At 65.3% G+C, this 55,509-nt stretch carries 55 protein-coding genes, 1 tRNA gene and 1 other RNA gene (1 of these 57 only partly in view); 33 read left to right on the top strand and 24 right to left on the bottom strand.

The annotated features are described in order from the left end of the window. Positions 1–542, bottom strand: partial view of a zinc-binding dehydrogenase gene (locus tag TSA1_RS02590; protein ID WP_100174969.1) — the 5' portion only. 502 nt of this gene lie to the left of the window's left edge; 542 of the gene's 1,044 nt are visible here — the first part of the coding sequence; it begins with the start codon at positions 540–542; the stop codon falls past the left edge of the window. A 15-nt stretch (positions 543–557) separates the two neighbouring features. Further along, the gene (locus TSA1_RS02585) at positions 558–1,223 is read right to left on the bottom strand and encodes a class I SAM-dependent methyltransferase (RefSeq protein ID WP_100174968.1); all 666 of its coding nucleotides are present in this window, start codon (positions 1,221–1,223) and stop codon (positions 558–560) included. A gap of 466 nt (positions 1,224–1,689) precedes the next feature. On the opposite strand from TSA1_RS02585, the gene TSA1_RS02580 reads away from it, so the two are divergent. The 5 genes from TSA1_RS02580 (at position 1,690) to TSA1_RS02560 (ending at position 4,522) form a co-directional block, all read left to right on the top strand. After that, positions 1,690–2,154: a GreA/GreB family elongation factor gene (locus tag TSA1_RS02580; RefSeq protein WP_245448083.1), complete on the top strand. Its 465-nt coding sequence runs from the start codon at positions 1,690–1,692 to the stop codon at positions 2,152–2,154. 9 nt (positions 2,155–2,163) lie between these two features. Continuing rightward, positions 2,164–2,577, top strand: coding sequence for a nucleoside diphosphate kinase regulator (rnk, locus tag TSA1_RS02575; RefSeq protein WP_100174966.1), 414 nt, complete (start codon positions 2,164–2,166; stop codon positions 2,575–2,577). Positions 2,578–2,686: 109 nt separating this feature from the next. After that, positions 2,687–2,950, top strand: coding sequence for a hypothetical protein (locus tag TSA1_RS02570; protein WP_100174965.1), 264 nt, complete (start codon positions 2,687–2,689; stop codon positions 2,948–2,950). 165 nt (positions 2,951–3,115) lie between these two features. After that, entirely contained in the window at positions 3,116–3,493 is a 378-nt protein-coding gene (locus TSA1_RS02565) for a BA14K family protein (protein ID WP_100180932.1), read from the top strand. A gap of 237 nt (positions 3,494–3,730) precedes the next feature. Further along, a complete protein-coding gene (locus TSA1_RS02560; protein WP_100174964.1) occupies positions 3,731–4,522 on the top strand; it encodes a phytanoyl-CoA dioxygenase family protein in 792 nt (263 codons plus the stop codon). Positions 4,523–4,572: 50 nt separating this feature from the next. On the opposite strand, the gene TSA1_RS02555 is transcribed toward TSA1_RS02560, so the two are convergent. The 3 genes from TSA1_RS02555 to TSA1_RS02545 are packed head-to-tail and all read right to left on the bottom strand — an operon-like array spanning position 4,573 to position 8,503. Next, positions 4,573–5,598 carry a tripartite tricarboxylate transporter substrate binding protein gene (locus tag TSA1_RS02555; RefSeq protein WP_100180931.1) on the bottom strand — a complete coding sequence of 342 codons (1,026 nt, stop codon included), beginning with the start codon at positions 5,596–5,598 and terminating at the stop codon, positions 4,573–4,575. A 22-nt stretch (positions 5,599–5,620) separates the two neighbouring features. After that, positions 5,621–7,708: an acetate--CoA ligase family protein gene (locus tag TSA1_RS02550; RefSeq protein WP_100174963.1), complete on the bottom strand. Its 2,088-nt coding sequence runs from the start codon at positions 7,706–7,708 to the stop codon at positions 5,621–5,623. 3 nt (positions 7,709–7,711) lie between these two features. Then, positions 7,712–8,503, bottom strand: coding sequence for an enoyl-CoA hydratase/isomerase family protein (locus tag TSA1_RS02545; protein WP_100174962.1), 792 nt, complete (start codon positions 8,501–8,503; stop codon positions 7,712–7,714). 184 nt (positions 8,504–8,687) lie between these two features. Between TSA1_RS02545 and TSA1_RS02540 the strand changes: the two genes are divergently transcribed. Then, positions 8,688–9,464, top strand: coding sequence for an IclR family transcriptional regulator (locus TSA1_RS02540; protein ID WP_100174961.1), 777 nt, complete (start codon positions 8,688–8,690; stop codon positions 9,462–9,464). A 15-nt stretch (positions 9,465–9,479) separates the two neighbouring features. Here the strand turns inward: TSA1_RS02540 and TSA1_RS02535 are convergent, their stop codons facing one another. The 5 genes from TSA1_RS02535 to TSA1_RS02515 form a co-directional block, all read right to left on the bottom strand. Then, positions 9,480–10,382 (bottom strand): hypothetical protein, encoded by a 903-nt coding sequence (locus tag TSA1_RS02535; protein ID WP_100174960.1) that lies wholly within the window; start codon positions 10,380–10,382, stop codon positions 9,480–9,482. Positions 10,383–10,488: 106 nt separating this feature from the next. After that, the gene (locus TSA1_RS02530) at positions 10,489–11,301 is read right to left on the bottom strand and encodes a restriction endonuclease (RefSeq protein ID WP_161497179.1); all 813 of its coding nucleotides are present in this window, start codon (positions 11,299–11,301) and stop codon (positions 10,489–10,491) included. 67 nt (positions 11,302–11,368) lie between these two features. Next, positions 11,369–11,725, bottom strand: coding sequence for a 6-carboxytetrahydropterin synthase QueD (gene queD / locus TSA1_RS02525; protein ID WP_100174958.1), 357 nt, complete (start codon positions 11,723–11,725; stop codon positions 11,369–11,371). 84 nt (positions 11,726–11,809) lie between these two features. After that, positions 11,810–11,886: transfer RNA gene (locus TSA1_RS02520), tRNA-Arg, on the bottom strand. A 271-nt stretch (positions 11,887–12,157) separates the two neighbouring features. Beyond that, the gene (locus tag TSA1_RS02515; protein WP_100174957.1) at positions 12,158–13,657 is read right to left on the bottom strand and encodes a sensor histidine kinase; all 1,500 of its coding nucleotides are present in this window, start codon (positions 13,655–13,657) and stop codon (positions 12,158–12,160) included. A gap of 361 nt (positions 13,658–14,018) precedes the next feature. On the opposite strand from TSA1_RS02515, the gene rpmH reads away from it, so the two are divergent. From rpmH to dapE, 11 genes are all read left to right on the top strand, one after another. Beyond that, the gene (gene rpmH, locus TSA1_RS02510; protein WP_008542748.1) at positions 14,019–14,153 is read left to right on the top strand and encodes a 50S ribosomal protein L34; all 135 of its coding nucleotides are present in this window, start codon (positions 14,019–14,021) and stop codon (positions 14,151–14,153) included. A gap of 28 nt (positions 14,154–14,181) precedes the next feature. Further along, a complete protein-coding gene (gene rnpA, locus TSA1_RS02505) occupies positions 14,182–14,580 on the top strand; it encodes a ribonuclease P protein component (protein WP_100174956.1) in 399 nt (132 codons plus the stop codon). A 16-nt stretch (positions 14,581–14,596) separates the two neighbouring features. After that, on the top strand, positions 14,597–16,447 hold the full coding sequence (gene yidC, locus TSA1_RS02500) for a membrane protein insertase YidC (RefSeq protein ID WP_100174955.1): 1,851 nt from the start codon (positions 14,597–14,599) through the stop codon (positions 16,445–16,447). A gap of 105 nt (positions 16,448–16,552) precedes the next feature. After that, a complete protein-coding gene (gene yihA, locus TSA1_RS02490; protein ID WP_100174953.1) occupies positions 16,553–17,206 on the top strand; it encodes a ribosome biogenesis GTP-binding protein YihA/YsxC in 654 nt (217 codons plus the stop codon). Beyond that, complete coding sequence (locus TSA1_RS02485; RefSeq protein ID WP_100174952.1) at positions 17,206–17,571, top strand: DUF423 domain-containing protein; 366 nt, start codon at positions 17,206–17,208, stop codon at positions 17,569–17,571. The genes yihA and TSA1_RS02485 overlap by 1 nt, the downstream gene beginning before the upstream one ends. A 252-nt stretch (positions 17,572–17,823) precedes the next feature. Continuing rightward, a complete protein-coding gene (gene argB, locus TSA1_RS02480; protein WP_100174951.1) occupies positions 17,824–18,711 on the top strand; it encodes an acetylglutamate kinase in 888 nt (295 codons plus the stop codon). A gap of 155 nt (positions 18,712–18,866) precedes the next feature. Next, the gene (locus TSA1_RS02470) at positions 18,867–19,853 is read left to right on the top strand and encodes a DUF1036 domain-containing protein (RefSeq protein ID WP_100174950.1); all 987 of its coding nucleotides are present in this window, start codon (positions 18,867–18,869) and stop codon (positions 19,851–19,853) included. Positions 19,854–20,048: 195 nt separating this feature from the next. Then, on the top strand, positions 20,049–20,738 hold the full coding sequence (locus TSA1_RS02465; protein WP_100174949.1) for a pyrimidine 5'-nucleotidase: 690 nt from the start codon (positions 20,049–20,051) through the stop codon (positions 20,736–20,738). Positions 20,739–20,943: 205 nt separating this feature from the next. Beyond that, positions 20,944–21,789 carry a 2,3,4,5-tetrahydropyridine-2,6-dicarboxylate N-succinyltransferase gene (dapD, locus tag TSA1_RS02460; RefSeq protein ID WP_100174948.1) on the top strand — a complete coding sequence of 282 codons (846 nt, stop codon included), beginning with the start codon at positions 20,944–20,946 and terminating at the stop codon, positions 21,787–21,789. A 269-nt stretch (positions 21,790–22,058) separates the two neighbouring features. Then, positions 22,059–22,712: a DUF805 domain-containing protein gene (locus tag TSA1_RS02455; RefSeq protein ID WP_100174947.1), complete on the top strand. Its 654-nt coding sequence runs from the start codon at positions 22,059–22,061 to the stop codon at positions 22,710–22,712. Next, positions 22,709–23,875, top strand: a complete 1,167-nt coding sequence (dapE, locus tag TSA1_RS02450; RefSeq protein WP_100174946.1) for a succinyl-diaminopimelate desuccinylase — start codon at positions 22,709–22,711, stop codon at positions 23,873–23,875. Before TSA1_RS02455 ends, dapE begins: the two co-directional genes overlap by 4 nt. A 134-nt stretch (positions 23,876–24,009) precedes the next feature. Here the strand turns inward: dapE and truA are convergent, their stop codons facing one another. The 3 genes from truA to def form a co-directional block, all read right to left on the bottom strand. Next, the gene (truA, locus tag TSA1_RS02445; protein ID WP_100174945.1) at positions 24,010–24,747 is read right to left on the bottom strand and encodes a tRNA pseudouridine(38-40) synthase TruA; all 738 of its coding nucleotides are present in this window, start codon (positions 24,745–24,747) and stop codon (positions 24,010–24,012) included. Between the two features lie 113 nt (positions 24,748–24,860). Beyond that, positions 24,861–25,784, bottom strand: coding sequence for a methionyl-tRNA formyltransferase (fmt, locus tag TSA1_RS02440; RefSeq protein ID WP_100174944.1), 924 nt, complete (start codon positions 25,782–25,784; stop codon positions 24,861–24,863). Between the two features lie 209 nt (positions 25,785–25,993). Beyond that, positions 25,994–26,518, bottom strand: coding sequence for a peptide deformylase (gene def / locus TSA1_RS02435; protein WP_100174943.1), 525 nt, complete (start codon positions 26,516–26,518; stop codon positions 25,994–25,996). 171 nt (positions 26,519–26,689) lie between these two features. On the opposite strand from def, the gene TSA1_RS02430 reads away from it, so the two are divergent. Then, positions 26,690–27,886: a DNA recombination protein RmuC gene (locus tag TSA1_RS02430; RefSeq protein WP_174718711.1), complete on the top strand. Its 1,197-nt coding sequence runs from the start codon at positions 26,690–26,692 to the stop codon at positions 27,884–27,886. Between the two features lie 141 nt (positions 27,887–28,027). Further along, positions 28,028–29,395 (top strand): AmpG family muropeptide MFS transporter, encoded by a 1,368-nt coding sequence (locus tag TSA1_RS02425; protein ID WP_100174941.1) that lies wholly within the window; start codon positions 28,028–28,030, stop codon positions 29,393–29,395. 136 nt (positions 29,396–29,531) lie between these two features. On the opposite strand, the gene TSA1_RS02420 is transcribed toward TSA1_RS02425, so the two are convergent. The 5 genes from TSA1_RS02420 to ffs all read right to left on the bottom strand — a co-directional run bounded on the left by TSA1_RS02420 (position 29,532) and on the right by ffs (position 33,040). Continuing rightward, positions 29,532–29,966, bottom strand: a complete 435-nt coding sequence (locus tag TSA1_RS02420; RefSeq protein ID WP_100174940.1) for a hypothetical protein — start codon at positions 29,964–29,966, stop codon at positions 29,532–29,534. 91 nt (positions 29,967–30,057) lie between these two features. Further along, complete coding sequence (gene recR, locus TSA1_RS02415) at positions 30,058–30,660, bottom strand: recombination mediator RecR (protein WP_100174939.1); 603 nt, start codon at positions 30,658–30,660, stop codon at positions 30,058–30,060. Position 30,661: 1 nt separating this feature from the next. Further along, complete coding sequence (locus tag TSA1_RS02410; RefSeq protein WP_100174938.1) at positions 30,662–30,982, bottom strand: YbaB/EbfC family nucleoid-associated protein; 321 nt, start codon at positions 30,980–30,982, stop codon at positions 30,662–30,664. Positions 30,983–31,009: 27 nt separating this feature from the next. Continuing rightward, positions 31,010–32,848: a DNA polymerase III subunit gamma/tau gene (locus TSA1_RS02405; protein WP_100174937.1), complete on the bottom strand. Its 1,839-nt coding sequence runs from the start codon at positions 32,846–32,848 to the stop codon at positions 31,010–31,012. Positions 32,849–32,943: 95 nt separating this feature from the next. Beyond that, an RNA gene (ffs, locus tag TSA1_RS02400) (signal recognition particle sRNA small type) lies at positions 32,944–33,040 on the bottom strand. A 183-nt stretch (positions 33,041–33,223) separates the two neighbouring features. Between ffs and TSA1_RS02395 the strand changes: the two genes are divergently transcribed. The 9 genes from TSA1_RS02395 to TSA1_RS02355 all read left to right on the top strand — a co-directional run bounded on the left by TSA1_RS02395 (position 33,224) and on the right by TSA1_RS02355 (position 40,727). Continuing rightward, on the top strand, positions 33,224–34,069 hold the full coding sequence (locus tag TSA1_RS02395; protein ID WP_100174936.1) for a transporter substrate-binding domain-containing protein: 846 nt from the start codon (positions 33,224–33,226) through the stop codon (positions 34,067–34,069). A gap of 121 nt (positions 34,070–34,190) precedes the next feature. After that, the gene (locus TSA1_RS02390) at positions 34,191–34,853 is read left to right on the top strand and encodes an amino acid ABC transporter permease (protein ID WP_100174935.1); all 663 of its coding nucleotides are present in this window, start codon (positions 34,191–34,193) and stop codon (positions 34,851–34,853) included. Continuing rightward, entirely contained in the window at positions 34,850–35,644 is a 795-nt protein-coding gene (locus TSA1_RS02385) for an amino acid ABC transporter ATP-binding protein (RefSeq protein WP_100174934.1), read from the top strand. The genes TSA1_RS02390 and TSA1_RS02385 overlap by 4 nt, the downstream gene beginning before the upstream one ends. Beyond that, complete coding sequence (locus TSA1_RS02380) at positions 35,644–36,399, top strand: SDR family NAD(P)-dependent oxidoreductase (protein WP_100174933.1); 756 nt, start codon at positions 35,644–35,646, stop codon at positions 36,397–36,399. The genes TSA1_RS02385 and TSA1_RS02380 overlap by 1 nt, the downstream gene beginning before the upstream one ends. Further along, on the top strand, positions 36,396–37,523 hold the full coding sequence (locus tag TSA1_RS02375) for a muconate cycloisomerase family protein (RefSeq protein WP_100174932.1): 1,128 nt from the start codon (positions 36,396–36,398) through the stop codon (positions 37,521–37,523). Before TSA1_RS02380 ends, TSA1_RS02375 begins: the two co-directional genes overlap by 4 nt. A 289-nt stretch (positions 37,524–37,812) precedes the next feature. Continuing rightward, positions 37,813–38,232, top strand: coding sequence for an HIT domain-containing protein (locus tag TSA1_RS02370; RefSeq protein ID WP_100174931.1), 420 nt, complete (start codon positions 37,813–37,815; stop codon positions 38,230–38,232). A 9-nt stretch (positions 38,233–38,241) separates the two neighbouring features. Beyond that, positions 38,242–39,186 carry an NAD(+) diphosphatase gene (gene nudC / locus TSA1_RS02365; protein ID WP_100174930.1) on the top strand — a complete coding sequence of 315 codons (945 nt, stop codon included), beginning with the start codon at positions 38,242–38,244 and terminating at the stop codon, positions 39,184–39,186. Between the two features lie 10 nt (positions 39,187–39,196). Continuing rightward, a complete protein-coding gene (locus TSA1_RS02360) occupies positions 39,197–40,147 on the top strand; it encodes a sugar kinase (protein WP_174718710.1) in 951 nt (316 codons plus the stop codon). A gap of 70 nt (positions 40,148–40,217) precedes the next feature. Further along, positions 40,218–40,727, top strand: a complete 510-nt coding sequence (locus TSA1_RS02355; protein WP_100174929.1) for an Lrp/AsnC family transcriptional regulator — start codon at positions 40,218–40,220, stop codon at positions 40,725–40,727. Between the two features lie 179 nt (positions 40,728–40,906). Here the strand turns inward: TSA1_RS02355 and TSA1_RS02345 are convergent, their stop codons facing one another. Both TSA1_RS02345 and TSA1_RS02340 read right to left on the bottom strand, forming a co-directional pair. Then, positions 40,907–42,256, bottom strand: a complete 1,350-nt coding sequence (locus TSA1_RS02345) for a sensor histidine kinase (protein WP_100174927.1) — start codon at positions 42,254–42,256, stop codon at positions 40,907–40,909. Beyond that, complete coding sequence (locus TSA1_RS02340) at positions 42,256–42,978, bottom strand: response regulator (protein WP_100174926.1); 723 nt, start codon at positions 42,976–42,978, stop codon at positions 42,256–42,258. The genes TSA1_RS02345 and TSA1_RS02340 overlap by 1 nt, the downstream gene beginning before the upstream one ends. A 182-nt stretch (positions 42,979–43,160) precedes the next feature. Between TSA1_RS02340 and TSA1_RS02335 the strand changes: the two genes are divergently transcribed. The 3 genes from TSA1_RS02335 to TSA1_RS02325 all read left to right on the top strand — a co-directional run bounded on the left by TSA1_RS02335 (position 43,161) and on the right by TSA1_RS02325 (position 44,617). Then, positions 43,161–43,382: a hypothetical protein gene (locus TSA1_RS02335; protein WP_100180929.1), complete on the top strand. Its 222-nt coding sequence runs from the start codon at positions 43,161–43,163 to the stop codon at positions 43,380–43,382. A 74-nt stretch (positions 43,383–43,456) separates the two neighbouring features. After that, a complete protein-coding gene (locus tag TSA1_RS02330; RefSeq protein ID WP_347338498.1) occupies positions 43,457–43,768 on the top strand; it encodes a cysteine rich repeat-containing protein in 312 nt (103 codons plus the stop codon). A gap of 9 nt (positions 43,769–43,777) precedes the next feature. Next, positions 43,778–44,617 carry a sterol desaturase family protein gene (locus TSA1_RS02325; RefSeq protein ID WP_100174925.1) on the top strand — a complete coding sequence of 280 codons (840 nt, stop codon included), beginning with the start codon at positions 43,778–43,780 and terminating at the stop codon, positions 44,615–44,617. Between the two features lie 14 nt (positions 44,618–44,631). Here TSA1_RS02325 and TSA1_RS02320 read toward each other — a convergent pair whose 3' ends face one another. The 4 genes from TSA1_RS02320 to TSA1_RS02305 form a co-directional block, all read right to left on the bottom strand. After that, complete coding sequence (locus tag TSA1_RS02320) at positions 44,632–46,131, bottom strand: phosphomannomutase/phosphoglucomutase (protein ID WP_100174924.1); 1,500 nt, start codon at positions 46,129–46,131, stop codon at positions 44,632–44,634. Between the two features lie 192 nt (positions 46,132–46,323). Beyond that, a complete protein-coding gene (locus TSA1_RS02315; protein WP_100174923.1) occupies positions 46,324–46,836 on the bottom strand; it encodes a TIGR02281 family clan AA aspartic protease in 513 nt (170 codons plus the stop codon). Between the two features lie 128 nt (positions 46,837–46,964). Then, a complete protein-coding gene (hrpB, locus tag TSA1_RS02310; RefSeq protein WP_174718709.1) occupies positions 46,965–49,439 on the bottom strand; it encodes an ATP-dependent helicase HrpB in 2,475 nt (824 codons plus the stop codon). A gap of 176 nt (positions 49,440–49,615) precedes the next feature. Next, entirely contained in the window at positions 49,616–50,932 is a 1,317-nt protein-coding gene (locus TSA1_RS02305) for a UDP-glucose dehydrogenase family protein (protein ID WP_100174922.1), read from the bottom strand. Positions 50,933–51,132: 200 nt separating this feature from the next. On the opposite strand from TSA1_RS02305, the gene TSA1_RS02300 reads away from it, so the two are divergent. Both TSA1_RS02300 and polA read left to right on the top strand, forming a co-directional pair. Then, the gene (locus tag TSA1_RS02300) at positions 51,133–52,200 is read left to right on the top strand and encodes an acyltransferase family protein (RefSeq protein WP_100174921.1); all 1,068 of its coding nucleotides are present in this window, start codon (positions 51,133–51,135) and stop codon (positions 52,198–52,200) included. 217 nt (positions 52,201–52,417) lie between these two features. Continuing rightward, positions 52,418–55,474 carry a DNA polymerase I gene (polA, locus tag TSA1_RS02295; protein WP_100174920.1) on the top strand — a complete coding sequence of 1,019 codons (3,057 nt, stop codon included), beginning with the start codon at positions 52,418–52,420 and terminating at the stop codon, positions 55,472–55,474. The last annotated feature ends 35 nt before the right edge of the window (positions 55,475–55,509 follow it).

Raw genomic sequence — 55,509 nt, 5'->3', positions numbered from 1 at the left:
TTCAGCCCGACACCGCCGACGCCGAACACGACGACGGCCTCGCCGATGGCGATCTGCGCGTCGTTGTTGACGACACCGAGCGCGGTCGTCACGGCGCAGCCGAGCAGCGGCGCGCTGGTGCGGTCGATCGAGGCCGGAACCGGCGTGACGCGATTCTCCGACACCACGGCATATTCATTGAAGGTGGTGACCCAGCCGGCATTGAGACGCTGGCCGCGCCAGGAATAGACCGGCGTGTTGGACTGGACGCCCTTGCCCGGCCGCCAATGCATGACCACGGTGTCGCCCTGCTTGCAGGAGACGACGCCGGGTCCGGTTTCGACGACCGTGGCCAGCGCTTCGTGCCCCAGGAGGTGCGGCAGGAACTTGTCGACGCCCTTGACGGCGTCGATCTCGTTGATCTGCGCGCCGCAGATGCTCGACGTGTGCACGTGCACGAGCACCTGTCCGTGCTCGAGCCTATCCGGCAAATCGAACTCGTCGACGATCAGCGGCTTGCCGGATTCGACGAGGATGGCCGCCTTGGCAGTCTTGATGTCCATGGATCGCGCGCCCGATCACTCGAAATAGATGAATTCGTAATCGCCGGTGTAACCGAGCTTGCCGTACAGCCAGATCCATTCCGAGGTGTGCAGGATGGACTCCGCCGTCAGCGCCCAGCATTCGAGGTTGTGCAGCTCGGCAACGTTCCGATAGCCCTCGACCATGACGTATTTGTTCTTGCCGACCCGCTCGATCTCCTTGAGCGCCGCCTCGAGCTCGTAGAGCCGGAGATTGTGCAAGGTGCCGAGCGAGATCACGAGGTCGAAGCTTTTGTCGCCATAGGGGTAGATGTCCTGGGCGCGGTAGTTGAACAGATACGGCCGCACCTGCTCATGCGAATTGGCGAGACCGTGCTTGGAGATATCGAAGCCGGTGACCTTCAGGCCCGGCAGGATCTTCTGCATCTCGTACAGCAGGAAGCCCTTGCCGCAGCCGACGTCGAGCACGCTGGAGCCGTCTTTCAGGCCATAGGTCTCGATCAGCGCCTTGGCGACCGGCGCCCAGCGCCCCTCGATGAAGCGGTAGCCGCCATAGCCGAAGCGGCGGTCGCCATCCCAATAATCGGCCTCGTATTCCCGCGCCTTCAGCGAGCAGCCGATCTTGTCGTCATTCATGCGCCCCATGTAGTCGCGCTTGGTCGCCGTATGCAGCGGCGTCACGATATTCAGGAGTCGTCCCATTCAGCCCTCGGATTCCAGCGCGCGTTGCGATTGACGCGACCGGCCGGGAGCCGTGAGTCGCGACTTGCGAATCCTTCTAGCATTGGTGGTCGGGATCATCATTGTTTCAGATCAATGATGCGGACATCCGCAACGGCGCAGTCCGTTGCGGGCGTGGATTCCGCTGCCGGCAGTTGAGCCTTGGAATCTGAATTTCGTTTCGCCGCCGAAGCTGCGGTTTGTTGCAGACATCCCATCGCTCGCAGCTGTGCGGTTTCGCCGCAATGCTTCCAGCGGAACGGGGCACTATATTCAGCGTGTCATGGCATATGTCGTCGACATAGACGCGCGCACTGCGCGTTTCAGTCTTCACGCCGGCCGCCTCCAAGCAGGCGGTTAGCCGGACGGTGCTTGCGCCGTCCGGGCTCTTTTCCAGCTTTTCGTCACCTCGCCTTGCGAGGCCGTCTCGAAGCAGATGGAGTGTGCCGTGCTGTCTCTTCCGAAAATCGCGCTCAACGCATCCGACTATCCACGACTTGAACAACTTGCCCGCCGCGCCGCGCACAGAGGCGATTTGGACGGGATCTTCCTCCTGGGTGAAATCAACCGCGCCGAGATCGTGCCGGACACGTGGGACGATCTGCCTTCCCGGGTGACGGTGGGATCATGGGTCACGTTCTGCACGAATTGGGGCGTTCCGCGCCGCATCGTGCAACTGGTCTGGCCCGAGGAATGCTGGTCGGATCCCGCCCGCATTTCGATCCTGACGCCTTTGGGAGCGGCTTTGATCGGCCTGCGGGTCGGCGATCAGATGCCGTATCTGGTCGCCGGTTGCCTGAACGTCGTCAGGGTTGAGAACGTCACCCGATCGAGCCCGAACGTCGTTCCTCTTGTCCGGCCAAGTCGGCGCAGCAGACCGCTCGACGACGATCCCGGACCAAGTGCAGCATAGGAGAATCAAATGCACAATTTCAAAACCGAGATGCGGCGGGAACAGTCCGCGTTGCCACCGATCAGGATCGCGGAAGACGATTCCAGGCGTCTCAGCTCGCTGGCGAATTCGACCATGGATCTGTTTCCCCGTGTCGCCCAGTTTCTGGCGCGCGAACTGGAACGCGCGACGGTCACCGCAGGGAACGATTTGCACGATGTGGTCCGGATGGGCTCCAAGGTGACGTATCGCGATGACGGGACGGGCGCGAGTCGGCAGATCGTCTTGGTCTATCCGCACGAGGCAAACATCGAGCTCAACAGGATCTCGATCCTGACGCCTGTCGGGGCGGCTCTGATCGGCCTTTCGGTGGGACAGCGGATCGAATTCGAGACGCCGGACAAGCGCGTCAGGAGCCTGACCGTTCTCGCCGTTTCCGAATGAGGGAGCAGACGTGTTCCGACACACGGGCTCAGAAGAGTGGCCTGGAGGTGGCGACCGACATCAGGAACGCCGCCTCGTTCTTCGCAATTGACTCGCGACGGGAACGGCCATGAAGAACATCAGTGCCGGTCAGATCGCCCTTCTGGTTGCTCTCGGAGCTCTGTTGATCCTCACGGGTGTCTGGGGATTTTCGGTCTGGCAGACCAGCAGCGGCGTCGAGATGGGCAAGCACGGCTGGATCGCGCTCGGCCTCGGAGCCTTCTTCTCCCTGCTGATCGGCTGCGGGCTGATGGCCCTGATGTTCTTCAGCAGCCGCAGCGGCCATGATGACGTTGCTGATCCCTTTCGCCGGCGGGACGGCGAGGACAGATAGGTGCGAGGCCGATTGGAGCGGCGGCTCCCGAGCCGCAGGCAGTCCTGACCGCGCATCCTTACGAACAATTCATTTTCTGCGACGCTCTGACGCTTCCCCCGCGTGGCAGGAACGGAGCGGGCAACCGGCCGTTGCTCTCCCATCCTCAACAACATGGAGTCCGACATGACAATGCGTAGAACTTTCGTCGCATTGGCTGCCGCTGGAGCAATGTTCTCGACGGCTGCATCACCGGCGCTGGCGGCGCCTCTGCCGATCGCAAATCCCTCGTCCGACCAGAGCGTGCAGCAGGTGCAGTATCGGCATTGGCACGGACATGGACCTCGATATGGACACGGCTATTACGGGCATCGGCATGGCCATTACGGTACCGGCGCAGCCGTGCTTGGCGGTCTCGCGGCTGGTGCGATCATCGGCGGCGCAATCGCCAACAGCCAAGCTCAAGCCAATGCCGCCTCCTACTGCGCGCAGCGTTACCGCTCCTATGATCCCGGCTCGGGGACCTATCTGGGCCACGATGGTCTCCGTCACCCCTGTCCGTGACGCACGTGTGAAGCTGCGGCAGCCTTCTCGCTTCGCGAGAGGCTGCCGACGCGCGACATACCCGCGAATCGGCCAGCGTGCCTTGATTCCGCGCTCCGCCGCGCTATACGTTCCCGCCATGATGTTCATCTCCACATTCTTCCCGCTGATCTGAACGACAGAACGTCGTTCCGCGCTCCTGCGCCACTCAGATCAAACGGCTTCGCGCGATGCGGTAGCCGAACGGAGAGATGTGCAATGCCCAAGACCGAACAGGCTGGCCTGACGCCCAGTCATGTCCAGACCTTCATCGACGACGGTTTCGTCAAGCTGCCGAATGCCTTCAGCGCCGACCTTGCCAAGCAATGCAGGGACGAGCTGTGGGCGGATATCGGCCTGTCGCCGGACAAAGCCGAAGATTGGAGCCGCCCCGTTGTCCGGGTCGGATCCAAAGCCACGCCCCCTTTCATTGAAGCCGCGAATACGCCGCTTCTGCACAGGGCCTACGACCAGCTCGCCGGCGAAGGGCGCTGGCTTGCGCCAACGGGCCTTGGCACCTTTCCCATCCGCTTTCCGTCATCGCAATCGCCGGGCGACGACGGCTGGCATGTGGACATGAGCTTTGGCACCGCTCATGCCGACTTCATGGAATGGCGCGTCAATGTGAAGAGCAGCGGGCGTGCGCTCCTGATGCTCTTCCTGTTCTCGGATGTCTGCGCCGATGATGCTCCCACGCGGATCCGGACAGGATCGCATGCAATTATCGCGCGGGAGCTGCTGCCGTATGGCGAGGCAGGAGCAACGCTCCGGCAACTCGGTGCCGAGGACTGGGCGTCGACGAAGGATTGCGAAGTCGAACTGGCGACCGGCGCGGCAGGCAGCGTGTATCTGTGCCACCCGTTTCTGGTTCACGCCGCGCAACCCCACCGCGGGAAACGGCCGCGCTTCATGGCACAGCCTCCGCTGCTGCCGAAGGGCGAGTTCGATCCGGCACTGCCGCCCTCGCCGGTTCAGATCGCGATCCGGCGGGCCTGCGGCTTGGTCGTGTAAGTCGGCGGTCTCCGGGACCGCTTGGCAGTCCCGGAGCTCGGACCGCCAAGCTACTGCACCTCGATGTTCGCGTCCTTGATCAGCTTGCGCCAGCGCTCCTCCTCCTGGGCGACATAGCGATCGAGCTGTTCCGGCGCGCTGCCGACCATGATGAGGCCTTCGTTCGCCTCCAGCTTCTTGAAGGCACCGGACTGAACCGCCTTCGCGATCGCCTGGTTGAGGCGCGCGATCACCGGAGCCGGCGTCTTGGCCGGCGCATACAAGCCGTACCAGGACTCGGCTGCATAGCCGGGCACGCCGGCCTCGGCGACAGTCGGCAATTGCGGGAACGCGGCCGAGCGCTCGGCCGATGTCACGGCCAGCGCCCGGAGCTGGCCTGCCGCCACCAGCGAGGCCGCGCTCGCGACGGTCGTGAACATCACGTCGATCTGTCCGCCCAGGAGATCGCTGATCGCAGGCGCCGCGCCCTTGTAGGGCACCGCCGTCATCCTGACCTTCGCCATCGCATTGAACAGCTCGCCGGCGAGATGCGCCGAGGTGCCGGTGCCGAACGTGCCGAAATTGAGCTTGCCGGGATTGACCTTGGCCTCCGCGATCAGATCCGCGATCGAGTTGATCTTGGACGCGGGGTTGACGACGACGATGTTGAAGGACCGCGCGATCAGCGAGACCGCCGCGAAATCCTTGTGCGGATCGAACGGCAGCTTGTTGTACAGGCTCGGATTGACCGCATGCGCGAAGGTCGCCATCAGCAGCGAATAGCCGTCGGGCTCGCTGGTCGCCACCGTCTGGGTCCCGATGATGGTCCCGGCGCCCGGCTTGTTCTCGATGATGACGGACTTGCCGAGCTCCGTCTGGATTTCCTGCGCCGTGGTTCGCGCGATGATGTCGGTACCGCCGCCGGCGGCGAAGGGCACCACGATCTTGACGATCTTGTCGGGATATTCCGCGCGCGCCGGCGTCAGTCCAAGCCCCGCGACGACCGCGCAGGCGAGGACGGCGAGGCCTCGCCAGCTCCGCACGGCGACATCCTTTTTGCACCCGCGATCATGATTGACGATTTCGCCACTGGCCATGAGAAGCTCCATCCGATCCTGTTCAGACATTGAGAACCACCAATCCGTCCGCCGCCTTCACGCCCTGGCCCGCCGGCAGCACGAACACCGGATTGATCTCCGCCTCCGCGAGACGATCGCCGAGCTGCGCGACCATGTGCGAGAAAGCGACGACTGCATTTGCCAGCGCGTCGACGTCGTATTTCGGCCGGCCCCGAAAGCCGTCGAGCAACGGCCAGGTGACGAGATCGCGCGCCATCGCTTTCGCCTCGGAGAGATCGAGGCCGCCGCTCGGCGGAAGCAGGCGCATCGTGGTGTCCTTGAACAGCTCGGCCGCGACACCGCCCATGCCGAGCAGGATCGCTGTGCCCAGGGAATCGCGATGCATTCCGAGAATGATTTCGACGCCGCCCGAGATCATCTCCTGAACCAGGAATTGGCGGGGTCGCGTCCCGGTTCTGGTCTCGACCTCATCGGCCATCGCCGTCAGGCGTTCGCCGATCGTATCAGTCGTCAGGTTGACCGCGACGCCGCCGACATCGCTCTTGTGCGCGATCTCGCGCGAGAGAATCTTGAGCACGACCCGGCCGCCGAGGTCGCGCGCCGCCTGTTCTGCGTCGTCAGACGTTGCGACCACTCTCTCTGCCGCGACGGGAATGCCAAAGCGGGCGAACAGCGCCTTGGCCTGTGCCTCATCGAGCGAACCTGTCGGGATGTCGCTGATGTCGGCGCTCGTCCGGGACAGGCCGGATGTCTGGACCTGCTCCGGCATTCCCGCCCGCAACAGCCCGTCGAGCGCGGCAGTGCAGCTCTCGGCCGAGGTGTAGGCGGGAACGCCGCGCCGGGTGAGGACGGACACCACCTCGGGCGCGTGCGGACTGACATAGGCAATGACCGGCTTGTCGCTGAGCGGCAGGCAGTCGTGGATGGCATCGGCCATCAGGCCCGGCGATCCCACGGCCGACGAGCCGGCAATGACGACCAGCGCGTCGTAGGACGGACTTGCGAGCAGAATGCGGATCGCGCCGCGAAGCAGGTCCGGCTGCAGGCCGGCCAGGGTCACGTCGATCGGATTGCGATCGAGATTGGCATGCGATCCCGACTGCAGGCTGCGCAATTGCGCGGCCGTCTCCGCATCGGGTGCGGGCGTCACGAAGCCGGCGACGCCGAGACTGTCTGATACGATCGTGCCGGCGCCGCCGGTGGAGGTGAGGATCGCAACACGCCGGCCGGCAAGCTTCCGTCCCGCGGCAAGGGCCGCGGGAATGTCGAGCAGATCCTCGAACGTCCTGGCGCGGATCACCCCGAGCTGCCTGAACAAGGCATCATACATGCGGTCCGAGCCGGCCAGCGCGCCGGTGTGCGAGACGGCCGCCTGTGCGCCCGCCTCCGAGCGACCGATCTTGAAGGCGACAACGGGCTTGCCGGCGCGGCGCGCCTTCAGGACCGCCTCGCGAAACCGAGCCGGATTGCGGATCGCCTCGATATAAAGCGCAATCACCTTGGTCGCGCTGTCGCCGGCGAGACTGTCGATGAAATCGGCGAGCTCGAGATCGGCTTCGTTGCTGGTCGACACCAGCTTGGACAGCCCCACCCCGCGCGCCGCAGCGCGCGACAGCAAGGCGCCCAGAATGCCTCCGCTTTGCGAGATCAACCCGATGGACCCAGCCACGAAGTGATCCATCGCCAGCGCGCCCGACGCCGACAGCACGATATTGTCGGTGAGATTGACGAGGCCGATCGTGTTCGGCCCGAGAATCCGCATCGCGCCGGCCGCTTGCATGAGCTGCTGCTGGCGCGCGGCGCCTTCCGCGCCCGTTTCGGTGAAGCCGCTGGCCAGAACGATCGCTGCGGCGGCACCGCGCTCGGACAATTCGCGCACCGCGACATGGGCACGCTCGGCGCCGAGCAGGACGATGCCGACGTCGGGCACATCAGGCAGCGAGGCGACATCGGGGTAACAGGTGAGACCATCGATCTCCGCGACCTTCGGATTGACGGGATAGATCGCACCCGCAAAGCCATGCTTCCTCAGATAGGACACCGGGCGGCCCGACGTCTTGCTCGGGTCTGCGGACGCGCCGATGATTGCGACGCTGCGCGGCCGGATCAGGCGTTCGATCGCGTCCATTGCTCAGCCCTTCGATGCGGATTGCGCGAGGAACGCCGTCACGGCGTCGCGATGCTCGGTGCTGGTGTAGCAGATGGCCTGCGCCTGGCTGCCGAGGCTGAAGATGTCGTGCGCGGAATGCTCGAAGGTCTCGTTCAGGATCTTCTTGCTCAGCGCGAGCGCGGTGGGAGACCCCTCCGCCAATTCGGTCGCCCAGGCCTGCGCGGCCGGCAGCAGCTCGGCCGCCGCCACCTTGCGGTCGACGATGCCGAGCGCGAGCGCCTCGTCCGCCTCGACGACGCGTCCGGTGAAGATCAACTCCTTGGCTCTCGCAAGCCCGACCCGGCGCGGCAGGAAATACAGCCCGCCGCCGTCGGGGATCAGACCGCGCTTGATGTAGGACCAGGTGAATTTCGACCGCTCCGTTGCCATCACGAAGTCGCAGGCCAGCGCGGTATCCGCACCGAGTCCGGCTGCGGCGCCGTTGACGGCGGCAATGGTCGGCTTCGGCAGGCCCAGCAGAAGCGACTGCACGTGATGCACCCCCTGCTGACGGCTCCATCCGTTGAAGGCGACCTCGCCCTGCGGCGCCTCGAGCCGGCGCTTCATGCCGCTGATGTCGCCGCCGGCGCAGAAGGCGTTGCCGCGCCCGGTCAGCACCAACGCCCTGATCGCCTTGTCGCGCGCCACGGTTTCGAGCGCGCCGACGAACTCGGCACGCATCTCGTCACTCATGGCGTTGCGCCGCTCCGGGCGGTTGAAGGCGATCGTCGCGACGCCGGCCTCGAGCGAGAATTCGATGAGCTGATAGGACATGGCGGGCTCCTCAGGTGGGGTCGGATCGATCACTGCGGCGCATTGCGGATGTCGATTCGGGCCGTGCCGTTTCCTCGTCGAGCCAGCGCGGCCGGGCATTCTTCTTCCTCATGCCTGTAGCGGCTTGCACGGGCCGCGACATCCCCCTAATTCCACTCAGTGGAAACGGCGGCGGAGCTGGGACATGGCGCAGGCGCGCAGATATGCGGGCGGAGTTGACGGCAACCGGTCGCTCGAACGCGGCATCGAGATCCTCCGGGCGTTCCGGCCCGGCGTCGACACGCTCGGCAATGGCGAGATCGCCGAACGAACAGGCTTGCCGCGCTCGACGGTCAGCCGGCTGACGCGAACGCTGGTCAATTCCGGGATGCTCGACGAAGTCCGGAACCAGCGGACCTACCGCCTTGCCGCCTCCGTCATCAGCATCGGTCACGCGATGCGAACGGGATCACCCGTGCTCAACGCGATCGGACCGATGATGCGGGCGGAATCGGCGAAGCGCCGGCTCAACGTCGGGTTGGCCACCGCGGATCGAACCATGATGGTGTATCTGGAGTCGATCCGCTACAGCCCGCGCGCGGCGCTGCGCAACGTCGTCGCCGGCCAGCAGGTGCCGATGGAGTTGACGTCGCTGGGCCGCGCCTACCTCGCCGGCATCGCAGAAGCCGAGCGCGAGCAATTGCTGAAGCAGTTCAAGCGGCGCACCGCGGCGGCGACCAAGGCGCTGCTCACGGACGTCAGGAGATCGATCAGCGCCCTCGAGCGCGACGGCTATTGCGCGGTGTCATGGCAGCCCGCCGTTCTCGCCGTCGCGACGCCCATCGTGCTGGAGGGCCTCCCGGTCTACGCGCTCAACATGAGCCTGCAGAATGTCGAGCGCTCCGATGCGCTGACGAACGAGCTCGGCGCGTACCTCACCGCCTTCGCGGCGAAATGCAAGGAAGTGCTGGCGGGACGGTGACGTCGATCAGCCCCGTCACAGCTTTCCATAGACCCCCGCAGCGACGGCCTTCAGGCGCTCGACCGAGCCGGACTCCGGATGCGGCTTGACCGGCGCGAACAGGATCGAGGCCTGCCTGCCGTTCTTCCAGACATAGATGGTGACGGCGTTGCCGTTGCCCTTGGTGCAGGAATGCTCGCCGAAGGCTTCGCTGCCGAGCTCGGGGATCGCCACGTGCTTGCAGGGGCCTGCACGCTTCATCATGCCGGCGGCGGTGTCGCGCGAGGTGGCGATCACCGCGACGGTCATGGTGTTGGCCTCGCGATCGAACATCATGCAGCTGCCCGCGCCGGTCCGCTGCACTGTCAGCGTGCCCGCGTCGAGAAAGCCGTCGGCATCCGCGGCCGTAAGCCACTCGCAAGTGCCGAACCGCTCGCTGCTCCGGCTCACATTGGCGATGGCAGTACGCGCAGCTTCGGTGATCGGCCCGAGCAGCGCGTCATCGGCGCGGCGGCCGATCGGATAGACGCTGATCTGCAGAATGTAGTCGCCTGACAAGGCGACGACCGAAGCCTCCTGGCGCTCCGCGCCGGCAGCGGTCGTCCCGCCCTGGCCCTCCTCACCGATGCCGGACACCGGGCTCAGCGGCATGCGCTCACTGAGCGTCTTGACGAAGGTCGCGTACAATTCCCTGGCGCGGTCCTTGTCGGGATTGCGGAACACGGAGAGCATCATCGTGTCGCCGCGCCCGGCCTGGTAGATGCAGCCGCGGCCGTCCTGATTTGAGATCAGCGACCATTTCAACGCCGGCATCGCGGCGGCGAGTTCCTTGGCGCTGATGAACGGGCAGGTTTCAGCCGCGCGCGCGGGAAATGCCGGCGCGGCTGCGATTGCAAGGAAAAGAACGAGGCAGGAGAGCAGGCGATCGATCATGCGCATGGGACGACCTAATACCGCAAAATAGCGCACCCGGAACGAGGATGAACACCATACAAACGCATCTGCCGAAAGAGACTGCCGAGGGCGCCCAAACGGGCCACCGGAATCACTCATCCAAGTTCCACCGGTATTGCAATATCCAGTCTAGGACGTCGGCTCCGGAATAAAGCTGCATTTCAGCAGGCTTTATTTCACTAAATCTCTTTGCTTCAGCGCTGTAGGTCGAGCCCGAAACAACAATTCCACCCGACAGGTCCCAAGCTTTAGCCGCGCCATAAATTTGTTGAATGATTGGACGTCCTACCGAATGGCGTGCCTTGCCTTCCCGGATATCGGGCTGCTTGCATTGTACGGCAAAAATCAGCGGATCAGTCTTTTCGTCCTGGACCGCCAGGAAATCGATGCCGCCATCTTTCGACGGTCGAAATAGGTCTACTTTGAATCCCCGCCTTACAAATAATTCCGCGCACAGATTCTCAAAGTCCGCGCGGGATACAGAACCGAGGACGTCCGGGTTTCGCGCGATACCGTCAATCAAAGATTGAGAGCAAAATTCATCCACTGGCACGAATCTGCCATTTTTCTCCTTTTGGCGTTTGATGTATCGATCGCCAGTCCTCACATCATCGAGCTTCTCAAGGGATTGGAGGTCATACTCTCCAATCTCGTGGAGCGAGCGTGTCATCTTGACGTGAGGAATCGCAGTCGCGCCAATACGTGCCCAGCAGAGCTTTAGTTCACCTGCCTGATCTACGTGCTCAGGAAGATAGAGGAACTCTGCGCCCAAGCAATAACGGAGAGGGCTACCCAAGACTCGCCTTACGCCCTCGGGCTTTAACGGGAGTTTCGTCACCACCGGCAGAAAGCTTCGATTCTTCTCCGAATAGACAGCTAAGTGCGTTCCCATCTCGATCACCATGAGGCGGCTTGCAGGCAGTATACATATCTGAAAAAGCCGGGCGCGCCGGGAACGTTTCGAACGTCCGTCACTGCCCGTTATATTCGGCCCAGCAATCCGCGGTTTCATAGACCCGGACGGACCACAGCTGCGGAAGGCTCAGCTTCAGCCGGTCCCAGATCCAGACCGCGATGTTCTCGGCGGTCGGGTTCTCGAGGCCTTGGACCTCGTTCAGGCAGTGGTGGTCCAGCGCGCCCATGATGTCGGCGAAGCTGTTTTCGATGTCGAAGAAATCGGCGACGAAGCCGGTGTGCGGATCGACCGGCCCGTCCAATTGGACCTCGACCCGATAGGAATGACCATGCAGCCGGCGGCATCGGTGGGTCTCGGGCACGTTCGGCAGCCGATGCGCCGCCTCGAACTTGAACGCCTGCGATATCCTCATCCAGCTCCTCACACGGCGTAGCCATCCGGTCTCGGGCCCGTCTGGCGACCAGATGCTGCTTGGTCCTGACCTTTCGGCGAAGAATGGCGCGCCCGGAACGATTCGAACGTCCGACCCTCAGATTCGTAGTCTGATGCTCTATCCAGCTGAGCTACGGGCGCGTTTTTCGCGAACAGTGCGGGCCTAAGCCCGCAGGCAGCCTCCGGACAGCGCCGGAGGGGTGCGAAAGAGCGCTCTGACTAACCGCTCTTGCCGGGATTGGCAAGGTCCGGGATGGGGAGATTTTCGCGTATTTCCACCTTACTGGCCGTCATTCCGGGGCGCGACGAAGTCACGAGGCCGGAATCCGTAACCAACAGCCGGGGTTATGGATTCCGGGCCCGGCCCCTTGGGCCGTCCCGGAATGACGAGAGACTGTCGGCCGCTGGCCGACTACGCCCGCTGCCGCTCGTTGCGGATGGAGAGCAACTCCACCGGGCGGTCGGGAATGACGATGCGGAAGGTGGCGCCGATGGTGCCTTCGACCAGATGGATGTCGCCGCCATGGGCGCGGACCAGCTCGGCGGCGATGGCAAGGCCGAGACCGCTGCCGCCGGGGCGGCCGGAGGTCTGGAACGCCTCGAACAGATGGTCCCTGGTCTTCTGGGGCACGCCGGGACCGGTGTCGGAGACCTCGATGATCGCCACGGCGCCTTCGCGCTTTCCGGTGATCCGGATCTGCTGCGGGCCACCGTCGCCCGAGGCATGGCTCTCCAGCGCCTGGGCGGCGTTGCGCACGAGATTGAGCAGCACGCGGAACAGCTGATCGGGATCGGCATCGATGGCGAGCCCGCGTTCGATCGCGGCGACCCAGGCGATCGAAGCGTCGGAGGCAAGACCTGCGGTCTCACGCACCTCCAGCACGACAGGCTCGATCAGGATCATGCGGCGGTCGGGCGCGGCCTCCTGGGCGCGGCCGTAGGACAGCGTCGATTGGCAGAAGGCAATGGCGCGCTCGAGCGAACGCACGAGCTTGGGCGCAAAGCGCTGCACCCGCGGATCCGGCACGCTGGCGAGCTGATCCGACAGCAGCTGGGCCGAAGCCAGCAGATTGCGCAGATCGTGGTTGATCTTGGACACCGCGAGGCCGAGGGCGGCGAGCCGGCTCTTCTGATGCAGCATCGACATCAGATCGCGCTGCATGTCCGACAATTCGCGCTCGGCGACCCCGATCTCGTCGCTGCGCTGGCTCGGCACGATGATTCCCGCCGAGCTCTCGGGGTTCTCGTGAAAGCCGACCAGGCTCGCGGTCAGCCGCCGCATCGGCCGCACGAAGAGATAATGGAGCGCGAGATAGACCAGGCCCGCGGTCAGGACACCGATGATGAGCGCGACCACCACGACATTGCGGGAGAAGCGATACATCTGCTGCCGCAGCGGCAGCTCGTCGGTGACGATCTCGATGAACTGGGCATTGCCGACCCCGGGCCCGACGATCCGGATGGCCTGGTTGCCGGTCTCCAGCATCATCCGGAACGAGCCGGTGATCGCCTCCCAGGCCGTCATGTCGCGGAGGTCGATGTCGTGCCCGATGGCAGCCGGAATGTTGTCGCTGGCGAGCAGGCGGCGCTGCTGGCCCATCTTGATGGCGACGGCGCGGGCATTGATGCTTTTCAGGATCTGCCGCGACAGCGAATCGGGAACCATGCCGAGCGGCGCCGCGTCCAGCACCAGCGCGGCCGTGTTGGCCGCCGCGACGCGGTCGTTCAGGCGGTTGACCCAGAAGTTGGCGATGGCGGGCACATAGAGCAGGCTGGCCGCGATCATCACCAGGGGAACGGTCAGCAGCAGCAGCTTGCCCGACAGCCCGAGCCCGCGCGTCCCGCGGGGGCGCACCGCCGGCTGGTCCGGCTGATCCTGATCCTGGATCGGCTGGAGGTCTGTCGCTGCCACGAAATTCGCCCTCGCTGCGGCGTGTGAAGGATTGGCGGTAGGAAGATGCGGCCCGACCCCGGTCCGGTCAAATTACGGATCGCTAATCTGCCGAGGTGGGATGTAAGCGCTGATATCGCGAGTCGCCACCTCAAGGGTTAAAAACCCCGCGCAAACAGCGATATTCACCGGAAACGTACGCTTGTGCGGCGTTGACGAAAACAAGGCGCTACCTTATAAGCCGCGCAAATTGTCCGCGATGACCCGGTGTGAACGCCGGGAGCGGCTCTCTTGGGGCCGAAAAAGGCCCGTTTGGGGCCGCATCTTCCGGGCTTTACCATCAATTCTACAGGCAAATTGCCCGGTCAGCGGAGAAAAACCCGTGAAGCGGACTTATCAACCCAGCAAACTGGTGCGCAAGCGCCGTCACGGTTTCCGTGCCCGTCTCGCCACTGCCGGCGGCCGCAAGGTTCTCGCCGCCCGCCGCGCCCGCGGCCGCAAGCGTCTGAGCGCCTGAGCCGGACCCTCTTTTCCGGGATATCATCATGGATCGGCTGAGGCAGCGGGCGGATTTCCTCGCCGTTGCCAATGGCGCGCGGGTGAATAGTCCCGCGTTCGTCCTGCAAAGCCGCCTCCGCGATGACCAGGGCCCGGTCCGGATCGGCTTCACCGTCACCAAGAAGAACGGCAACGCCCCCGAGCGCAACCGCATCCGGCGCCGGCTTCGCGAACTGGTGAAGCGGCTCGATCCGGTATCGATGCAGCCTCATCATGATTATGTCCTGGTCGGACGAAGGGACGCGCTCTCGCGCGACTTCGCCACCATGCTCGACGATCTGCGCATAGCCTTCTCGAAGCCCGCGCGGCATACGGCCAGAGGACCCTCGAAGGGGCGTGGCCGGAAGCCAGGCGTCCCTGCCGCTGCCAGCCGCAAACCAGATTGATGACGAGACATTAGAGATGACCGACAATCGCAATACCATTCTCGCCGTCATTCTGTCGGGCCTCGTCCTGATCGCCTGGCAGTATTTCTACAACGTGCCGGCGATGGAGAAGCAGCGCGCCCAGCAGCAGGCACAGGCCGAGCTGCAGAAGACCACGCCGCAACCGACCGCCTCCGCAACCCCGGGCGCCGCGCCGCAGCCGGGTGGCGCGACACAGCCGGCAACGCCGGGCGCAAACCAGGCGGCCCAGCCGGTCGTTGCGCGCGATGCCGCGATTGCCGCCAGCCCGCGCGTGAAGATCGACACGCCGCGCATCGTCGGCAGCATCTCGCTGAAGGGCGGCCGCATCGACGACATCGCGCTGGTGCAATTCCGCGAAACCGTCGATCCGAAGTCGCCGCCGATCATCCTCTATTCGCCCTCGGGCACCGCAGAGCCTTATTACGCCGAGTTCGGCTGGGTGGCGGCGACCGGCGTGACGGCGAAGATGCCTGATGCCCAGACCGTCTGGCAGCAGGACGGCAGCGGCAGCCTGACGCCGACGAATCCGGTGGTTCTGAAATGGGACAATGGCGACGGCCTCACCTTCCGCCGTACCGTCGCGGTCGACGACCATTATCTCTTCACCGTCAAGGACGAGGTGAGCAATGTCGGCAATGCGCCGGTGACGCTCTATCCGTTCGCGCTGATCTCGCGCCACGGTGCGCCGCAGGTCTCCGGCTATTACATCCTGCATGAAGGCCTGATCGGCTATCTCGGCGACCAGGGCCTGCAGGAATATGCCTACAAGAAGATCGACGAAGCCAAGAAGGTCGATTTCAAGGCCACCAATGGCTGGCTCGGCATCACCGACAAATACTGGGCTTCGGCCCTGCTGCCCGACACCAATGCCCCGCTGCAGGCGCGCTTCTCGTCGAACCCGGTCGGCAACGTCCACACCTACCAGACCGACTATCTGCTCGACCCCGTCACCGTCGCGATCGGCGGCACGGCCACCGCGAATGCGCGGCTGTTCGCCGGCGCCAAGGAAGCCGGCGTCGTCGGCGTGTTCCCGTTCGCCGGCCTCGGCGGCTACAACAAGGAGCTGGGGCTGAACCATTTCGATCTCTTGATCGACTGGGGCTGGTTCTACTTCATCACCAAGCCGATGTTCCTCGGCCTCGACTTCTTCTACCGCTTCTTCGGCAATTTCGGCATCTCGATCCTGCTCGTGACCGTGATCGTGAAGCTGTTGTTCTTCCCGCTGGCGAACAAGTCCTACGCCTCGATGGCGAAGATGAAGTCGATCCAGCCGCAGCTGCAGGCGCTGAAGGAGCGCTATCCCGACGACAAGGTGAAGCAGCAGCAGGAGATGATGGAGATCTATCGCAAGGAGAAGATCAATCCGGTCGCCGGCTGTCTTCCCGTGGTGATCCAGATCCCGGTGTTCTTCTCGCTCTACAAGGTGCTGTTCGTCACCATCGAGATGCGGCACGCGCCGTTCTACGGCTGGATCAAGGACCTCTCGGCGCCGGACCCGACCAACCTGTTCAACCTGTTCGGCCTGATCCCGGTCGACCCGACCACGATTCCCGTGTTCGGCCATTACCTCGCGCTCGGCATCTGGCCGATCATCATGGGCATCACGATGTGGTTCCAGATGAAGCTGAACCCGACGCCGCCCGATCCGACGCAGCAGATCATCTTCAACTGGATGCCGCTGATCTTCACCTTCATGCTGGCGGGCTTCCCGGCGGGTCTCGTGATCTACTGGGCCTGGAACAACCTGCTCTCGGTGATCCAGCAGAGCTACATCATGCGTCGCAACGGCGTGAAGGTGGAGCTGTTCGACAATCTCAAGGCGACGTTCGCGAGGAAGGCGACGTAAGTCCCCGTCATTCCGGGGCGATGCGCAGCATCGAACCCGGAATCTCGAGATTCCGGGTCTGGTCCTTCGGACCATCCCGGAATGACAGCAAGCAAAGAGCCTCGCATGACCGACGACAAAGATGCGAAGCTGATCGAGGCCGGGCGAAAGCTGTTCGCCCGCGACTGGCAGTTCATCTGGGCCTCGCCCTCGATCCAGACGCTGCCGCCGATGGCGGGGCTGGAGGTCGCCTTTGCCGGGCGCTCCAATGTCGGCAAGTCCAGCCTGATCAACGCGCTCACCGGGCGCAACGCGCTGGCGCGCACCTCGCATACGCCGGGCCGCACCCAGGAGCTGATCTTCTTCGAGGTCCCCGGCAAGAACGACCTGCGCCTCGTCGACATGCCCGGCTACGGCTATGCCAAGGCGCCCAAGAGCCAGGTCGCGTCCTGGACCGAGCTGATCCACAAATTCCTGCTCGGACGCGCCAGCCTCGCGCGCGTCTACGTGCTGATCGACGCACGGCACGGCATCAAGGACGTCGACCTCGAGGTCCTCAAGACGCTCGACCGCTCCGCGGTCAGCTATCAGATCGTGCTGACCAAGGCCGACCAGGTGAAGGCCTCCGAACTGCAAGCGCGCATCGCCGAGACCGAGGCGGCGCTGGCAAAACATCCGGCCGCGTTCCCGAACGTGCTCGCGACCTCGTCACGCAGCTCGGCCGGCATGGAGAGCCTGCGCGCCGCGATGGCGAAGCTCTTGGAAGAGCGGAGCAAGTAATGGTGGCGCACCGGCTCCTGATCGGGCTCGCCGGATTGATGGGCGCCGCTGGCGTCGCGCTGGCCGCAGCCTCCGCCCACGGCGCGGATGCCAGCCGGCTCGCCACGGCGAGCACCATGCTGCTGTTTCATGCAACTGCCATATTGGCGACCACAGCCCTGCTCACGCGTGGCCTTCTGCACGGCGGAATTGGCCTGGTCGCCGCATGCGGCTTCGTGATCGGCGCCGCGCTGTTCGCGGGTGACCTCACCTTGCGGCACTATGCCGGCCACGCGCTGTTTCCAATGGCGGCGCCGACCGGTGGAACGGTGATGATTTTGGGCTGGCTGGCGGTGACGCTGGCGGCGGTGCTGGCGCGGAAGTGACGCTTTCTCTTACCCTCCCCTGGAGAGGGAGGGTCGGCTCACATTGAGCGCAGCGAAATGTGAGCCGGGGTGGGGTGATCTCTCCACTCGGGCACTGCTCATCGCGGAGAGACCGTCACCCCACCCCGCTCGCGCTGCGCGCGATCGACCCTCCCCCTCCAGGGGAGGGTAAGTACGAAGACCACACTTTGCGCCACGCCCGCCAATCGGATAGAACGCAGGCCGCGTTAGTCCCGCCAGCGAGACCCCGACATGACCGACATCTCTCCGCTCGACCAGGCCCGCATCCTGTCCGAAGCGTTGCCGCACATGCAGCAGTATGACGAGGAAACCATCGTCATCAAATATGGCGGCCATGCCATGGGCGACGAGGAGACCGCCAAGAACTTCGCGCGCGACATCGTGCTGCTGGAGCAGACCGCGATCAACCCGGTGGTGGTGCATGGCGGCGGGCCGCAGATCGCGACCATGCTCAAGCGCCTCGGCATCCAGTCGGAATTCGCCGCGGGCCTGCGGATCACCGATGCCGCCACCATCGAGATCGTCGAGATGGTGCTGGCCGGCTCCGTCAACAAGCAGATCGTCGGCTACATCAACGAGGCCGGCGGCAAGGCCGTCGGCCTGTCGGGCAAAGACGCCAACATGGTGAAGGCGACGAAGACGACGCGGACCATCGTCGATCCGGGCTCGCACATCGAGAAGGCCGTCGATCTCGGCTTCGTCGGCGACCCCGAAAAGGTCGACCTCACTTTGCTCAACCAGCTGATCGGCTACGAGCTGATCCCGGTGCTGGCGCCGCTGGCAACGTCCAAGGAAGGCCAGACGCTGAACGTCAACGCCGACACCTTTGCCGGAGCGGTGGCCGGCGCGCTGAAGGCCAAGCGCCTGTTGTTGCTCACCGACGTGCCGGGCGTGCTCGACAAGTCGAAGAAACTGATCCCGCAGCTTTCGGTGAAGGACGCGCGAAAGCTGATCGCCGACGGCACCATTTCCGGCGGCATGATCCCGAAGGTCGAGACCTGCATCTACGCGCTCGAGCAGGGCGTCGAGGGCGTCGTCATCATCGACGGCAAGATGCAGCATGCGGTGCTGCTCGAGCTGTTCACCAACCAGGGCACGGGCACGCTGATCCACAAGTGATGAGCTGGACGCATCGACGAAAGAACGTCATGGCCGGGCCTGTCCCGGCCATCCACGACCTTTCTCGCGGCGCAGACGTGGATGCCCGGGTCAAGCACGGGCATGACGAGCGGAGAGTTCAGCGGCCGCGCCGCTCGGTCCTCACCCGCTTCCTGATGACGCTGCCGGCCGCGGCCGTCTCGTTTGTCTTCTCCTCTGCGCCTGCCTTCGCCGACCTCAAGATCTGCAACCGCATGTCCTATGTGGTCGAAGCCGCGATCGGCATCGACGACAAGGCGGCGACCGCAACGCGCGGCTGGTTCAGGATCGATCCCGCCACCTGCCGTGTGGTGGTGCAGGGCACGCTGACCGCCGACCGTATCCTGCTCAACGCCCGCGCGCTCGGCGTCTATGGCGCCTCCCCGATCCCGCAGAGCGGCAGCGACATGCTCTGTGTCGCGCAGGACAATTTCGTCATCGCGGCGGCACGGCAATGCCGCAGCGGCCAAACCCAGGTCGCGTTCACGCAAGTGACGCCGACGCAAGGGACGGACGGCAACCTCATTGCCTATCTCGCCGAAGATTCCGAATATGACGACGAGCAGGCGCGCCTTGCCGGCATCCAGCGCCTCTTGGTGATCGCCGGCTACGACGCAGCACCAATCGACGGCGTCGACGGGCCGAAGACGCAGGCCGCGCTCGCCGCGTTCCTGAAGAGCCGCGGCCTGTCGTCGGACATCGTGGGCTCGCCAAACTTCTTCAAGACCATGGTCGACGCGGTGCAGACGCCGTCCGCCACCGGCCTCACCTGGTGCAACGACACCCCGCACAAGGTGATGGCGGCGATCGCGACCGACGACGGCAAGTCCGTGACCAGCCGCGGCTGGTATCGCATCGATCCCAAGACCTGCCTGCACCCTGACGTGACCGGCCAGCCGAAGCAGATCTTCAGCTTCGCGGAAGCCGTCGACGCCGACAACCGCGTCGTCAAGCTGAAGGACAGACCGCTGAACTGGGGCGGCGACAGGCAGCTCTGCACGCGCGAGACCAAGTTCGAGACCAATGAACAGACCGATTGCGGCGCGCGGGGATTTGCGGCGACGGGATTTGGTGTGGTGGACATGTCGAGCGGCGGCAAGACGCTGCGGTTTGCCGTGCCGTGATGGTGTTGATGTGATGACGGTGGGACCAAACTCTCCGCTGTCGTCCCTGCGAACGCAGGGACTCATAACCACAGGATTTGGTTGTGGCGCAAGACATCACCACGATCCCGTAAACAATTTCTCCCTGTGGCTGGGTCCCGGATCGGCGCTCCGCTTCGCTGCGCTTGTCCGGGACGACGAGCTGAGGATGTTGATATGACCTCGCCCCGCAGCTTCACTCACGTCGACACCTGGGTGTTCGATCTCGACAACACGCTCTATCCGCATCACGTCAATCTGTGGCAGCAGGTCGATGTGCGGATCACCGAGTTCGTGTCCAGCTGGCTGCAGGTGACGCCGGCGGAAGCGCGAAAGCTCCAGAAGGATTACTATTTGCGCTTCGGCACCACCATGCGCGGCATGATGACCCTGCATGGCGTTTCCGCCGACGACTACCTCGCCTATGTCCACAGGATCGACCATTCGCCACTGGAGCCGAACCCGGCGCTCGGCGCGGCCATCACCAAGCTGCCGGGGCGAAAACTGATCCTCACCAACGGCTCGGTCGATCATGTCGACGCCGTGCTGGCGCGGCTCGGCCTCAACGCACATTTCGACGGCGTGTTCGACATCATCGCCGCGGAGTTCGAACCCAAGCCGGCGGAACGGACCTACCGGAAATTTCTGAGCGACCATGCCGTCGACCCGACTCGCGCCGCGATGTTCGAGGATCTCGCCCGCAACCTCACCGTCCCCCACGCGCTCGGCATGACCACCGTGCTGGTGGTGCCGGACGGGACGAAAGAGGTGGTGCGTGAGGATTGGGAACTGGAGGGCCGGGACGCGGCCCATGTGGATCACGTCACGGATGATCTGACGGGGTTTTTGGGCAAGCTCTCTCGGTAGGTCCGTAGCCCGGATGAAGCGCAGCGTCATCCGGGGCATCTCGCCGCGGGGAGACCGTCCCGGATTGCGCTTCGCTCCATCCAGGCTACGGGACTCATCAGCCGCTTGCCCGGGATGACGGCCGAGTATGCCTTGACTCCGCCCCTCCAAATCCCGAAAAAGCGCCCCAATCCTTCAAAATTCCCGCTTCCCAGAGGAAATTCCGATGTCGCTTGCAGCCCTCGAATCCACCATCAACAGCGCGTTCGACGCGCGCGACGGCATCTCGACCTCGACCAAGGGCGAGGTGCGCGAGGCCGTGGAGCAGGCGCTGGAGACTTTGGACAAGGGCGAGGCGCGCGTTGCCGAGCGCGGCACTGATGGCAAGTGGAAGGTCAATCAATGGCTGAAGAAGGCCGTGCTGCTGTCCTTCCGCCTCAACGACATGGACGTCATTGCCGGCGGTCCCGGCAAGGCGAGCTGGTGGGACAAGGTGCCCTCGAAGTTCGAAGGCTGGGGCCCGAACCGTTTTCGCGATGCCGGTTTTCGCGCCGTTCCCGGCGCGGTGGTCCGCCGCTCGGCCTTCATCGCCAAGAACGTCGTCCTGATGCCTTCCTTCGTCAATCTCGGCGCCTATGTCGATGAGAGCACCATGGTCGACACCTGGGCCACCGTCGGCTCCTGCGCCCAGATCGGCAAGCGCGTGCACATCTCCGGCGGCGCCGGCATCGGCGGCGTGCTCGAGCCGCTGCAGGCCGAGCCCGTGATCATCGAGGACGATTGCTTCATCGGCGCGCGCAGCGAGGTCGCCGAAGGCGTGATCGTGCGCAAGGGCGCAGTGCTTGCGATGGGCGTGTTCCTGGGCGCTTCGACCAAGATCGTCGACCGCGAGACCGGCGAGGTCTTCATGGGCGAGGTCCCCGAATACTCGGTGGTGGTGCCCGGCGCGCTGCCCGGCAGGCCGATGAAGAACGGCCAGATCGGCCCGAGCACCGCCTGCGCCGTCATCGTCAAGCGCGTCGACGAGCGCACACGCTCCAAGACCAGCATCAACGAGTTGCTGCGGGATTGATCGGGACTACGGGCTCCGCTCTCTCACCGTCACCCCCGGGCAACGGCGAAGCCGTTGTCGCTGGAGGCGGCCGCTCCTTCAGCGGCCCTCGAAGGGCGACGGCCCGGCTGCCGGCTGCATCGCGGCCGTTCCTCCTTCGAGGCTCCCGGCGCGATGCTCTGCGTCGCGCCACTCGTGCCTCAGGATGACGGGTCGGGAACGGCATCGAACCCTCCCTGCCTGCATCGCGACCAATCTCCGGGCGGTCCTGACCGCCCGGAGCTCTTCGTATGGACTGGACCTGGTATCTCTTCCGCTTCGACGGCCGCATCAACCGCGCATTGCTGTGGCAGGCGCTGCTGATCGTCGCGCTGCTGGCGGGCTTGCTGGAGATCGCCGGTCAGGTCATCGGGATCGTCGCAGGGTCCAGATCCACCCTGAAGCTCGGCATCGAGCTCGATTTCGATTTCGGTCTCGACGACCTCTTCAAGCTGGTCGATCCCCGTGCCTCCCACGCGCTGGCATCCGCCGATCTCGCGACCGCGATCCTCAAGACATCCGGCATGGCGCTGTTCTTCTGGATCTATCTTTCGACGGCGATCAAGCGGCTGCACGATCGCGACAGGAGCGGCTGGTGGATCGTTCCGTTCTTCTTTCTGCCCGGCCTGTTCAGCCAGTTCGCCGACCTGCTGCCGAAGGCGAACTGGATGCTTCCGTTCGGTCTCAGCGCATCGGCCCTGTGGTTGTGGGGCTTCGTCGAAATGTTCTGCCGCCCCGGCACCTCGGGCCATAACCGCTTTGGCCCCGATCCGCTGCTCGAGATCGAGGACGGTTCGGCATCGCCCGCCTCCCCTGCGCAAAACTGGGACCAGGGCCGCGAGATCGAAATTGTCCCGCCCAGCGCTAGCCCACCCGGCGGCATGCATGTTAAGCGGGGCGCATGACCGATGCTCTCTCCATTGCCCGCGATCTCATCCGCTGCCCCTCGGTAACCCCTGAAGACGCCGGTGCGCTCGGGGTGCTTGAAAAAGTCCTCGGCGCCGCAGGCTTCACTTGCCACCGCGTGACGTTCAGCGAAGGAGGCATCGCCGACGTCGACAATCTCTATGCGCGGATCGGCACCGAGGGACCGCATATCACCTTTGCCGGCCACACCGACGTGGTGCCGCCCGGCGACGAGAGCGCCTGGAGCGTCGGCGCGTTCTCCGGCGAGGTGAAGGACGGTGTCCTGCACGGCCGCGGCGCGGTCGACATGAAGGGCGGCATCGCCTGCTCGGTTGCCGCAGTGCTGGAGCATCTCGCCGCCAATGGTGGCAAGCCGCGGGCGGATGGGACAGGGTCGATCTCGTTCCTGATCACCGGTGACGAGGAAGACGTCTCCATCAACGGCACCATCAAGCTGCTCAAATGGGCCGCCGAGCGCGGCGAAAAATTCGACCATTGCGTGCTGGGCGAGCCCTCCAATGTCGAGACGCTCGGCGACACCATCAAGGTCGGCCGCCGCGGCTCGCAATCGGGCACGCTTTATGTCGACGGCGTGCAGGGCCATGTCGCCTATCCGCACCGCGCCTCCAATCCAGTACCGGATATCTCACGACTGATCGTTGCGATCTCCGACGAGCCGCTCGACCACGGCAGCGCGCAGTTCCAGGCCTCCAATCTCGAATTCGTCTCGGTCGACGTCGGCAACAAGGCCTTCAACGTCATCCCCGGCGAAGCCCGCGCAAAATTCAACATCCGCTACAACGACAACCACACCCAGGCGTCCCTGCGCGAGCTGGTCGAGACGCGGCTCGCAAAGGCGTGCGGCAACCGCATCAAGGCCCGCATCGTCTGGGAGCCCTCGAACTCCAACGTGTTCGTGACCAAACCCGGCCCGTTCACCGACCTCGCGGTCGCCGCGATCGAGGAGGTGACGGGCCGCAAGCCCGAGCTGTCGACATCAGGCGGCACCTCGGATGCGCGCTTCATCTCCAGCTATTGCCCAGTGATCGAGTTCGGCCTGGTCGGCCAGACCATGCATCAGGTCGACGAGCGGGTGCCGGTGGCCGATCTGGAGAAGCTGACGAAAGTGTATCGCGGGATCCTGACGCGGTATTTTGGGTGAGGGCTTATATTGCCAAACACTCCGCCGTCATGCCCGGGCTTGTCCCGGGCATCCACGTTTTCGGCGCTCCCGTTAAGCAAGGGCGTGGATGGCCGGGACAGGCCCGGCCATGACGGCTGTTGTGGCATCACGATCTAATAATCCACCTGCATCAGATACAGCCCCTCCGGCGGCGCCACGATGCCGCAGGCGGCGCGGTTGCGGGCTTGCAGCGCCGCGGAGAGGTCGTCGGCGGTCCAGCGGCCCTCGCCGACCCAGACCAGCGAGCCCACCATCGAGCGCACCTGGCTGTGCAGGAATGAGCGCGCCGAGGTGACGATCGTGATCTCGCGGCCGTCACGGATCACGTCGAGCTGGTCGAGCGTCTTCTCCGGCGATTTGGCCTGGCACTCGGTGTCGCGAAACGTCGTAAAGTCGTGCTTGCCGAGCAGCCGCTGCGCGGCCGCATGCATCGCCTCGGCGTCGAGCTTGCGCGGCACGCGCCAGGCGTGGCCGATGTCGAGCGCGAGATTGGCGCGGGTGTTGACGACGCGATAGCGGTAGTGGCGCTTCACGGCCGAGAAGCGCGCCTCGAAACTGTCGGGCACCACCTCAGCCTCCAGCACCGCGATCGGATGCGGGCGCAGATGTGCGTTGAGCCCGTCGCGAAACCGGCCCGGCGGAAACTGCTTGTCGACATCGACATGCGCGACCTGGCCGCGCGCGTGCACGCCGGCATCGGTGCGCCCGGCGCCGTGCACCCGCAGGTTCACGCCGGTCATCGCCTTCACGGCCGCCTCCAGCGCGCCCTGCACAGAGGGCAGCGTGTCCTGCACCTGCCAGCCGAAGAATGGCGCGCCGTCATATTCGATGGTGAGCTTGTAGCGGGGCATCGTGTCCAGCTTTGTCCGGCGTCATTGCCGGGCTTGACCCGGCAATCCATCGCCCAGAAAAGAGTTTTGTTAGAAGATGGATACGCGGGTCAAGCCCGCGTATGACGAGCCGGCTAGTTGAATCGCGCACCTGCCTTCACCGGTACACCCCGCAAAAAGTCCGCCGCCTGCATCCGGCCCTTGCCCTCGCGCTGCAGCTCGATGATGCGGATGGCGCCCTCGCCGCAGGCGATCGTGAGCTGCTCGTCGAGCACCGCGCCCGGCTCCCCCGATCCCTTGGCCAGCTCGCAGCGCAGGATTTTCACACGCGCATTTTCCAGCTCGGCCCAGGCGCCGGGGAACGGCGAGAGGCCGTGGATGTGGCGCAGCACGTCGCGCGCCGGCTTGCTCCAGTCGATCCGCGCCTCGGCCTTGTCGATCTTGGCGGCATAGGTGACGCCGTCCTCGCTCTGCTTCCTAAGCTGGAGCCCGCCGCGATCGAGCGCGGCCATCGCGCGCACCATCAGGTCGGCGCCGAGGCGCGAGAGGCGATCGTGCAGGTCGAGCGCCGTCATGTTGTCCGAGATCGCAAGACGCTCGGCCATGGCGACGTCGCCGGTGTCGAGGCCGGCATCCATCTTCATCACCATCACGCCGCTCTCGGCATCGCCTGCCATGATCGCGCGATTGATCGGCGCCGCGCCGCGCCAGCGCGGCAAGAGCGAAGCATGCAGATTGTAGCAGCCGAGTTTTGGCGCATCGAGGATCGCCTGCGGCAGGATCATGCCATAGGCGACGACGACGGCCGCATCGGCATCGAGCGCGCTGAACTCATCGAGCGCTTCCTGCGTCTTCAGCGTCTTCGGCGTCAGCACGGGAATGCCGAGTTTTCGCGCGGCCTCTTCAACTGGCGTCGGCTGCAATTGCAGGCCGCGCCGCCCGCCCGGCTTCGGCGCGCGGGTGTAGACCGCGACGATCTCGTGGCCATGCGCGACCAGCTCGAGCAGCGTCGGCACGGAGAAATCGGGCGTGCCCATGAAGATGAGGCGGAGGGGCATGGCAAGAACTCGGTACGTTCCCTCCCCCCTTGTGGGGGAGGGTTAGGGAGGGGGGGGTGCCACACGACGCGCTCTGTCGGCGCAAGCGTTCGCGGCACTCACTCGATACGGATGACGGATAGACTTCCGCCTGGGCTACCCCTCTCCCCCGCCCTCCCCCACAAGGGGGGAGGGAGCGCAGCGGAGTACTGGGCAGCGTTCACACTAGCTCACTCCGCGCGCTTGGCGGCTTTCTCGAACTTCTTCATGACGCGGTCGCGCTTGAGCTTCGACAGATAGTCGACGAACAGCACGCCATTGAGATGGTCGATCTCGTGCTGGATGCAGGTGGCATAGAGGCCTTCGGCGTCCTCCTCGTGCACCTTGCCGTCGAGATCGGTGAAGCGCACGCGCACCTTCGCGGGGCGTTCGACCTCCTCGTAATATTCGGGGATCGACAGGCAACCTTCCTCGTAAGCGGAGAGCTCCTCGGACGAGGCTAGGATCTCGGGGTTGATGAAGACGCGCGGCAGCGGCTTGGTCTCGCCGTTCTCGTCGCGCTTGGCGAGGTCCATGGTGATCAGCCGCAGCGGCTGCGCGATCTGGATCGCAGCGAGGCCAATGCCGGGCGCGTCGTACATGGTCTCGAACATGTCGTCGGCAAGCTTGCGGATCTCGGCCGTGACCTTCTCGATCGGCTTGGAGACCAGACGCAGCTGCTTGTCGGGCAGGATGATGATTTCTCTGAGGGCCATGGCCGCGATTTAAGCCCCATGCCGGATGCGGTCAATGCGGGGCGGAACTCCGTTAACCCCTCGCTAACCATAAAACTTCGCATTTCGTTAACCATAAAAATTAACCGGGCATTCACCGGAAATGTTCGCTATTCGTTCGTGCGAACGGCCGAATCGGCTAGAAGGGCTGGCATGAACGAGATCATTTTCATGCTGGGCGACTGGCCGGTGCGCACGATCGATGCGCTGATCGGCTTCGGGACGCTCGTCCTCATCCTCCTGGTGGCAATTGCGGTGGTGATCGCGCGCTCCGGGCGGCGCGGGGCGGAACTTGCGATGGCGCACGCAATCCGGGCCGACGAGCTCGAAGAGCGCCTCAGCGAGGTGCTGCGCGCCCAGAGCGAATCCTCAGGGAGGGTCGATGCCATGACCCAGGCGCTGGCGGGACGTCAGGCCGAGATGGCGCGGGCGGTCAACGAGCGGCTGGATTCGGTGACGCATCGCGTCGGCCAATCCATGGAGCACTCGACCCGCAACACCATGGAGAGCCTGCGCGCCCTGCACGAGCGGCTCGGCATCATCGACAGCGCGCACAAGAACCTCACCGACCTCACCACCCAGGTGACGACCTTGCGCGACGTGCTCGCCAACAAGCAGTCGCGCGGCGCCTTCGGCCAGGCGCGAATGGAGGCGATCGTCCAGGACGGTCTTCCAAAGGGCGCCTACGAGTTCCAGTTCACGCTCTCGACCGGCAAGCGGCCGGACTGCGTCGTGTTCCTGCCGGACCAGCGTCCGCTCTGCATCGACGCGAAGTTCCCGCTGGAAGCAATGACGGCGCTGCACGACGCCCGCACCGACGAGGAGAAGCGCATCGCCACACAGCGGCTGCGCGGCGACGTGATGAAGCATGTCAGCGACATCGCCGAAAAATACCTCATCACCGGCGAGACCCAGGAGATGGCGCTGATGTTCGTGCCGTCGGAATCGGTCTACGCCGAGATCCATGACGGCTTCGACGACGTGATCCAGAAGGCCTATCGCGCCCGCGTCGTGCTGGTGTCGCCCTCGCTCCTGATGCTGGCGATCCAGGTGATGCAGCAGATCATGAAGGACGCGCGCATGCGCGATGCCGCCGACCAGATCCAGACCGAAGTGATCAAGCTCGGCGACGATCTGGGACGCCTCAGGGACCGCGTGGTCAAGCTGCAGAAACATTTCTCCGACGCGAACGAGGACGTCCGCCAGATCCTGATCTCCGCCGACAAGATCGAGAAGCGCGCGGGACGGATCGAGGAGCTCGATTTCAGCAAGAGCGATGCAGCCGAAGGGCCGAAGCTGGTGGCGGGCGCGGGCGAGCTGTTTCCGCGGAAGCTCCAGGCGGGGGAGTGACGCTGTGCCGTCATGGCCGGGCTTGTCCCGGCCATCCACGGACTTTTCAACGGCACCACGAACGTGGATGCCCGGGACAAGCCCGGCCATGACGGGATTTGTGGCAGAGGCATCACGGCCAGAATCTGCTAACACCGCCTCATGACAGCACCCGACGCCACCTCCGGAACTGCCGCCACCGAAACCCCTGCCACCTCCTGGCGCGACAGCCTTGCCGTGTACCTGCAACCGCGGGTGCTGATCGTGCTGTTCCTCGGCTTCTCGTCCGGCCTGCCGCTGGCGTTGTCGGGCTCGACGCTGCTGGTGTGGATGCGCGAGGCCGGCGTCGACCTCAAGACCATCGGGCTGTTCGCGCTGGTCGGCACGCCCTACACGCTGAAATTCCTGTGGGCGCCGCTGGTGGATGCGCTGCATGTGCCGCTGTTCACCCGCGCCTTCGGGCGGCGGCGCGGCTGGCTTTTGTTCTCGCAATTGCTGCTGATCGTCGCGATCCTGCTGCTCGCGATGACCGACCCCGGCCGTTCGCCGTTCTACGTCGCGCTCGGTGCGCTGCTGGTGGCGACGATGTCGTCGACGCAGGACATCGTGGTCGACGCCTTCCGCGTCGAGAGCCTGCCCGAGAGCGAGCAGGCCGCCGGCATGGCCGCCTACGTCGCGGCCTACCGGATCGGCATGCTGGTCTCGACCGCGGGCGCGCTGTTCATCGTCTCCGGCTTCGAGAGCACAGGCATCACCCGCACCTCGGCGTGGATGTGGGGCTATGTGGTGATGGCGGCGATGGTGCTGATCGGCACGATCACGGCACTGGCCGCGACCGAGCCCGAGCAATCGGAGCGGGCCGATGCCGCGACACAGGCCGACAGCGCATTCACGCGCGTGCTGCACGCGGCGGTCGGCGCCTTCTCGGAATTCTTGACGCGCAAGGATGCCCTCGTCGCACTCGCCTTCGTCGTGCTGTTCAAGTTCACCGACGCGTTCTCCGGCACGATGACCGCGCCGTTCGTGATCGACCTCGGTTTTACCCGCAACGATTATGCGGCGATCGTGAAGGGCGTCGGCCTCGCCGCCACGCTGATCGGCGGCTTTGCCGGCGGCTTCGTGGCGCGGCGCTATCCGCTGGCGACATCGCTGTGGATCGGCGGCGTGGTGCAGGCACTGGCCAATCTGTCGTTTTCCTGGCTCGCAGTGGTCGGCACCAATCAATGGGCGCTGGCGTTCGCGATCTGCGCCGAGAATTTCACCAGCGCCATCGGCACCGTGATCTTCGTCGCCTATCTCTCGGCGCTGTGCCAGAACCCGCTGCACACGGCGACGCAATATGCGCTGCTCACCGCGCTCGCGGCGGTGGGGCGGACCTATCTGTCGTCAGGGGCCGGCTTCGTGGCCGCGGCGACCGGCTGGCCGCTGTTCTTCGTGATCTGCGTGCTGGTGGCGATCCCGAGCCTGGTGCTGCTGGCCTGGCTGCAGAGGCGCGGGCATTTCGACGCGCTGGGGCCGGTGCGGGTGTGACGGTCCCGTCATGCCCCGCGAAGAGCGGGGCATCCAGTACGCCGCGGCCCGTCGAGGAATCACTGTCGTCTCTGGAATACTGGATCGCCCGCGTAGCGGGCGATGACACCGGAACCGGGGGAAGAGCCAGGCCGCCCTACTGCTTCTTGATCAGGCTCCACTTCGTGATCACGGCCTCGCTCATCTGGCCGGGGTCGCTGGCGCAGGCGACCTCGTCGACCTTCACCGAGATCTCCTTGCCGACGAACGATTTCAACTGCGTGGCCTGCGCATCGCTGGAGGTGACGAGCTGGAAGGTCTCGGGTCCGGTCTCCAGATTGCACAGCCCGTTCGGCGCCGGCAGGCGGCGCGGCTCGGACGTGATCTGATACATCGGCACCCGCTTGCCGTTCTTGACGTCGCGCACTTTCATCGCGTTCAAGGCACCCGAGAGCACGTCGCCGGTGTTGATCGGCTTGCCGGGCTTCGACGGCGGCGGCGCCCCGTCGTCCTGCTGCGCTGACATGGCCGGGGTTGCCAGCATCGCCATCGTCGCGACCAAAGCCAATCGTGTGGCGAAAAGTTTCGTCATGTCGTTGCGTTCCGTGAGATCTTGGGATGGAGATTGTTGTTTTGACGCGTTTTCTTCACGCGAACCGGTATCCACTTCGCTCGAAAACGCTCTAGAACAGGGTGCGCTGCCGCATCGCTGCCGATAGCGTACCTTCATCGAGATAATCAAGCTCGCCGCCGACGGGAACTCCGTGGGCGAGCCGCGTCACCTTCACATTGGCGTCCTGAAGCAGATCGGTGATGTAATGCGCGGTGGTCTGGCCGTCGACCGTCGCATTCAACGCCAGGATGATCTCGTGCACTTCGGCGGCATGGGCACGCGCGACCAGCGCGTCGATGGTGAGATCCTGCGGGCCGACACCGTCGAGCGGCGACAATGTCGCGCCGAGCACATGATAGCGCCCTTGCGTCGCATTGGCCCGCTCCAGCGCCCAGAGATCGGCGACGTCGGCGACGACGACGATGATCGCGGGATCGCGCTTCGGATCGGTGCAGACGGTGCAGGGATTCTGCGTATCGATGTTGCCGCAGGTCTTGCAGACCTGCACCTTGTCGAGCGCCACCTGCATGGCCGAGGCCAGCGGCATCATCAGCGCTTCGCGCTTCTTGATCAGATGCAGCGCCGCGCGCCGCGCCGAGCGCGGGCCAAGGCCCGGCAGCCGTGCAAGCAGCTGAACCAGCCGCTCGATTTCTGGACCTGCAACCGCGCCCATACTATTGGCCGAACAACCCCGGCGGCAGGCCGAGCCCGCCGGTGAGGGCTTGCATCTTCTCCTGCATCGCGGCCTCCGCCTTGCGGCGCGCATCACCGAACGCGGTGACGAGCAGGTCTTCCAGCACCTCGCGCTCTTCCGCCTTCATCAGCGACGGATCGATCTTGACGCCCTTGACGTCCATCTTCGCGGTCATGCGCACGGCGACGAGACCGCCGCCGGAGATGCCCTCGACCTCGACGTTAGCGAGCTGGTCCTGCATCTCCTGCATCTTGGACTGCAGCTGCGCTGCCTGCTTCATCATGCCGAGAAAATCAGCCATCGGTGTTCGTCCTTGAAAAGAAATGGCTCAGAGATCGTCGTCGCCGTCGGAACCGTCGGGCGGATCGTCACTGCCATAGTCGGCGTTTATATTGGCTTCCGGCGCCTCGGGGGCAAGCCTGCGGACCTCGACGACCTTCGCGCCGGGGAAGCGCGACAGCACCTCCTGCACGCGGGGATCGGCCTCCGCGGTGCGCGCATGCTCCTGCTTGGCGGCCTGGTTCACCGAGCGCAGCGTCGGCTGGCCCTGCTCGTTGGAGACGACGATGGTCCAGCGCCGGCCGGTCCACAGCTCGAATTTCTTGGCAAGCTCCGAGATCATGGTCTTGGAGGCGTTGGGCTCGAGCGCGACTTCCAGCCGGCCCTCCTCGAAACGGACGAGGCGCATGTCGCCTTCGAGCGCGCTCTTGGTCATGATGTCGCGCTTCTGCCCGGCGAGCGCGACGAGCTGGGTGAAGCTCGTGACGCGCAGCTGGGGTGCCGCCCCTTGCGGATCCGGCGCGGGCGCCACCATCTGCGGCCGGGCGCCACCACCGAACGCGGTCGGTGACGATGTCGGCATGCGCACGGGCGGAGCGGACACCGGCGCGGCCGACGCCATCGGCGCGGATGGCGCGCTGCTGCGCGCAGCTCCGCCGCCGTTCACGACCGGTGAGCCGCCGCCGTTCTGCTCCAGCATCCTGATCGCTTCGTCCGGCGTCGGCAGGTCGGCGACATAGGCGATGCGCACCAGCACCATCTCGGCGGCCGCGGCGGGACGCGTCGCGGCCTGCACCTCGGTGATGCCCTTGAGCAGCATCTGCCACATCCGCGACAGCACGCGCATCGAGATCTTCGAGGCGAATTCCTTCGCCCGCACGCGCTCGGTCTCGCCATAGGCGACGTTGTCGGCGGTCGCCGGCACGATCTTCACGCGGGTGACGAAATTGACGAATTCGGCAAGGTCGGAGAGCACGACGATCGGATCGGCGCCGACGTCGTACTGATCGCGGAATTCCTTGAAAGCGGCCGCGATGTCGCCGCGCGCCAGCGAATCGAACAGGTCGATGACGCGGGTACGGTCGGCGAGGCCCAGCATCTGCCTGACGGCGTCGGCCTTCACGGTGCCGGCCGCATGCGCGATGGCCTGGTCGAGCAGCGACAGCGAATCGCGCACCGAGCCTTCGGCGGCGCGCGCGATGATGCCGAGCGCCTCGGGCTCGATCTCGACGTTTTCCTTCGCCGCGATGTTGGCGAGGTGCTTCATCAGCACGTCGGCCTCGACCCGGCGCAGGTCGAAGCGCTGGCAGCGCGACAGCACCGTGACCGGGACCTTGCGGATCTCGGTGGTCGCGAACACGAATTTGGCGTGCTCCGGCGGTTCCTCCAGCGTCTTCAGGAAGGCGTTGAACGCCGCCGTCGACAGCATGTGGACTTCGTCGATGATGTAGACCTTGTAGCGGGCGCTGGCCGGCGCATAGCGCACGCTGTCATTGATCTGTCGGACGTCGTCGACGCCGGTATGCGAGGCCGCGTCCATCTCCAGCACGTCCATGTGCCGGCTCTCCATGATCGCCTGGCAATGCACGCCCAAAGTCGGCATGTGGATGGTCGGGCCCTTCACCGAGCCATCCGGCATCTCGTAGTTGAGCGCCCGGGCCAGGATGCGCGCGGTGGTGGTCTTGCCGACGCCGCGGACGCCGGTGAGGATCCAGGCCTGCGGAATGCGGCCGGTCTCGAACGCATTCGAGACGGTGCGGACCACGGCCTCCTGGCCGATCAGATCGTCAAAGCTGGAAGGGCGGTATTTGCGCGCCAGCACCCGGTAAGGCGCGTTGCCGGCGGGGCCGGCGCTATCAGGATTTGGGGGGGCGCCAGCGTCGGTCATCGGTCGATCCGCAATGAAATGTCTCTCGGCCGGCTTTTGCGGAAAGGAGCGCGCTGGCGGGAAGGCCCGCCGGCGCAATTCGCTCGGAAAAACAGGTAGGAGACTGACGAGCGACCCGATCCGGACCTCGTTAGGGCTGCTTCCTTCCGGACCTGACCCGGTTGGCGAGTGGCTCGTCCACCGCCAATCTCCCGGTCCCTATTTGGGGCCAAAGGAAGCGGAAAGCAAGCGGGTATCGGCTCGAACGGATCGAGTTTGCCCAGCATCCGGGCAATTCCGGACCTGCCCAGCCGATAGGCTGTGCTTTCTCTGTTTGCACCACCTTGCTAAGAACCTTGCCGGAACTCCATCCAACCAGAAAAGCGATTGATCCCAATGGTTACACGTCGTGATGTTGCATCGATTGTCGGACTCGGCGCGGTCGCCGCAGCCACGCTGGCCGCCCCGGCCGTGGCCCAGACTGCCGATCCCAACGAATCGACATTCGCCCGCATCCGCCGCACCAAGAAGATGCGGATTGGCGCGGTTGGCGGCGGCGCGCCCTATTACATGAAGGATCTTTCCAGCGGCCAGTGGAAGGGCTTCTACATCGACATCGCCAAGGGCCTGGCCGACGACATGGAGGCCGAGCTCGAGATCACCGAAACCACCTGGGGCAATTCGGTGCTCGACCTGCAGGCCAACAAGATCGACATCTTCTTCGGCCTCAACCCGACCCCGAAGCGCGCGCTGGTGGTCGATTTCTCCGTGCCGGTCTTCAACAACGCCTTCGCCATTCTCTGCAAGAAGGACTTCAAGCCGAGGAGCTGGGCCGAGCTGAACTCGCCCGACATCAAGATCGCGGTCGACCAGGGCTCCTCGCACGACCAGGTGGTCAGCCGCCTGACGCCGAAGGCGCAGATCACGCGGCTGAAGACCGCCGACGACGCCACCGCCGCGCTGCAGACCGGCCGCGTCGACGCGCAGTGCCTGATCACCATGCTGTCGCTGACCGTGCTGAAGAAGAACCCGTCGCTCGGCCAGCTGGTGCTGCCGACACCGATCTTCGCGACGACGTCGAATGCCGGCTTCCGCCGCGAGGCCGACAAGACCTGGCGCGACTACGTCAACACCTGGATCGACTTCAACAAGGGCCTCGGCTTCATCCGCAACGCGATCATCACCAACATGGAGCTGGTGGGCGTGACGGAAGCGGACATTCCGCCGGGCGTCTCGCTGTAACTTCGACCGTCATTCCGGGGCGATGCGAAGCATCGGACCCGGAATCTCGAGATTCCGGGTTCGCCCTTCGGGCGCCCCGGAATGACGGTGCCAACGGCACCCACGACGAGTAAACAAACACATGTATCAGTGGGACTTCGGCATCCTCTGGAGCTATCGCTGGCTGTTTCTCAACGGGCTCGGCGTCACCATCGGCTTCACGATCGTCATCGTGGTGTGCGGGCTGCTGTTCGGGCTGCTCGGGGCCTTCGGCAGCCTGTCGCGCTTCAGGGCGTTGCGCCTGCTCGCCCTCACCTTCATCGAAGCCTTTCGCTGCACGCCGATCCTGGTGCAGCTGATCTGGTTCTATTACGCGCTGCCGATCCTCGCCGGAGTCGAGATGACGCCGATCACCGCCTCGGCGCTGGCGCTCTCACTTTATGGCGGCTCGTTCTATTCGGAGATCATCCGCGGCGGCATCATCTCGATCGACAAGGGCCAGTCCGAAGCCGGCGCCGCGCTCGGCATGACGCCGGGCCAGAGCATGCGGCGCATCGTGCTGCCGCAGGCGATCAAGCGCATGATCCCGGCGCTGATGAACCAGTCGATCATCCAGTTCAAGAACACTTCGCTGGTCTCGGTGCTGGCGGTGCCCGACCTGGTCTACCAGAGTCAGGTCGCAGCCCATGACAGCTACCGGCCGCTGGAGACCTACACCGCGGTCGCGGTCGCCTATGCCGCGATCCTGATCCCGCTCACCATCATCGTCCGCCGCGGCGAGAAGCGACTGGCGGTGAGCGAATGAGCGAGACGCCCAAAATCGAGATCAGGGCCTTGCGCAAGAGCTTCGGCAGCAACGAGGTTTTGAAGAACATCAACCTCGACGTCGCCAAGGGCGGCGTCGTGGCGCTGATCGGCCCATCGGGCTCCGGCAAATCGACGCTGCTTCGCTGCATCAATCTCCTTGTCGTGCCCGACGGCGGCAGCGTCCGCGTCGGCGACACCCGTTTTTCATTCGGTGAAGGTGCAAAACTGCCCGATGTGAAGTCGCTGGCAAGATTCCGCGCCACCACCGGCATGGTGTTCCAGCACTTCAACCTGTTCCCGCACATGACGACGCTGCAGAACGTGATGGAGGGGCCGGTCACGGTGCGGCGCATGGCCAAGGCCGACGCCGACAAGCTGGCGCGGGCGCAGCTCGCCAAGGTCGGTCTTGCCGAGAAGGCCGACCAATATCCCGCGACGCTGTCCGGCGGACAGAAGCAGCGCGTCGCGATCGCCCGCGCGCTCGCGATGGAGCCTGACGTGATGCTGTTCGACGAGGCGACCTCGGCGCTCGACCCCGAATTGGTCGGCGAGGTGCTGAACGTGATCCAGCAGCTGGCCTCCGAAGGCATGACCATGGTGATCGTGACCCACGAGATCGCGTTCGCGCGCGAGGTCGCCGACCGCCTGATCTTCATGCGCGACGGTGTCGTGGTCGAGGAAGGTCCGGCACGGCAGGTGATCGACAATCCGAAAGAAAGCGCCACGCGCGCCTTCCTCAGCCATTTCCATCGCACCGGCGCATTACCGCCGGCCAACGCAGTATCCTGATGCCCGATATCAATCGCGTCTATCTCGTCACCGGTGCTGCCAGCGGCATCGGCCGCGCCACCGTCAGATTGCTCGCAGCGTCCGGCACCGCGCTGCTGCTCCATACACGCTCGAACGCGGAAGGCCTCGACGCCACGGCGGCGGAAGCCGAAGCGAAAGGCGCGGTGGTCGCAAAATGCCTCGGCGATCTCGCCGAGGAGACCGCGGTTTCCGACGCCATCGCCGGCGCAAAAGCCGCCTTCGGCCGGCTCGACGGATTGATCCTGGTCGGCGGCCACGCCCGCCGCGGCAGCGCGATCGGCACGCCGGCGGATCAGTTCCGGCAAGCGATGGACGAGTCCGCGCTGGCCTTCACGCGAATGGTCGAGGCGGGCTTGCCGCTGCTACGCGCCGGCCACGATGCGCGCATCGTCGCGGTGTCGTCCTTCGTCGCACACGCGATCCGGCCCGAATTCGCGCCCTTCGCGGCGACGGCCGCAAGCCGCTCCGCGCTGGAAGCCTTGGTGCGGTTGACCGCGATCGAGCTCGCGAAAGACGGCATCACCGTCAATGCGGTTTCGCCGGGCCTCATCGTCAAGGACAAGCCGAGCGAGAGCCGGCTGTCGCCCGAGCAAATCGCCGCGACCGAGGCGCTGATCCCGATGCGTCGCCGCGGACGACCGGAGGAAGTCGCCGAGATCATCGCCTTCCTGGCATCCCCGAAAGCATCTTACGTCACCGGCCAGATCTGGCACGTCAATGGAGGCCTGACATGACCGAAGCAACCATCGCACGCATCAGGCTGTTCCTGATCGAAAGCCCGATCAGGATGGCGCGCCTGCAGGGCGTGGGCAACGTCAAGGGCACGGTGAAGCGCGTGCTGATCGAGCTCACGTCAAGTGACGGCGTAATCGGCTGGGGCGAGGCGGCGCCGTGGGAGGTGTTCACGGGAACGCCGGAAGCGGCGTTCTCCGCGCTCGACATCTATCTGCGCCCGATCGTGCTCGGCAAGCCGGTGCGCCGCATCCGCGCGCTGATGGCCGAGCTCGACCGCACGCTGGTCGGCCATGCCGAAGCAAAAGTCGCAATCGAGATGGCGCTGCTCGACATCGTCGGCAAATCGTCGGGACTCTCGGTCGCCGATCTGCTCGGCGGCCGCGTGCGCGACACCATTCCCCTCTCCTTCTCGATCGCCGATCCCGACTTTTCCGCCGATCTCGAGCGCATGCGCAAGATGGTTCCGGACGGCAATGTCATCTACAAGGTCAAGACCGGCGTGAAGCCGCATCGCGAGGATCTCGATCACCTCGCGGCGATCCGAAAGGAGTTCGGCGACAAGGTCGATCTGCGCGTCGACTACAACCAGGCGCTGGCGCCGTTCGGCGCCATCAAGATCCTGCGCGATGTCGAGGAGTTCGCGCCGACCTTCATCGAGCAGCCGGTGCCGCGCAAATATCTCGACGTGATGGCGCAACTCACCGCAGCGCTGGAAACGCCCGTGCTCGCCGACGAAAGCTGCTTCGACCGCCGAGACATGATGGAGGTGGTGCGCCGCGAGGCGGCCGACGCCGTCTCGATCAAGCTGATGAAGGCCGGCGGTCTGTTCGAGGCGCAGGCGATCATGGCGATTGCCGACATCGCCGGCCTGCCCGGCTATGGCGGCACGCTGTGGGAGGGCGGCATCGGCCTCGCCGCCGGAACGCAGCTGATCGCGGCGACGCCGGGCATCTCGCTCGGCTGCGAATTCTACATGCCGCATCATGTGCTGACCGAGGACGTGCTGGAAGAGCGCGTCGCCAACCGCGCGGGTCATGTCGTGGTGCCCGACGGCCCAGGCCTCGGCATCCGCGTCAGCGAAGCTTCGATCCGCGCCAATGCAAGGGTGCTGGCGGAGGCGTGAGGGGCCGCCAGCATCGCTACAAACTCGGTCGTCGTCCCAGGCAAGCGTTAGCGCAGACCCGGGATCCGTAACCACAGGATTGAGTTTGGCGAAGATTCGGAGTTACCAGCTCGCGCTATAGCCGTTTCCTGTGGTTATGGATCCCGGATCGGCGCGCGCTTTGGGCGCGCTTGTCCGGGATGACGAGCGTGTATGCAGAAGCAGCGGAGCCCCATCCTTCCCCTCGCCGACTCGGTATCGTATGGTCACTCCAACACGCCCGACCCCATCGGGCCATCCGGAAACGCATATGTCTGATCCCGCCTGGTCGCTGCACTCCCGCCTGAAAGAGGACACCATCGACATCGGCGATCTGCCGCTGTCGAAGGTGCTGGTCATCAAGGACGCGCATTATCCCTGGCTGCTGCTGGTGCCGCGGCGCCCCGATGCGGTCGAGATCATCGATCTCGACGAGGTGCAGCAGGCGCAGCTGATGACCGAGATCTCCCGCGTCTCGCGCGCGCTGAAGGAGATCACCAGATGCGACAAGCTCAATATCGCGGCGCTCGGCAATCTCGTGCCGCAGCTTCACGTCCACATCATCGCGCGCCGCACCAGTGACGCGGCCTGGCCGCGGCCGGTCTGGGGCGTGATGCCGCCTTTGGCGCACGACGCCGCAGAGGTTCAGAATTTCATCAGCGCGCTTCGCCGCAAGATCTGGTTGGGTTGAAAGAACATAATGTCAGCATTCGACGCCTTTCCGCTGGGACAGCCGGCCTTCGTCACCAACACCCTCGATCGCGCCGCGCATCTGCGCCGTGACGACGAGAAGCTGTTCGCGATGGAGCAGAAGCCAACCTCGCGCGCTTATGTCGTCTACCGCGACTCGCTGCTGGTCAAGCGTGAGGGCGACAAGACGCGCGCGCTGCTCTCGATCGACGAGGCGCTGAAGTGCGGCGCCAATCCCGGCACGATCTTCCTCGGGCTTCGCGGCGGCGCGGCGATGTTCGGCATGGGCCTGTCGCAGGCCGCCGCCGAGAAGCTGGTGGGTCGCGAGGACTACACCGTCACCGAATTGCGCGGCATGGCAATGCAAGGTGCGATCCCGCCCGACGAGCTCTCGGCGATCGCAATGGCGAAGTCGATGGTGAGCTGGCACCAGCGCCACGGCTATTGCGCCAATTGCGGCGCGCGCAGCGCGATGAAGGAAGGCGGCTGGAAGCGCGACTGCCCTTCCTGCAAGGCGGAGCATTTTCCGCGCACCGATCCGGTCGTGATCATGCTGGTGGCATCGGGCGACAAGTGCCTGCTCGGCCGCCAGAAGCAGTTCCCGCCCGGCATGTATTCGTGCCTCGCCGGTTTCGTCGAGGCCGCCGAGACCATCGAGGATGCGGTGCGCCGGGAGATCCTGGAAGAATCGGGCATTCGCTGCACCGACGTGCAGTATTACATGACCCAGCCCTGGCCCTATCCGTCGTCGCTGATGATCGGCTGCAGCGCGCGGGCCGTCAGCGAGGAGATCGTGGTCGACCGCATGGAGCTGGAAGACGCGCGCTGGTTCACGCGCGAGGAGGCCGCCCTGATGCTGACACGGACGCATCCGGACGGGCTCGCCGGCCCGCATCCCTTCGCCATCGCCCATCACCTGCTCGGCCGCTGGGTCCACGACAAGAGCGGCGCATAAGCGAGCGTCGATGGTGCCATCCGGGACTGCGCCACGCATCCTCTGCATCGGCATTCCCGCGCGCGACCTCACCTTCCGGGTCGACGCCGTTCCCGCGCGCGGCAGCAAGGCCAATGCGACCCATCTCGCCGAGATCTGCGGCGGCAACGCGCTCAATGCCGCCATCGCGATCGCACGGCTCGGCGGCCGCGTCGCATTCGCGGGGCCCATGGGCGATGCGCGCGAGACGTCGAGCGGCTTCATTCTCGCGCAGATGGCGCAGGAGGGCATCGACACCATGCACATCGTGCGCATGCCTGACGTAACCACGCCGGTGTCCGCGATCATGATCGAGCCCTCGGGCGAGCGGACGCTGACCATCTATCGCGATCCGGCTCTCTGGACGGTCGAGCTGCCAGATGCCGACAGGCTGCTCGACGGTTGTCAGGCCGTCCTCGTCGAAAGCCGCTGCGCGGCGTTCGCGATATCCCTCTGCACCGAGGCGCGCCGGCGCGGCATTCCCGTCATCGTCGGCGTCGACCGCGCGATGTCCTTGCAGGACGGCCTGCTCACAGCGGCCTCGCATCTGCTGTTCTCCAGCGAGCAGGTTCAGGAGACGGCCGGCATCACCGAAGACGGCGAGGCGTTGAAGCGTCTGGCTAGGCTGACGCCGGCCTTCCTCGCGGCCACCCGCGGCCCGGACGGCACGATCTGGCTGAACGAGGCGGGCGAGCTGGAGGAGACCGCGGCCTTCCCGGTCCAGGCGGTCGATACGCTCGGTGCCGGCGACGTTTTCCATGGCGCCTTCACGCTTCGCCTGGCCGAGGGCGAGGGGGTCAGGGAGGCGCTGCGATTCGCCGCGGCCGCCGCAGCGCTGAAATGCACCCGCCATGGCGGTGGCCAGGCCGCCCCGCAACGCCTTGAAGTTGAAGAGCTTTTGCAGGCGGCGCAGCTGGCGGAGGCCAGCAGGTCGCCGAGATAATGGACTTGATATAGAAATATTTTCTCTATATCAGGGATAGACCGCCCTGAAATGGAACAAAGTTCTTCAAATGACTGACCTCGCTGTCCAGCCTCCCGAGACCAGCCGCCGCCTCGATGCCATCGACCGCAAGATTCTGATGGTACTCCAGGAGGATGCCTCGCTATCAGTCGCCGAGATCGGCGACCGTGTCGGCCTGTCCTCGACCCCCTGCTGGAAGCGCATCCAGCGCCTGGAGGCCGACGGCGTGATCATCAAGCGGGTTGCCCTCGTCGACCAGAACAAGATCGGGCTCGGCATCTCCGTGTTCGTGTCGGTCGAAAGCTCCGACCATTCCGACGCCTGGCTGAAGAAATTCGCCGAGGCCGTCAGTGCCATGCCCGAGGTGATGGAATTCTATCGCATGGCCGGCGACGTCGATTACATGCTGCGCGTCGTCGTCGCGGACATGCAAGCCTATGACGTGTTTTACAAGAAGCTGATCAGCGCCGTGCCGCTGAAGAACGTCACCTCGCGCTTTGCGATGGAGAAGATCAAGTCGGTCACCACGCTGCCGATCCCGGCGGTGGTGGCGGCTTAAGGTTCCTGCCTGCCACGATGGTGGTGCGTTCCCGCTTGCGGGAGAGGGTTGGGGAGAGGGTGCCTCCTCAATGGGACAGTCCTTATGCGGAGAGAGCCCCCACCCGGCGCTCCGCGCCGACCTCCCCCGCAAGCGGGAGAGGTTTTCCGGCCCGCGGCCGATCGATTCAATATGCCGATCTAGCCTGGTTGAAACACCGGCAGCGTGACATTGACACGCGTACCTCCGCCGGAGGCCGCGGCAATCTCGATCGTGCCGCCATGGGCCTCGACCAGATTGCGCACCACTGCGAGACCGAGGCCGGCGCCACCGGTGGCGCGATTGCGTGACTTCTCCAGCCGATGGAACGGCTCCAGCACGGTCTGGCGTTGATCGGCGGGAATGCCCGGCCCTTCGTCGTCGATCGACACGACCATGGCACCATCCTTCAGGGCCGTGCGCACATGCGCGGCATGGCCGTAAGCGAGCGCGTTGTCGATGATGTTGGCGAGGATACGCCGCAGCGCCAGCCGGTCGCCGAGCACGACCGCATTTCGGGCGCGGTCGTCCGTCACCAGCTCGACCGGCTTGCCCTGAACGCGCCGGTCGTGCACCTCGACGGCAATCAGCGCAGCAAGCTCGATCATCTCCTGTGACAGGCCGCCGGCGCCGGCACGCGTCGATAGCAGCGCATCGTCGAGCAGCCGGATCATGTCGTCGATATCGACAACCGCCCGCTGGCGTTCGGCATCGTCAGGGATGTGCTCGACCCGCAACCGCAGCCGCGTCGCGAAGGTCCTGACATCATGGGCAATGCCGCCGACCAGCGTCATGCGCGCGCGCAGCATCTCGGCGAGCCGTCCCTGCAAGCGGTTGAACGCGGCGATGACGGCGCGAATTTCCGGCGCGCTGCGGCGGGCGTCCGGCAGCGTCGGCGGATCAGCCGACAAATCGACGCGATCGACCGCCGCGGCGAGCTGAGCCAGCGGCCGCGTCTCGCGCTGCATGACCAGCAATGCCAGCAACGCCACGATCGAGCCGAACAGGCCCGCGCCGAAGCCGACCGGCAGGCCGAACGGGGTGACCGGCAGGCGGGTATAGGCATCGACGATCAGCATCTCTCCGCTGCGCAGGCCGATGCGGAATTCGATCGCGTTGGCCATCAGCCGCGCTATACGGGGAAACCAGCGGCTGGCGCGATGGTCCGGCGGCGCCACGATTTCCACGGCGCGGCCCGCAAGGCCCGCCGCATAGGTCTCGCGCAACTGCGCCTGCTGCGCGGGCGTCTCACCGGCGACCGGTGTGCCTGAGGGCACAATCCGCGCCACGAATTGCGGCGACGACACCGCATCGAGAACCGTCTGCCGGGAATCGCCGGCGGTGCGCTCGAGCAGCGTTGCAAGCGCATCAAGCCGCGCCGGCGATGGCCGCGTCAGCTCGTTCTCATGCACCGTCGTCCGGTAGAAGATCGCCAGGATGACGGTGACGACCACCGAAAATCCGACCAGCCCGATCAGCGCCAGCCGTGCGGCGAGCGTCACGCGCAGCATCACGACACCTGCCTGACGGGCGCGGTGAACAGATAGCCGCCATTGCGCACCGTCGTGATCAGGTTGGAGCCCGGGCTTGCGGCGTCGAGCTTGCGACGCAGCCGCGAGATCAGCATGTCCACGGTGCGGTCGAACGGCTCGGCCGAACGGCCACGGGTCCAGTCGAGGATCTGGTCGCGCGTGAGCACTCGGCGCGGGCGTTGCACGAAGCAGCCGAGCAGGTCGAATTCCGCGCTCGTCAGCTGCGGCGCAGCCGTCTCGGCCTCGGGCGTCTCCACGCTGCGGGAGTCGAGATCAATCACGAAGCGGTCGAATGCGAAACGCCGGACCAGAGGCTTTGCAGGCGTGCCATTGGCGCGGCGAAGGATGGCGCGCACCCGCGCGAGCAGTTCGCGTGGACCAAACGGCTTTGCAAGGTAGTCGTCGGCACCCATCTCGAGGCCGACCACGCGGTCGATTTCGTCGCTCTTGGCCGTGAGCATCAGGATCGGGACGGAATCATCGGCGCGCAGGCGGCGGCAGATCGACAACCCGTCCTCACCCGGCAACATCAAATCGAGGATGACGAGGTCGGGTCGTAGGCGCTGGAGCATCTGATCCATCGCCTTGCCGTCGGCGACGCAAGCGACCTCGAAGCCCTCGCGCCGCATGAAGTCGGCGACGAGGCGGCTGATCTCGGGATCGTCCTCCACCATGAGAATCGTGGCCGCTTGCGTGTTCATCGCCGCATTGTGGACGACCGCGCCCGCCGCGCAAGGGCGGCGGCGATCTTGTTACAAAGTGTTACATCGGGCTGACAAAGCCATAACAATCGTTTCGTCCCGGCAATGCGTCGCAGACGCGGCCCGACCAGTCTCCCCTCATGGCTGCCGCTTACGGCAGTCCCCAGAAGGAGACGACAAGCATGACCAAGTTCTTCCTTACCTCCCTCGTCATCGGCGGCCTCTCGGTTGCCGCGGCGGCCGATGCCAATGCCTGGACCCGGTCGGCGACGGCGAACGGGCCGCGCGGCACCTCCAGCGTCAACGTGACGGGAGGCTGCGCCAACGGAAGCTGCTCGCGCAACGTCACCCGCACGGGTCCGGCCGGCAACACCTACACCCGGACCGGGACTGTCTCGCGCTGAGCTCCTCGACGTCGTCGCCGCGTTCGCCCTGCGCGGCGACGACCCGCCTCACCAGATCAGAAAGGATCAGCATCGTGCCACCGATTTTCCGCTTCCTGCCGCAAACTGCGGCCATCGTCGCCCTCGTCGCCTCGACCTCCGCGTCTGCCCAGAGCCAGTTGCAAACGCAGATCACGCCGCAGATGCGCAGCGAAGCACGGGCGGTCATGCAGGCTTGCCGTGCCGACTATGACCGCCTTTGTAGCGGCGTTACGCCGGGTGGAGGACGCATCCTGGCCTGCCTGCAAACTCATGCCGGCCAGCTCACCTCGACCTGCGCGCAAGCTCTGCCTCGCGCGCAGGCGCTGAGGGACGGAGCCGCCAGCGCCGGCGTCGCGCCGAAGTAGGAGGCCGCCATGGGTTACGCGTCCATCCTGCTCGACCCGACGCTCCGTCGCGTGATCCTGTTCACCGCGATCGGCCTGATGCTACTCGAATACGGCATCGGGCGGCTCGCACATCAGGACACCCACGACTGGCGCGAGAGCGTCGCGTCGTTCGGTGTCGCGCTGGGGCAGAATTTGCTCCGCGCGGTCGAAGCCGGAATTCTCGCCGTACCGTTCGCCTTCCTGTACGAGCACCGGCTGTTCGACTTCGAACAGACCAGCCTGCCTGCGCTCGCGGGATTATTCCTGGGCAGCGAGCTTCTCTATTACTGGCAGCATCGCGCCTCGCATCGCATTCGCTGGATGTGGGCGACGCATGCGGTGCATCACTCGACCACGCGGCTGAACCTGACGGCGGCGATCCGGCTCGGCTGGACCGGCAACATCTCGGGCAATTTCCTGTTCTTCCTGCCGCTGGCGCTGATCGGCTTTCACCCGCTCGCGATCGTCGCAATGCTGGGGATCAATCTGCTGTACCAGTTCTTCATCCACAGCGAGTTCGCGCCGAAGCTCGGCGTGCTCGAATGGGTGCTCAACACGCCGAGCCATCATCGCGTGCATCACGCCTGCAACACGCCGTGCCTCGACAAGAACTATGGCGGCATCCTGATCGTGTTCGACCGGCTGTTCGGCACCTTTGCCGAACAGCCCAGCGACCAGCCGCTCCGCTTCGGCCTGGTCGGAGGCACGCCGTCCTTCAATCCGATCCGCATCGCGCTGGGCGAATGGATCGCGATGCTGGGCGACGCATGGAAGGCGCGGGGCGCGGGCGCGAAGCTGCGCGCCCTGTTCGGACCGCCCGAAGGCTGAGCGCGCGCAGGCGCTCAGATCTTCTGATTGTACTCGCCGACTTCCGGATGCGTCCGCAGCACGCTGTTCACCATCTCGAACATGTCGTGCATGCGCTGCTCGGAGACCGGGCTCTCGACCACGACGACGAGCTCGGGCTTGTTGGAGGAGGCGCGCACCAGGCCCCAGCTGCCGTCCTCGACCGTGACGCGCACGCCATTGACGGTGACGAGATCGCGGATCGCCTGTCCTCCGATCTTGGCGCCCTTGGCCTGCAAGCCTTCGAAGTGCTTCACCACCTGCTCGATGACGCCGTACTTGGTCTCGTCGGCGCAATGCGGCGACATGGTCGGCGACGACCAGGTTTTCGGCAGCGCATCCTTCAGGTCAGCCATCGACTTGCCGGGGGCGCGGTCGAGCATGTCGCAGATCGCGAGCGCCGAGACGAGTCCGTCGTCATAGCCGCGCCCATAAGGCTTGTTGAAGAAGAAATGGCCGGATTTCTCGAAGCCCGCGAGCGCGCCGGTCTCGTGGGTGCGGCGCTTCATGTAGGAATGGCCGGTCTTCCAATAGGCGGTCTTCGCGCCTTGCTTCTGCAGCACGGGATCGGTGATGAACAGGCCGGTCGACTTCACGTCGACGATGAAATGCGCGTCCTTGTGGATCGCCGACATGTCGCGCGCCAGCATCACGCCGACCTTGTCGGCGAAGATCTCCTCGCCGGTATTGTCGACGACGCCGCAGCGGTCGCCGTCGCCGTCGAAGCCGAGGCCGACATCGGCCTTGTGATGCAGTACCGCGTCGCGGATCGCGTGCAGCATCTCCATGTCTTCGGGGTTCGGATTGTATTTCGGGAAGGTGTGGTCGAGCTCGGTGTCGAGCGGGATGACCTCGCAGCCGATCGCCTCCAGCACCTGCGGCGCGAACGCGCCGGCGGTGCCGTTGCCGCAGGCGGCGATGACCTTGAGCTTGCGCTTCAGCTTCGGACGATTGGTGAGATCGGCAATGTAGCGCGCCGGATAATTCTCGTGGAACTGGTAGGAGCCGCCGGCCTCGTTCTTGAACTCGGCATTGAGCACGATCTCCTTCAGCCGCGTCATCTCGTCGGGGCCGAAGGTCAACGGACGGTTGGCGCCCATCTTGACGCCGGTCCAGCCGTTGTCGTTGTGCGAGGCGGTGACCATCGCAACGGCGGGCACGTCGAGATCGAACTGCGCGAAATAGGCCATCGGCGTCACCGCAAGCCCGATGTCGTGGACCTTGCAGCCCGCCGCCATCAGGCCGGAAATCAGCGCGTATTTGATCGAGGCCGAATAGCCGCGGAAGTCGTGGCCGGTGACGATCTCCTGTTTGACGCCGAGCTCGGCGATCAGCGCGCCAAGACCCATGCCGAGTGCCTGCACGCCCATCAGGTTGATTTCCTTCTGGAACAACCAGCGCGCGTCGTACTCGCGAAAGCCCGTCGGTTTCACCATCGGCTCGGATTCGAAGGCGTAGGTGTTGGGCAGCAGGACGGATTTCGGCTTCGGGAACATTGAGACGATCTCGTGAAAAGAGCAGGAATTGAGGCAGCCTTAGCGAATGCCGGGCCGCAGCGGAAGGCGGGAATGAGGGCTTATGGCCGATAATTGCGGCAGTTTGGTAACGAAGAAACGTTACCGCCGGGGCGGTGGAAGCAAAGAAATCACGTTTGAAATGGACGGCGCCCGATCGCCACAGGCTTTCGCCTATTGCTCCAGCACCATCTGGCCGTTGGAATATTCGAAGCGCTTCAGGCGCGACAGGAAGGAGAGGCCGAGCAGGTTCTCCGACAGCGCCTCGTCGGGCAGCACCATGGCGTCGACGTCGCGCACGATGAGACCGCCGACGTCGAGCATGGCGATGCGGGTGCGCGCGGCCTTGATGGTGCCGTTGGCGGTGGAGACGGTGGCATTGTACGCGCTGCGCGAGGGACGCAGGCCAAAGCGGGCGGCCGAGGTCTCATTGAGCGCAACCACGGAGGCGCCGGTGTCGACCATGAAGCCGATGCGCTGGCCGTCGATCCGGCCCTCAGTCTGGAAATGACCGCGACCGTCGCGGGAAATGGCGAGGCTGCGGCCGCCGGCCGGCGCGGTCGCGGCAACGGCGACAGTGGTCCGCGGCGCCGAGGTTGCGGAGGCCGAACTCATCTTGTCGGCCAGCTGCGCCATGAAAGTGCCGAGGCCGATCAGGACGGCCGCGAAGATCATAATGTTACGCATTACACCACTTCCGAGCCGGAAAGCCCGATTTCACCACGCGACAAGGCTGACCGCGAGCGGAGCTACGCCGGCGCCCGTGTCATTTTGACGAAAAGGATGAGCGGACGGTTAATGCGCCGCCGCGTTTCTCACGTCCCGCGCGGCTTCGCCCGCCTTGTCGGCACCGCGCTCGCCGGATCGTCCGGCCAGGGATGACGGGGATAGTGGCCGCGCAGGTCGGAGCGCACGGCGGCGTAGCTGCCGCGCCAGAAGCCGGGGAGATCGCGCGTCACCTGCACCGGGCGCTGCGCCGGCGACAGCAGTTCCAGCACCAGCGGCACCTTGCCGGCCGCAATCGAGGGATGGGTGTTGAGGCCGAACAATTCCTGCAGCCGCACTGCGATGGTCGGCCCCTGCTCGGCCTCGTAGTCGATCGCGAGCACGCTTCCCGTCGGCGCCTCGAAATGCGTCGGTGCCTCGCGATCGAGCCGCGCGCGCATCTCCCACGGCAGCAGCGCCATCAATGCATCGGAGAGATCGCCGGGCGAAATGTCCTTCAGCGCGATCTTGTCGTAGAGCGCCGGCACCAGCCAATCGTCGCGCCGCGCGATCAATCCGTCGTCGGTAAGATCCGGCCAGCTATCTCCTTCGGCCTTGCGCAGGAACATCACGCGGTCGCGCCATTGCTTGGCGGCCTTCGACCAGGGCAGCCGGTCGAGGCCCGCGGCGATCAATCCATCCGCGAAGATGCGCGCGGTGTCCTCCGAGGGAGACACGGCCATCGTCGCCTCGGACAGCGTGATCGCATGCAGCACACGCTTGCGCCGCGCGCGCAGCGCCATGGCGCCGCGATCGAACGAGATCTCGTCGGCGGTAGCGATATGCTCGGCGAAATGCCGTTCGATCTCGCCCTCGGAGATCTGCGCAGCGAGCAGGATTCGTCCGCTCGCCGCCGTTCCCGTCATTTCGCCGATCGCGATGTAGGGCGCGCGGGCGAGCGAGGAGGTCTGCTCGACGGCGGCGCCGCGGCCATTGGCAAGGACAAAACTGCCATTGCCGCGATTGCGGGCAACCCGGTCCGGGAAGGCATAGGCCAGCATCAGGCCGGTCGAGAGATCCTCCTGCGGTCCAGCCTTCTCCGAGGCCGCAACCTGCGAGGCCCAGCGCCGCGCGAGGTCGCGCGCGCTGGCAGCGCGCGGCGAGCGATCACGGCGGAACTGGTCGCGCCGGTGCTCGAGATCGACGCTGTCACCGCCAAGCCCGCGCTCGGTGATGATGGCGGCGATCTCGGCGGCGGCTTCGCCCTCGCCGGCGCGATGCGAATCCACGATCATGCGCGCCAGCCGCGGCGGCAGCGCCAGCGCGCGCAGGCTCTTGCCTTCGGCGGTGATGCGGCCGTCGCCATCGAGCGCGTTGAGCTCCACGAGCAGGCTCTTGGCCTCTTTCCACGCGGGCCCCGGCGGCGGATCGAGGAACGACAGCGCGGCGGGATCGCTGACGCCCCATTGCGCGAGATCGAGCACCAGCGAAGACAGGTCGGCACTCAGGATTTCCGGCTGGGTGTAGGGCGCGAGCGAGGCCGTCTGCGGCTCGTCCCAGAGCCGGTAGCAGACCCCGGGCTCGGTACGGCCGGCGCGGCCGCGGCGCTGGTCCACCGCCGCGCGCGCGGCGCGCACGGTCTCGAGCCGCGTGAGGCCGATATCGGGCTCATAGCGCGGCACACGGGCAAGCCCGGAATCGACCACGATGCGCACGCCTTCGATCGTCAGCGAGGTCTCCGCGATCGAGGTCGCCAGCACCACCTTGCGCATGCCCCTGGGCGCCGGCGAAATGGCGCGGTCCTGCACGGCGGCATCGAGCGCGCCGAACAGCGGCACGATCTCGATCGAAGCATCCTGCACGCGCTCGGAGAGGAAGTTCTGGGTGCGGCGGATTTCGGCGGCGCCCGGCAGGAACGCCAGCACGGAGCCGCTGTCGGCCCGCAGCGCGGAGGCGATCGCATCCGCCATCTGCCGCTCGATCGGCGCATCCGCCTTGCGGCCGAGATAGCGGGTCTCGACCGGAAAGGCGCGTCCCTCGCTCTCGACGACGGGCGCATCGCCGAGCAGTTTTCCGACACGCGCGCCATCGAGCGTCGCCGACATCACGAGGATGCGCAAATCTTCGCGCAGGCCGGTCTGCGCGTCGCGGGCCAGCGCGAGGCCCATGTCGGCGTCGAGCGAGCGCTCGTGGAATTCGTCGAACAGGATGGCGGCAACGCCCGAGAGTTCGGGATCGTCGAGGATCTGGCGGGTGAAGATGCCCTCCGTCACCACCTCGATGCGGGTCGCGCGCGAGACCTTCGAGCCGAAGCGGACGCGATAGCCGACGGTGTCGCCGGCGCGCTCGCCGAGCGATTTGGCCATGCGGTCGGCGCTGGCCCTCGCCGCGATGCGCCGCGGCTCCAGCACGATGATCTTCTTGTCCCTGGCCCAGGGCGCATCGAGCAGAGCCAGCGGCACGCGCGTGGTCTTGCCGGCCCCGGGCGGCGCCACCAGCACGGCGGCATTGTGCGCCTCCAGCGTGCGCGAGAGCTCGTCGAGCACGGCATCGATGGGGAGGGGCGTGTCGAAGCTGCGGGGCAAAAGTCTATCCGTTCGTCATGCCCGGCCTTCTGCGGGGCATTCACGTCTTACCTCTGGCTCCGTCATTCCGGGGTGGTCCGAAGGACCAGACCCGGAATCTCGAGATTCCGGGTTCGCGCTATGCGCGCCCCGGAATGACAGGGCCACAAGGGCCGTCGCGAATAACCAGCCTGCCCTCAGCCCTGCACCGGCGGACGGCCGATGCTGTCGTAGGTGAAGCCGGCGGCTTCCATCTCCTCGGGGCGGTAGATGTTGCGGAGGTCGACGACGACGGGCTGCGCCATGACGCTCTTGAGCCGGTCGAGATCGAGCGCGCGGAACTGCACCCATTCGGTGACGATGACGAGTGCATCGGCGCCTTGCGCGCAGGAATAGGCATCCTCGCAATAGGTGATGCTCGGCAGCTCGCCCTTGGCCTGCTCCATGCCGACGGGATCGTACGCCTTGACCTTGGCGCCCATATCGATCAGGCCCGTCACCAGCGGGATCGACGGCGCATCGCGCATGTCGTCGGTGTCGGGCTTGAAGGTGAGGCCGAGCACCGCGATAGTCTTGCCGCGCAGATTGCCGCCGAGCGCCTGGCTCACCTTGCGCGCCATCGCGCGCTTGCGGTTCTCGTTCACCGCCAGCACGGATTCGACGATGCGCAAGGAGACGTCGTAATCCTGCGCGATCTTGATCAGCGCCTTGGTGTCCTTCGGGAAGCACGAGCCGCCGAAGCCGGGACCGGCATGCAGGAACTTGGTGCCGATGCGGTTGTCGAGGCCAATGCCGCGCGCGACCTCCTGCACGTTGGCGCCGGCCTTCTCGGAGAGATCGGCGATCTCGTTGATGAAGGTGATCTTGGTCGCAAGGAACGCGTTCGCGGCGTATTTGATCATCTCCGCGGTGCGGCGCGCGGTGAACATCAGCGGCGCCTGGTTCAGCGACAGCGGGCGGTAGATGTCGCCCATCACCTTGCGGCCGCGCTCGTCGGAGGTGCCGACCACGACGCGATCGGGAAACTTGAAGTCGCGGATCGCGGCGCCCTCGCGCAGGAACTCGGGGTTCGAGGCGACCACGACATCGGCGTTCGGATTGGTCTCGCGAATGATGCGCTCGACCTCGTCGCCGGTGCCGACAGGCACGGTCGACTTCGTCACCACGACGGTGAAGCCGGACAGCGACTGCGCGATCTCCTTCGCCGCGGCGTAGACATAGGAGAGATCGGCGTGACCGTCGCCGCGGCGCGACGGCGTGCCGACCGCGATGAAGACGGCATCGGCATCCGCGACCGGCTTCGACAGGTCCGTGGTGAAGTCGAGCCGCTTGGCCTTGACGTTGGTCGCGACCAGCTCGTCGAGGCCGGGCTCATAGATCGGGATCTCGCCGCGGTGGAGCGCCGCGATCTTCTTCTCGTCCTTGTCGACGCAGGTGACGTCGTGACCGAAATCGGCAAAGCAGGCGCCGGACACCAGTCCCACATAGCCCGTGCCGATCATCGCGATGCGCATGAAAAGTCCCTGTCTTGAATTGGTTAACGAAACGAAACCCCGACGCCGGGCGGTTTAGCATTTTCCCGAGCGGAAGGAACAGTCCGCATGCAAAAAAGCGGCACGGGAATTGAACCGGTAAAGAAGTCGGAAACCGTGGAGGCCCCACACTGCCCCACACCCGAACAGGACGGCCGGAACACGCCTCGAAAAGGGACACCATGGCACCATCAGGCACAATCGCAGGGAGCGGAGGCACCGAGGCCTCTTCCGCCGCGCGTGTCGACTGGGTCGACTACGCCAAGGGCATCTGCATCATCATGGTCGTGATGATGCATTCGGTGCTCGGGGTCGAGCTCGCCGCCGGCGAGACCGGTTTCATGCATGTTGCCGTGGCCTTCGCAAAGCCGTTCCGGATGCCGGATTTCTTCCTGATCTCCGGCCTGTTCCTGCCGCTGGTGATCGACCGGGACTGGCGGACCTATCTCGACCGCAAGGTCGTGCATTTCGCCTATTTTTATGTCGTCTGGGTGACGATCCAGTTCGCCTTCAAGGCGCCGGCTTTCGCGGCTGAGACGGGCTGGCACCATGTTGGCTTCCTGTATCTGGAATCCTTCATCGAACCGTTCGGCACGCTGTGGTTCATCTATCTCCTGCCGATCTTCTTCGTCGTCACAAAACTGACACGCAAGATGCCGCCGCTCGCGGTCTGGCTCGTCGCCGCCGCGCTGGAGACGGCCCGCATCTCGACCGGCTGGACCGTCATCGACGAGTTCTGCGCGCGCTTCGTCTATTTCTATTCAGGCTATCTGTTCGCGCCTTACGTGTTCGCGCTGTCGGACCGTGCGCGGAAGCACCCGGCGCTTGCGCTCGCAGCACTGGCGACCTGGGCGCTGGTCAATGCCGGCCTCGTCGTGCTGGGGGCCAGCGAATGGAAGCTCGTCTCGCTCGTGCTCGGCTTTGCCGGCGCCTGCGCGATCATCACGATGGGCACGCTGCTCGCACGCGCCCAGTGGATGAACTTCTTGCGCTTCTGCGGCGAGCATTCGATCGTGATCTATCTCGCCTTCTTCCTGCCTATGGCGGCGACCCGCACGCTGCTGCTGCGCACCGGCATCATTCCTGATATCGGGACGGTGTCGCTGATCGTCACCGTCGCCGGCGTGCTCGGCGCGCTCGCGATCTGGCGGGTGGCGCTCCGGCTCGGCGGCAATTTCCTGTTCGAGCGGCCAGAGGCGTTCTGGATTGCGCCGAAGAAGGCGGGGCCGGTGTTGCAGGCGGCGGAGTAGCGCCATTCTCGGTGTCGTCGCCCGGCTCGACCGGGCGACCCGGTATTCCAGAGACGATCGTTGTTGATCGATAGGCCGCGGCGTACTGGATTCCCCGCTTTCGCGGGGAATGACAGTGGGGTATGTGGCGAATGACAGCGGGGGATAGCGGCATCCGCAAGCCAAAAATCACCCTTCCAAGGCTGTCAAAGCCCGCAAAAATTCATACATTGCGGCCATGCCCAAAAGCTCCCCAAAGACCTCCGCCAAAGCTGACACCAAGGCCGCCGCCGAGACAAAGCCCGCAGCGCCAGCTGCTGCCAAACCGGTCGCGGCGAAGGCGGCGGGCAAGGGCGACCACATCTTCCTGGTCGACGGTTCCGGCTACATCTTCCGCGCCTATCACGCGCTGCCACCGCTCAACCGCAAGTCCGACGGTCTGCAGGTCAATGCCGTGCTCGGTTTCTGCAACATGCTGTGGAAGCTGCTCCGCGACATGCCCGCCGACAACCGGCCGACCCACCTCGCCATCGTGTTCGACAAGTCGGAAGTCACCTTCCGCAACAAGATCTACCCCGAATACAAGGCGCACCGCCCGCCCGCGCCTGACGATCTCATTCCGCAATTCGCGCTGATCCGCGAAGCCGTGCGCGCCTTCGACCTGCCCTGCCTGGAACAGGGCGGCTTCGAGGCCGACGATTTGATCGCGACCTATGCGCGGCAGGCCAGCGAACGCGGCGCCACCACGACCATCGTGTCCTCCGACAAGGATCTGATGCAGCTCGTGAACGACAAAGTCATGATGTACGACACCATGAAGGACCGCCGCATCGGCGTCCCCGAGGTGATCGAGAAGTTCGGCGTGCCGCCGGAGAAGGTCGTCGAAGTGCAGGCCCTCGCCGGCGATTCCACCGACAACGTGCCCGGCGTGCCCGGCATCGGCATCAAAACGGCGGCGCAGCTGATCGTCGAATATGGCGATCTCGAGCAATTGCTGTTCCGCGCCACCGAGATCAAGCAGCCGAAGCGGCGGGCGGCGCTGATCGAGAACGCGGAGAAGGCGCGGATCTCGCGACAACTCGTGTTGCTCGACGACAATGTGAAGCTGGACGTGCCGCTCGACGACCTCGCGGTCCACGAGCCCGACGCGCGCAAGCTGATCGCCTTCCTGAAGGCGATGGAGTTCACGACGCTGACGCGCCGCGTCGCCGATTGTTCGCAGATCGATCCGGCCAATGTCGATGCCGATGCGAGCAACAGCAGCGGCGCCAGGGCTGGCGGCGATGCGGCGAAAGCAAGATCATCCGAGGCCTCGGGCGATCTCTTCACCGCTCCTGCGGCCACCGCAACGGGCGGTGACAAGGGCGACAAGGGCGCCAGCCTGAAAGGCGCGCCGATCTCGCTGGCCACCGCGCGCGAGGAGGCCCTGCGCAAGCTTCCGGTCGACCGAACCAAGTATCAGGCGATCAAGACGCTCAAGGAGCTCAACGGCTTCATCGCGCGCATTCACGACGCCGGTCATGTCGCGATCGAGCTCAAGGCCAACTCCATCGATCCGATGCAGGCCGATTTCTGCGGCATCGCACTGGCGCTGGCGCCGAACGAGGCCTGCTATGTGCCGCTGGCGCACAAGCAGTCCGGCGGCGGCGCCGGCCTGTTCGACGCCGGCCTCGCTCCGGACCAGGTCAAGCATGAGGATGCGATTGAAGCACTGCGGCCGGTGCTGGAATCACCGGGCATTCTCAAGATCGGCTTCGACGTGAAATTCGCCGCCGTGATGCTGGCGCAGCACGGCATCACCTTGCGCAACATCGACGATGCCAAGCTGATCTCCTACGTGCTCGATGCCGGACGAGGTTCGAATGAACTCGACTCGCTCGCCGAGCGCTGGTTCGGCCATGCCATGCTGAAGGAGAGCGAATTGCTCGGCAGCGGCAAGGGCAAGATCACCTTCGACCAGGTGCCGATCGACAAGGCCGCGGCGCTGTCGGCCGAAGGCGCCGACGTCGCCTTGCGGGTCTGGCGCGTGCTGAAGCCGCGCCTCGTCGCCGAGCACATGACGACGGTCTACGAGACGCTGGAGCGGCCGCTGGTCTCCGTGCTGGCACGGATGGAACGGCGCGGCATCTCGATCGACCGCCAGGTGCTGTCGCGTCTCTCCGGCGACTTCGCCCAGACCGCGGCGCGGGTCGAGGCCGAGATCCAGGAGATCGCGGGCGAGCCGGTCAACGTCGGCAGCCCCAAGCAGATCGGCGACATCCTGTTCGGCAAGATGGGACTGTCCGGCGGCACCAAGACCAAGACCGGCGCATGGTCAACCACCGCACAGGTACTCGACGATCTCGCCGAGCAGGGCCACGATCTCCCGAAGAAGATTCTGGAGTGGCGCCAGGTCTCGAAGCTGAAATCGACCTACACTGACGCGCTGCCGACTTACGTCAACCCGCAGACCCATCGCGTGCACACGACCTACGCGCTGGCCGCGACCACGACGGGGCGGCTGTCGTCGAACGAGCCGAACCTGCAGAACATCCCTGTTCGTACCGAGGACGGCCGCAAGATCCGCCGCGCCTTCATCGCAACGCCCGGGCACAAGCTCGTCTCCGCCGATTATTCGCAGATCGAGCTGCGTCTGCTGGCGGAGATCGCCGACATTCCCGTGCTGAAGCAGGCGTTCCGCGACGGCCTCGACATTCACGCCATGACGGCGTCGGAGATGTTCGGCGTGCCGATCAAGGGCATGCCGAGCGAGATCCGCCGCCGCGCGAAAGCAATCAATTTTGGCATCATCTACGGCATCTCCGCGTTCGGGCTCGCCAATCAGCTCGGCATCGCCCGCGAGGAAGCCTCAGCCTACATCAAGAAATATTTCGAGCGTTTCCCCGGCATCCGCGCCTACATGGACGAGACGCGCGATTTCTGCCGCAGCCACGGCTACGTCACCACGCTGTTCGGCCGCAAGATGCACTATCCCGACATCAAGGCCTCCAACGCCTCGGTGCGCGCCTTCAACGAGCGCGCCGCGATCAACGCGCGGCTGCAAGGCACCGCCGCCGACATCATCCGCCGCGCCATGACGCGGGTGGAGGACGCGCTCGCGGCAAAGAAACTCTCGGCGCAGATGCTGCTCCAGGTGCATGACGAGTTGATCTTCGAGGTGCCGGACGCCGAAGTCGAGGCGACGCTGCCGGTCGTGCAGCACGTGATGCAGGACGCGCCGTTCCCGGCCGTGAACCTCTCGGTGCCGCTGCATGTCGATGCGCGTGCTGCGAATAATTGGGACGAGGCGCATTAGCGCGCCACATACTCAGCCTGCGAACGCAGGGACCC

It is taken from the genome of Bradyrhizobium nitroreducens (genome assembly GCF_002776695.1).
GTDB classification, from domain to species: domain Bacteria; phylum Pseudomonadota; class Alphaproteobacteria; order Rhizobiales; family Xanthobacteraceae; genus Bradyrhizobium; species Bradyrhizobium nitroreducens.
Note: the sequence above shows the minus strand (reverse complement) of the source record. Positions and strands in the feature narration are given on the sequence as shown.

Excerpts from the sequence above, each read along its gene's own strand:
- TSA1_RS02540 (WP_100174961.1), top strand. The coding sequence starts at position 8,688 with ATGGCGCAGGCGCGCAGATATGCGGGCGGAGTTGACGGCAACCGGTCG.
- nudC (WP_100174930.1), top strand. The coding sequence starts at position 38,242 with ATGTCAGCATTCGACGCCTTTCCGCTGGGACAGCCGGCCTTCGTCACC.
- TSA1_RS02560 (WP_100174964.1), top strand. The coding sequence starts at position 3,731 with ATGCCCAAGACCGAACAGGCTGGCCTGACGCCCAGTCATGTCCAGACC.
- TSA1_RS02360 (WP_174718710.1), top strand. The coding sequence starts at position 39,197 with ATGGTGCCATCCGGGACTGCGCCACGCATCCTCTGCATCGGCATTCCC.
- TSA1_RS02555 (WP_100180931.1), bottom strand. The coding sequence starts at position 5,598 with ATGGCCAGTGGCGAAATCGTCAATCATGATCGCGGGTGCAAAAAGGAT.
- TSA1_RS02565 (WP_100180932.1), top strand. The coding sequence starts at position 3,116 with ATGACAATGCGTAGAACTTTCGTCGCATTGGCTGCCGCTGGAGCAATG.
- dapD (WP_100174948.1), top strand. The coding sequence starts at position 20,944 with ATGTCGCTTGCAGCCCTCGAATCCACCATCAACAGCGCGTTCGACGCG.
- TSA1_RS02340 (WP_100174926.1), bottom strand. The coding sequence starts at position 42,978 with ATGAACACGCAAGCGGCCACGATTCTCATGGTGGAGGACGATCCCGAG.
- TSA1_RS02410 (WP_100174938.1), bottom strand. The coding sequence starts at position 30,982 with ATGGCTGATTTTCTCGGCATGATGAAGCAGGCAGCGCAGCTGCAGTCC.
- yihA (WP_100174953.1), top strand. The coding sequence starts at position 16,553 with ATGACCGACGACAAAGATGCGAAGCTGATCGAGGCCGGGCGAAAGCTG.
- truA (WP_100174945.1), bottom strand. The coding sequence starts at position 24,747 with ATGCCCCGCTACAAGCTCACCATCGAATATGACGGCGCGCCATTCTTC.
- TSA1_RS02430 (WP_174718711.1), top strand. The coding sequence starts at position 26,690 with ATGAACGAGATCATTTTCATGCTGGGCGACTGGCCGGTGCGCACGATC.
- TSA1_RS02390 (WP_100174935.1), top strand. The coding sequence starts at position 34,191 with ATGTATCAGTGGGACTTCGGCATCCTCTGGAGCTATCGCTGGCTGTTT.
- TSA1_RS02585 (WP_100174968.1), bottom strand. The coding sequence starts at position 1,223 with ATGGGACGACTCCTGAATATCGTGACGCCGCTGCATACGGCGACCAAG.
- TSA1_RS02425 (WP_100174941.1), top strand. The coding sequence starts at position 28,028 with ATGACAGCACCCGACGCCACCTCCGGAACTGCCGCCACCGAAACCCCT.
- TSA1_RS02370 (WP_100174931.1), top strand. The coding sequence starts at position 37,813 with ATGTCTGATCCCGCCTGGTCGCTGCACTCCCGCCTGAAAGAGGACACC.
- TSA1_RS02345 (WP_100174927.1), bottom strand. The coding sequence starts at position 42,256 with ATGCTGCGCGTGACGCTCGCCGCACGGCTGGCGCTGATCGGGCTGGTC.
- argB (WP_100174951.1), top strand. The coding sequence starts at position 17,824 with ATGACCGACATCTCTCCGCTCGACCAGGCCCGCATCCTGTCCGAAGCG.
- TSA1_RS02550 (WP_100174963.1), bottom strand. The coding sequence starts at position 7,708 with ATGGACGCGATCGAACGCCTGATCCGGCCGCGCAGCGTCGCAATCATC.
- TSA1_RS02420 (WP_100174940.1), bottom strand. The coding sequence starts at position 29,966 with ATGACGAAACTTTTCGCCACACGATTGGCTTTGGTCGCGACGATGGCG.
- TSA1_RS02355 (WP_100174929.1), top strand. The coding sequence starts at position 40,218 with ATGACTGACCTCGCTGTCCAGCCTCCCGAGACCAGCCGCCGCCTCGAT.
- TSA1_RS02535 (WP_100174960.1), bottom strand. The coding sequence starts at position 10,382 with ATGCGCATGATCGATCGCCTGCTCTCCTGCCTCGTTCTTTTCCTTGCA.
- TSA1_RS02530 (WP_161497179.1), bottom strand. The coding sequence starts at position 11,301 with ATGGTGATCGAGATGGGAACGCACTTAGCTGTCTATTCGGAGAAGAAT.
- rnk (WP_100174966.1), top strand. The coding sequence starts at position 2,164 with ATGCACAATTTCAAAACCGAGATGCGGCGGGAACAGTCCGCGTTGCCA.
- TSA1_RS02380 (WP_100174933.1), top strand. The coding sequence starts at position 35,644 with ATGCCCGATATCAATCGCGTCTATCTCGTCACCGGTGCTGCCAGCGGC.
- TSA1_RS02470 (WP_100174950.1), top strand. The coding sequence starts at position 18,867 with ATGACGCTGCCGGCCGCGGCCGTCTCGTTTGTCTTCTCCTCTGCGCCT.
- yidC (WP_100174955.1), top strand. The coding sequence starts at position 14,597 with ATGACCGACAATCGCAATACCATTCTCGCCGTCATTCTGTCGGGCCTC.
- TSA1_RS02305 (WP_100174922.1), bottom strand. The coding sequence starts at position 50,932 with ATGCGCATCGCGATGATCGGCACGGGCTATGTGGGACTGGTGTCCGGC.
- TSA1_RS02405 (WP_100174937.1), bottom strand. The coding sequence starts at position 32,848 with ATGACCGACGCTGGCGCCCCCCCAAATCCTGATAGCGCCGGCCCCGCC.
- TSA1_RS02465 (WP_100174949.1), top strand. The coding sequence starts at position 20,049 with ATGACCTCGCCCCGCAGCTTCACTCACGTCGACACCTGGGTGTTCGAT.
- TSA1_RS02385 (WP_100174934.1), top strand. The coding sequence starts at position 34,850 with ATGAGCGAGACGCCCAAAATCGAGATCAGGGCCTTGCGCAAGAGCTTC.
- TSA1_RS02545 (WP_100174962.1), bottom strand. The coding sequence starts at position 8,503 with ATGTCCTATCAGCTCATCGAATTCTCGCTCGAGGCCGGCGTCGCGACG.
- recR (WP_100174939.1), bottom strand. The coding sequence starts at position 30,660 with ATGGGCGCGGTTGCAGGTCCAGAAATCGAGCGGCTGGTTCAGCTGCTT.
- TSA1_RS02570 (WP_100174965.1), top strand. The coding sequence starts at position 2,687 with ATGAAGAACATCAGTGCCGGTCAGATCGCCCTTCTGGTTGCTCTCGGA.
- def (WP_100174943.1), bottom strand. The coding sequence starts at position 26,518 with ATGGCCCTCAGAGAAATCATCATCCTGCCCGACAAGCAGCTGCGTCTG.
- TSA1_RS02320 (WP_100174924.1), bottom strand. The coding sequence starts at position 46,131 with ATGTTCCCGAAGCCGAAATCCGTCCTGCTGCCCAACACCTACGCCTTC.
- fmt (WP_100174944.1), bottom strand. The coding sequence starts at position 25,784 with ATGCCCCTCCGCCTCATCTTCATGGGCACGCCCGATTTCTCCGTGCCG.
- TSA1_RS02455 (WP_100174947.1), top strand. The coding sequence starts at position 22,059 with ATGGACTGGACCTGGTATCTCTTCCGCTTCGACGGCCGCATCAACCGC.
- TSA1_RS02485 (WP_100174952.1), top strand. The coding sequence starts at position 17,206 with ATGGTGGCGCACCGGCTCCTGATCGGGCTCGCCGGATTGATGGGCGCC.
- dapE (WP_100174946.1), top strand. The coding sequence starts at position 22,709 with ATGACCGATGCTCTCTCCATTGCCCGCGATCTCATCCGCTGCCCCTCG.
- TSA1_RS02315 (WP_100174923.1), bottom strand. The coding sequence starts at position 46,836 with ATGCGTAACATTATGATCTTCGCGGCCGTCCTGATCGGCCTCGGCACT.
- polA (WP_100174920.1), top strand. The coding sequence starts at position 52,418 with ATGCCCAAAAGCTCCCCAAAGACCTCCGCCAAAGCTGACACCAAGGCC.
- TSA1_RS02395 (WP_100174936.1), top strand. The coding sequence starts at position 33,224 with ATGGTTACACGTCGTGATGTTGCATCGATTGTCGGACTCGGCGCGGTC.
- TSA1_RS02300 (WP_100174921.1), top strand. The coding sequence starts at position 51,133 with ATGGCACCATCAGGCACAATCGCAGGGAGCGGAGGCACCGAGGCCTCT.
- TSA1_RS02325 (WP_100174925.1), top strand. The coding sequence starts at position 43,778 with ATGGGTTACGCGTCCATCCTGCTCGACCCGACGCTCCGTCGCGTGATC.
- TSA1_RS02375 (WP_100174932.1), top strand. The coding sequence starts at position 36,396 with ATGACCGAAGCAACCATCGCACGCATCAGGCTGTTCCTGATCGAAAGC.
- queD (WP_100174958.1), bottom strand. The coding sequence starts at position 11,725 with ATGAGGATATCGCAGGCGTTCAAGTTCGAGGCGGCGCATCGGCTGCCG.
- rnpA (WP_100174956.1), top strand. The coding sequence starts at position 14,182 with ATGGATCGGCTGAGGCAGCGGGCGGATTTCCTCGCCGTTGCCAATGGC.
- TSA1_RS02335 (WP_100180929.1), top strand. The coding sequence starts at position 43,161 with ATGACCAAGTTCTTCCTTACCTCCCTCGTCATCGGCGGCCTCTCGGTT.